General features: G+C 70.6%; 46 protein-coding genes (2 of these 46 only partly in view). 17 read left to right on the top strand and 29 right to left on the bottom strand.

Annotated features, from left to right (window positions below; genetic code table 11):
- Window positions 1-1149 carry the 3' portion of an MFS transporter gene (locus ACLVWQ_RS06425; RefSeq protein ID WP_414107177.1) on the top strand. The gene continues 72 nt to the left of window position 1, outside the view, so the window shows 1149 of its 1221 coding nt (coding positions 73-1221); its start codon lies off the left edge, out of view; it ends in the stop codon at window positions 1147-1149.
- Window positions 1150-1206: 57 nt separating this feature from the next.
- Here ACLVWQ_RS06425 and ACLVWQ_RS06430 read toward each other — a convergent pair whose 3' ends face one another.
- The 12 genes from ACLVWQ_RS06430 to ACLVWQ_RS06485 all read right to left on the bottom strand — a co-directional run bounded on the left by ACLVWQ_RS06430 (window position 1207) and on the right by ACLVWQ_RS06485 (window position 16622).
- Entirely contained in the window at window positions 1207-2640 is a 1434-nt protein-coding gene (locus ACLVWQ_RS06430; protein ID WP_414107178.1) for an NAD-dependent succinate-semialdehyde dehydrogenase, read from the bottom strand.
- On the bottom strand, window positions 2637-3869 hold the full coding sequence (locus ACLVWQ_RS06435) for an iron-containing alcohol dehydrogenase (RefSeq protein WP_414107179.1): 1233 nt from the start codon (window positions 3867-3869) through the stop codon (window positions 2637-2639). Before ACLVWQ_RS06435 ends, ACLVWQ_RS06430 begins: the two co-directional genes overlap by 4 nt.
- Before the next feature lie 40 nt (window positions 3870-3909).
- Entirely contained in the window at window positions 3910-4887 is a 978-nt protein-coding gene (locus ACLVWQ_RS06440) for a cyclase family protein (RefSeq protein ID WP_414107180.1), read from the bottom strand.
- Window positions 4874-5653, bottom strand: coding sequence for an IclR family transcriptional regulator (locus ACLVWQ_RS06445; protein ID WP_414107181.1), 780 nt, complete (start codon window positions 5651-5653; stop codon window positions 4874-4876). Before ACLVWQ_RS06445 ends, ACLVWQ_RS06440 begins: the two co-directional genes overlap by 14 nt.
- Before the next feature lie 63 nt (window positions 5654-5716).
- Window positions 5717-6784, bottom strand: a complete 1068-nt coding sequence (locus ACLVWQ_RS06450) for an extracellular solute-binding protein (protein WP_414107182.1) — start codon at window positions 6782-6784, stop codon at window positions 5717-5719.
- A gap of 126 nt (window positions 6785-6910) precedes the next feature.
- Window positions 6911-8062 carry an ABC transporter ATP-binding protein gene (locus ACLVWQ_RS06455; protein ID WP_414107183.1) on the bottom strand — a complete coding sequence of 384 codons (1152 nt, stop codon included), beginning with the start codon at window positions 8060-8062 and terminating at the stop codon, window positions 6911-6913.
- Entirely contained in the window at window positions 8046-8951 is a 906-nt protein-coding gene (locus ACLVWQ_RS06460; RefSeq protein WP_414107184.1) for an ABC transporter permease, read from the bottom strand. The genes ACLVWQ_RS06455 and ACLVWQ_RS06460 overlap by 17 nt, the downstream gene beginning before the upstream one ends.
- Window positions 8948-9808 carry an ABC transporter permease gene (locus ACLVWQ_RS06465; RefSeq protein WP_414107185.1) on the bottom strand — a complete coding sequence of 287 codons (861 nt, stop codon included), beginning with the start codon at window positions 9806-9808 and terminating at the stop codon, window positions 8948-8950. The genes ACLVWQ_RS06460 and ACLVWQ_RS06465 overlap by 4 nt, the downstream gene beginning before the upstream one ends.
- A gap of 52 nt (window positions 9809-9860) precedes the next feature.
- Window positions 9861-10808 (bottom strand): hypothetical protein, encoded by a 948-nt coding sequence (locus ACLVWQ_RS06470; RefSeq protein WP_414107186.1) that lies wholly within the window; start codon window positions 10806-10808, stop codon window positions 9861-9863.
- Window positions 10805-11764, bottom strand: a complete 960-nt coding sequence (locus ACLVWQ_RS06475) for a 3-keto-5-aminohexanoate cleavage protein (protein WP_414107187.1) — start codon at window positions 11762-11764, stop codon at window positions 10805-10807. Before ACLVWQ_RS06475 ends, ACLVWQ_RS06470 begins: the two co-directional genes overlap by 4 nt.
- A complete protein-coding gene (locus ACLVWQ_RS06480) occupies window positions 11761-12768 on the bottom strand; it encodes a DUF6282 family protein (RefSeq protein WP_414107188.1) in 1008 nt (335 codons plus the stop codon). Before ACLVWQ_RS06480 ends, ACLVWQ_RS06475 begins: the two co-directional genes overlap by 4 nt.
- Window positions 12769-13172: 404 nt before the next feature.
- Window positions 13173-16622 (bottom strand): CARDB domain-containing protein, encoded by a 3450-nt coding sequence (locus ACLVWQ_RS06485; protein WP_414107189.1) that lies wholly within the window; start codon window positions 16620-16622, stop codon window positions 13173-13175.
- 507 nt (window positions 16623-17129) lie between these two features.
- Between ACLVWQ_RS06485 and ACLVWQ_RS06490 the strand changes: the two genes are divergently transcribed.
- The 6 genes from ACLVWQ_RS06490 to ACLVWQ_RS06515 all read left to right on the top strand — a co-directional run bounded on the left by ACLVWQ_RS06490 (window position 17130) and on the right by ACLVWQ_RS06515 (window position 27765).
- Window positions 17130-21419 carry a discoidin domain-containing protein gene (locus tag ACLVWQ_RS06490; protein WP_414107190.1) on the top strand — a complete coding sequence of 1430 codons (4290 nt, stop codon included), beginning with the start codon at window positions 17130-17132 and terminating at the stop codon, window positions 21417-21419.
- Window positions 21420-21486: 67 nt separating this feature from the next.
- Window positions 21487-22503: a LacI family DNA-binding transcriptional regulator gene (locus ACLVWQ_RS06495; RefSeq protein ID WP_414107191.1), complete on the top strand. Its 1017-nt coding sequence runs from the start codon at window positions 21487-21489 to the stop codon at window positions 22501-22503.
- A gap of 160 nt (window positions 22504-22663) precedes the next feature.
- Window positions 22664-24082 carry an ABC transporter substrate-binding protein gene (locus tag ACLVWQ_RS06500; protein ID WP_414107192.1) on the top strand — a complete coding sequence of 473 codons (1419 nt, stop codon included), beginning with the start codon at window positions 22664-22666 and terminating at the stop codon, window positions 24080-24082.
- 60 nt (window positions 24083-24142) lie between these two features.
- Window positions 24143-25105: a carbohydrate ABC transporter permease gene (locus tag ACLVWQ_RS06505; RefSeq protein WP_414107193.1), complete on the top strand. Its 963-nt coding sequence runs from the start codon at window positions 24143-24145 to the stop codon at window positions 25103-25105.
- A gap of 19 nt (window positions 25106-25124) precedes the next feature.
- Window positions 25125-26000, top strand: a complete 876-nt coding sequence (locus tag ACLVWQ_RS06510; RefSeq protein WP_414107194.1) for a carbohydrate ABC transporter permease — start codon at window positions 25125-25127, stop codon at window positions 25998-26000.
- Window positions 26001-26142: 142 nt separating this feature from the next.
- Window positions 26143-27765: a glycoside hydrolase family 13 protein gene (locus ACLVWQ_RS06515; protein WP_414107195.1), complete on the top strand. Its 1623-nt coding sequence runs from the start codon at window positions 26143-26145 to the stop codon at window positions 27763-27765.
- On the opposite strand, the gene ACLVWQ_RS06520 is transcribed toward ACLVWQ_RS06515, so the two are convergent.
- Together ACLVWQ_RS06520 and ACLVWQ_RS06525 are read right to left on the bottom strand one after the other, a co-directional pair.
- Complete coding sequence (locus ACLVWQ_RS06520) at window positions 27756-28247, bottom strand: nucleotidyltransferase domain-containing protein (protein ID WP_414107417.1); 492 nt, start codon at window positions 28245-28247, stop codon at window positions 27756-27758. The genes ACLVWQ_RS06515 and ACLVWQ_RS06520 overlap by 10 nt on opposite strands.
- 106 nt (window positions 28248-28353) lie before the next feature.
- The gene (locus tag ACLVWQ_RS06525; RefSeq protein ID WP_414107196.1) at window positions 28354-29130 is read right to left on the bottom strand and encodes a FadR/GntR family transcriptional regulator; all 777 of its coding nucleotides are present in this window, start codon (window positions 29128-29130) and stop codon (window positions 28354-28356) included.
- A gap of 237 nt (window positions 29131-29367) precedes the next feature.
- On the opposite strand from ACLVWQ_RS06525, the gene ACLVWQ_RS06530 reads away from it, so the two are divergent.
- The 6 genes from ACLVWQ_RS06530 to ACLVWQ_RS06555 are packed head-to-tail and all read left to right on the top strand — an operon-like array spanning window position 29368 to window position 35497.
- A complete protein-coding gene (locus tag ACLVWQ_RS06530; RefSeq protein ID WP_414107197.1) occupies window positions 29368-30738 on the top strand; it encodes an MFS transporter in 1371 nt (456 codons plus the stop codon).
- On the top strand, window positions 30735-32489 hold the full coding sequence (locus ACLVWQ_RS06535; protein ID WP_414107198.1) for a dihydroxyacetone kinase family protein: 1755 nt from the start codon (window positions 30735-30737) through the stop codon (window positions 32487-32489). Before ACLVWQ_RS06530 ends, ACLVWQ_RS06535 begins: the two co-directional genes overlap by 4 nt.
- An 11-nt stretch (window positions 32490-32500) precedes the next feature.
- Window positions 32501-32983: a ribose-5-phosphate isomerase gene (locus ACLVWQ_RS06540; RefSeq protein WP_414107199.1), complete on the top strand. Its 483-nt coding sequence runs from the start codon at window positions 32501-32503 to the stop codon at window positions 32981-32983.
- Entirely contained in the window at window positions 32983-33765 is a 783-nt protein-coding gene (locus ACLVWQ_RS06545; RefSeq protein WP_414107200.1) for a triose-phosphate isomerase, read from the top strand. The genes ACLVWQ_RS06540 and ACLVWQ_RS06545 overlap by 1 nt, the downstream gene beginning before the upstream one ends.
- On the top strand, window positions 33762-34622 hold the full coding sequence (locus tag ACLVWQ_RS06550) for a sugar phosphate isomerase/epimerase family protein (protein ID WP_414107201.1): 861 nt from the start codon (window positions 33762-33764) through the stop codon (window positions 34620-34622). The genes ACLVWQ_RS06545 and ACLVWQ_RS06550 overlap by 4 nt, the downstream gene beginning before the upstream one ends.
- Entirely contained in the window at window positions 34622-35497 is an 876-nt protein-coding gene (locus tag ACLVWQ_RS06555; protein WP_414107202.1) for a phosphogluconate dehydrogenase C-terminal domain-containing protein, read from the top strand. The genes ACLVWQ_RS06550 and ACLVWQ_RS06555 overlap by 1 nt, the downstream gene beginning before the upstream one ends.
- A gap of 104 nt (window positions 35498-35601) precedes the next feature.
- Here the strand turns inward: ACLVWQ_RS06555 and ACLVWQ_RS06560 are convergent, their stop codons facing one another.
- The 10 genes from ACLVWQ_RS06560 to ACLVWQ_RS06605 form a co-directional block, all read right to left on the bottom strand.
- Window positions 35602-36300: a type 1 glutamine amidotransferase domain-containing protein gene (locus ACLVWQ_RS06560; RefSeq protein ID WP_414107203.1), complete on the bottom strand. Its 699-nt coding sequence runs from the start codon at window positions 36298-36300 to the stop codon at window positions 35602-35604.
- A 114-nt stretch (window positions 36301-36414) separates the two neighbouring features.
- Window positions 36415-37008: a TetR/AcrR family transcriptional regulator gene (locus tag ACLVWQ_RS06565; RefSeq protein ID WP_414107204.1), complete on the bottom strand. Its 594-nt coding sequence runs from the start codon at window positions 37006-37008 to the stop codon at window positions 36415-36417.
- Between the two features lie 100 nt (window positions 37009-37108).
- Entirely contained in the window at window positions 37109-39436 is a 2328-nt protein-coding gene (locus tag ACLVWQ_RS06570; RefSeq protein WP_414107205.1) for a family 43 glycosylhydrolase, read from the bottom strand.
- An 87-nt stretch (window positions 39437-39523) separates the two neighbouring features.
- Entirely contained in the window at window positions 39524-40978 is a 1455-nt protein-coding gene (locus ACLVWQ_RS06575; RefSeq protein ID WP_414107206.1) for a sulfatase-like hydrolase/transferase, read from the bottom strand.
- Entirely contained in the window at window positions 40975-41949 is a 975-nt protein-coding gene (locus ACLVWQ_RS06580) for an aliphatic sulfonate ABC transporter substrate-binding protein (RefSeq protein WP_414107207.1), read from the bottom strand. Before ACLVWQ_RS06580 ends, ACLVWQ_RS06575 begins: the two co-directional genes overlap by 4 nt.
- Window positions 41950-42117: 168 nt before the next feature.
- A complete protein-coding gene (locus tag ACLVWQ_RS06585) occupies window positions 42118-42960 on the bottom strand; it encodes an ABC transporter ATP-binding protein (protein ID WP_414107208.1) in 843 nt (280 codons plus the stop codon).
- Window positions 42957-43763, bottom strand: a complete 807-nt coding sequence (locus ACLVWQ_RS06590) for an ABC transporter permease (RefSeq protein ID WP_414107209.1) — start codon at window positions 43761-43763, stop codon at window positions 42957-42959. Before ACLVWQ_RS06590 ends, ACLVWQ_RS06585 begins: the two co-directional genes overlap by 4 nt.
- A gap of 31 nt (window positions 43764-43794) precedes the next feature.
- Window positions 43795-44979, bottom strand: a complete 1185-nt coding sequence (locus tag ACLVWQ_RS06595; protein WP_414107210.1) for an ROK family protein — start codon at window positions 44977-44979, stop codon at window positions 43795-43797.
- A gap of 233 nt (window positions 44980-45212) precedes the next feature.
- Window positions 45213-46181 (bottom strand): formylglycine-generating enzyme family protein, encoded by a 969-nt coding sequence (locus ACLVWQ_RS06600; protein WP_414107211.1) that lies wholly within the window; start codon window positions 46179-46181, stop codon window positions 45213-45215.
- 96 nt (window positions 46182-46277) lie between these two features.
- Window positions 46278-47087 (bottom strand): alpha/beta fold hydrolase, encoded by an 810-nt coding sequence (locus ACLVWQ_RS06605; protein WP_414107212.1) that lies wholly within the window; start codon window positions 47085-47087, stop codon window positions 46278-46280.
- A 194-nt stretch (window positions 47088-47281) separates the two neighbouring features.
- Here ACLVWQ_RS06605 and ACLVWQ_RS06610 point away from each other — a divergent pair, with 194 nt between their 5' ends.
- Entirely contained in the window at window positions 47282-47893 is a 612-nt protein-coding gene (locus tag ACLVWQ_RS06610) for a TetR/AcrR family transcriptional regulator (protein WP_414107213.1), read from the top strand.
- A gap of 49 nt (window positions 47894-47942) precedes the next feature.
- Here the strand turns inward: ACLVWQ_RS06610 and ACLVWQ_RS06615 are convergent, their stop codons facing one another.
- On the bottom strand, window positions 47943-48641 hold the full coding sequence (locus ACLVWQ_RS06615; protein WP_414107214.1) for a TetR/AcrR family transcriptional regulator: 699 nt from the start codon (window positions 48639-48641) through the stop codon (window positions 47943-47945).
- 237 nt (window positions 48642-48878) lie between these two features.
- On the opposite strand from ACLVWQ_RS06615, the gene ACLVWQ_RS06620 reads away from it, so the two are divergent.
- Both ACLVWQ_RS06620 and ACLVWQ_RS06625 read left to right on the top strand, forming a co-directional pair.
- Window positions 48879-49904 carry an LLM class F420-dependent oxidoreductase gene (locus ACLVWQ_RS06620; protein WP_414107215.1) on the top strand — a complete coding sequence of 342 codons (1026 nt, stop codon included), beginning with the start codon at window positions 48879-48881 and terminating at the stop codon, window positions 49902-49904.
- A gap of 85 nt (window positions 49905-49989) precedes the next feature.
- Window positions 49990-51834 (top strand): AMP-dependent synthetase/ligase, encoded by a 1845-nt coding sequence (locus ACLVWQ_RS06625; RefSeq protein ID WP_414107216.1) that lies wholly within the window; start codon window positions 49990-49992, stop codon window positions 51832-51834.
- A 122-nt stretch (window positions 51835-51956) separates the two neighbouring features.
- Here ACLVWQ_RS06625 and ACLVWQ_RS06630 read toward each other — a convergent pair whose 3' ends face one another.
- Entirely contained in the window at window positions 51957-53096 is a 1140-nt protein-coding gene (locus ACLVWQ_RS06630; RefSeq protein WP_414107217.1) for an acyl-CoA dehydrogenase family protein, read from the bottom strand.
- Window positions 53097-53236: 140 nt separating this feature from the next.
- On the opposite strand from ACLVWQ_RS06630, the gene ACLVWQ_RS06635 reads away from it, so the two are divergent.
- Entirely contained in the window at window positions 53237-53863 is a 627-nt protein-coding gene (locus ACLVWQ_RS06635; protein ID WP_414107218.1) for a TetR/AcrR family transcriptional regulator, read from the top strand.
- A gap of 38 nt (window positions 53864-53901) precedes the next feature.
- Here the strand turns inward: ACLVWQ_RS06635 and ACLVWQ_RS06640 are convergent, their stop codons facing one another.
- The 3 genes in view from ACLVWQ_RS06640 to ACLVWQ_RS06650 are tightly spaced (at most 12 nt apart) and all read right to left on the bottom strand, a layout consistent with a single transcriptional unit that may run on beyond the window.
- Window positions 53902-55407: an aldehyde dehydrogenase family protein gene (locus ACLVWQ_RS06640; RefSeq protein WP_414107219.1), complete on the bottom strand. Its 1506-nt coding sequence runs from the start codon at window positions 55405-55407 to the stop codon at window positions 53902-53904.
- Window positions 55404-56417, bottom strand: a complete 1014-nt coding sequence (locus tag ACLVWQ_RS06645; RefSeq protein ID WP_414107220.1) for an oxygenase MpaB family protein — start codon at window positions 56415-56417, stop codon at window positions 55404-55406. Before ACLVWQ_RS06645 ends, ACLVWQ_RS06640 begins: the two co-directional genes overlap by 4 nt.
- Window positions 56418-56429: 12 nt before the next feature.
- On the bottom strand, window positions 56430-57671 hold the 3' portion of the coding sequence (locus ACLVWQ_RS06650; protein ID WP_414107221.1) for a DUF6114 domain-containing protein. 273 nt of this gene lie beyond the right edge of the window; 1242 of the gene's 1515 nt are visible here — the last part of the coding sequence; its start codon lies off the right edge, out of view; its stop codon occupies window positions 56430-56432.

Consider the following 57671-nt stretch of genomic DNA (forward strand, 5'->3'; position numbering starts at 1 on the left):
ACCTGGCTCGGGTTCGGGGCGTTCCCCCTGATCGCGGTCCTCGTGCTGGACACCGGCCCCGCCCAGGTGGCGGCGCTGGCCGCCGCCGGACGGGCCGTGGGCGCCGTGGCCGCGGTGCCGCTCGGCCCATGGGTGGAGTTCCGCCGAAAACGGCCGGTCATGGTGGCGATGGACCTCACCCGGTGCGCGGCGCTCATGAGCGTCCCCGCCGCCTTCGCCCTCGGCCTGCTCTCCTTCGCTCAACTCCTCGTCGTGTCCGTCGTCGTCGCGGCCGCGGACATCGCCTTCAGGGCGGCGAGCGGCGCGTATCTGAAGACACTCGTGCCACCGCGGGACCTGCTGGTCGCCAACAGCAGGTTCGAGTCCACGACATGGAGCTCGGCCATGGTCGGACCGCCGCTCGGCGGCGCCGCGATCGGACTCTTCGGTCCGGTGACGACCCTGGTGGCCGACGCGGTGAGCTACCTCCTCTCGGCGCTGGGCCTGTGCGCCATCGGCGGGAGCGAGCCGTCCCCCGCGCCGGCCGGCGCACCGCGACTGCGCGCACCCGACCTGCTCGAAGGGTGGCGCGGCATCCTCGCCCACCCGGTGCTGCGCCCGCTGTTCTTCAACGCGGTCGTCGTCAACGGCCTGATCATGGCCTCCGAGCCGCTGCTCGCCGTACTCCTGCTGGACCGTCTCGGGTTCGCACCCTGGCAGTACGGTCTCGTGTTCGCGGTCCCGTGCGTCGGCGGTCTCGTCGGCTCACGTCTCGCGCGCCGGCTCGTGACGCGGTACGGGCCGCACCAGGTGATGCTCGTCGCCGGGACACTGCGTGCGTGCTGGCCGCTCGGCCTGGCGTTCGTCCAGCCCGGTCTGCCCGGGATCGCCCTCGTCATCGCCGTCCAACTCGGTCTGGTGACCTGCTGCGCCGTGTTCAACCCGGTGCTGGCCACCTACCGGCTCGAACACACCGGTCCCGACCGGGTCGTCCGTACCCTGGCCGCCTGGTCGATCAGCGGCAACATCGCCATCGCCACGACGACGGCCCTCTGGGGGCTGCTGGCCGCCGTGGCCGGCACCCGCACCGCGATCGCCGTCGACGGGCTCCTCCTCCTGGCCACGCCGCTGCTGCTGCCGCGCCGGGAGAAGGCGCCGGCGACCGCGTGACCGGACGGCTCGTACGGGCTACGCGTACGGGCTACGCGTACGGGCTACGCGTACGGGCTACGCGTACGCGCTCAGGGCGATGTACTTCTCCTCCAGGAACTCCAGGATGCCGTCCGAGCCGCCCTCCCGTCCCAGTCCGCTCTGCTTCACCCCGCCGAAGGGCGCGGCCGGATCGCTCACGACTCCACGGTTGACCGCGACCATGCCCGCCTCCAGACGGCGGGCGACCGCCACGGCCTCCCGCTCCTCGCCGAACACGTACGCCATCAGGCCGTAGACGGTGTCGTTCGCCATCCGCACGGCCTCGTCCACGTCGTCGTACCGCACCACCGTCAGCACCGGGCCGAAGATCTCCGTCGTGGTGATGCCCGAACCGTGCCGCACGTCCGTCAGGAGCGTCACGTCGTAGAAGGCGCCCCGTTCGGCGGACCCGCCGCCGTGGACGAGTGTCGCGCCCTGGGAGACGGCGGTCTCGACGAGTGCCGCGACCTTGTCGCGCTCGGCGACCGAGACGAGCGCGCCGACCTGGTGCGAGCGGTCGAGGCCGGGGCCGACGGACAGCGCCGCCAGCTCCGCGGTCATCCGCTCGACGAACTCGTCGTGCCGCGAGCTGTGCACATAGACGCGGTTGGCGGCCGTGCACGCCGCTCCGCCGTTGCGCATCTTCGCCAGCAGCGTCCCCTCGACGGTCACGTCCATGTCGGCGCCGGGCAGCACGACGAGCGGCGCGTTCCCGCCGAGTTCCATCGAGGCGCTGACCACGCTGTCGGCGCAGACGTGCAGCAGGTCACGCCCGACCTCGGTCGACCCGGTGAACGACAGCTTCCGCACCTCCGGCCTGTTGATCATCTTGGCCACCGGCGCAGCCGTCGGGACCGGCGTCACCAGGTTGACCACCCCGCTGGGCACCCCGACCCGACGCAGCACCTCGACCATGTACGCCGCCGTCAGCGGGGTCTCCCGGGCGGGCTTGAGGATCGTCGTGCAGCCGGCCGCCAGCGCGGGAGCCAGCTTGCGCGTCGCCATGGCCGCGGGGAAGTTCCACGGGGTGATCAGCAGCGACACCCCGATCGGCTGCCGGTCGACGACGATGCGTTTGTCCCCGGCCGGCGACAGCCGGTACTCCCCGGGAATCCGCACGGACTCCTCGGCGAACCAGCGGAAGAACTCCTTGGCGTAGTTGGCCTCCCCGATCGCGTCGGACCAGGACTTGCCGTTCTCGCGCACGATGATCTCGGCGAACTCCTCGACCTCCGCGGTGAGCACGTCGTACGCGGCACGCAGCAGCTCACCGCGCTCACGCGGAGCGGTCCGCGCCCAGCCGTCCTGCGCTCGGGCGGCCGCGTCGACGGCGGCCATGCAGTCGTCCTCGGTGGCGACGGCGAACCGGGTGATGACGGACAGGTCGGAGGGGTCGGTCACGTCGAAACGCTCACCCCCGCCGCCCGCGCGCCACACGCCGTCGATGAAGAGGTCGGCGAGAGGGGTCATGAGTCGCTCCGTCCGGTGAGTGAGCCGGTGTAGGCGTGTTCGAGGATGTCGAGCAGCAGCGCCGGCGGCGCGGGTATCGGCGCTATCGCGACCAGCCGTGCGGAACGCGACGCCAGCTCGGCGAGCTGAGGCAGTTGCCGCCGGGAGATCCCGATCTCCTTCAGCGACGCCGGTACGCCGATGGCGTGCCCCAGTGCGGAGACCGAGGCGATGGCGTCCCGCGCCCTGGCGTCGGCGCCGCTCGCCGTGGAACCCAGCGCGCCGCCGACCACGGCGATCCGTTCGACGGCCCCGGCGTCGGCGAGGCACGCCTGGAGCACGTACGGCAGGAGCAGTCCGGTACCGAGCCCGTGCGGTGTCCCGGTGGCCGCGCCGATCGGGTACTGCAGCGCGTGCGAGAGGTGTGTGCCGGTGGCACCGAACGAGATGCCGGCCAGGAGGCTTCCGAGCGCGACCTCCTGCCGGGCGTGGCGATTGCCGGGCTCGGCGACCGCCACCGCCAGCGAGGCGCCGAGAAGCTCCACCGCACGCGGCGCCACCACGTCGGAGAAGACGTTCCTGCCGGTGAACACGGGAAGCGCGCCGTCCCACGAGGGTGCGGACTCGACCGCGGTGAACGACTCCACCGCGTGCACCAGGGCGTCGATCCCGGCGAACGCGGTCACGCTCCGCGGAGCGCCGAGGGTGAACTCCGGGTCGACGATCGCGGTGGTGGGAATCAGATAGGGGCTGGAGATCCCCACCTTCGTCTCGCGCTCCGGGTCGGACACCACGGCCACGGGGGTCACCTCCGACCCGGTTCCGGCGGTGGTGGGGACGGCGACGAGGAGCAGCGACGGGCCCGGGACCAGATTCTCCCCGTAGTACCGGCTCAGCGGTCCGCCGTGCGTGGCGAGCAGCCCGACCAGCTTCGCCGCGTCCAGCGCGCTTCCCCCGCCGACGGCGAGGACGACGTCGGGGCCGTGGTCGCGTGCGAACGCCGCGGCGGCGTCCAGGGACGCGATCGGCAGCTCCGGCAGGATGTCGCTGTACACGGCGACGTCGAACCCGTCGGCCTTCAGCGCCGCCATCGTCTCGCCGAAGATCGGCGTGTCGGTCAGGAACGGGTCGACGATCGCGAGCACCCGGTGGCCGGACAGCCGCAGCACCTCGCTGAGCTGCGCGCGTGTCCCGTAGCCGAAGTGAACGCGCGTCGGGAGCCGGAGCGTCCCGGCTGTCACGTACGTCATGGTTCTCCTGTCGTGCGGTGCTTGGGTGTGCGAGGGGTCCCTACTTGAGGGCGAGCGCGTTCGGTGGCGAGCCCACCCCGCCGACGAGGTTCAGGGGCTTGCACGTCAGGAAGAACTCGTGGATCCCGTCGGCGGCGCAGTCGGCGGCGAGCTCGTCGAGCTTCCACAGCTCGCCCATCGCCATGCCGAGCAGCGCGATGAGCGGACGGTGCAGCATCCCGCTGTGGTCCACGCCCCGCTCCGGGGGCCGGTCGCCGGCGGACCGGAAATCGGACTCGAGCACGGGATCGGCCTCGACCGCCGGATTGTCGCTCGCGACGAGGGCGATCTCGTGGTCCCAGAGCCAGCGCACGACCGACTCCCGCTGGGCCAGGCCCGGTGACCTGTTGCGCCGGTTGAACTCGACGCGTTCCTCCACCGACTTCGCGGTGTAGTTCTCGGCCCACCCGGTGCGCAGCAGCAGCATGTCCCCGCCGTGCCAGGTGACGCCCTGCGAGCGCGCCACGGCGTCGAGGGTCATGTCGTCGAGCGGGATCGTCCGCTCGCAGTCGTACGGCCTGCCCTCCCGCGCGAAGAAGCGGGGGACGTCGAGGAGGACGCCGCGGCCCGCGATGCCCGAGCGGGCCCAGTGGTGGATGCCGAGCGCCGTGGAACCCTCGGTGTTCTCGGAGGCGGAGAGCCCTCCGTAGAAGCCGTGCTCCGGATGTCCGATGTGCCGCAGCGAGTCGAGCTGCGAGGTGGACTGCAGATAGAACGAGTCGAGCCAGTCGTCGCGGTGGAACTCGTTGTTGGCGAAGACGTGGTGCTCGGTGCGGGGCCTGGTCCCGGTCGGGTACGGCTCGAAGGCGTTGACGGGGTAGTCGAGGCCGAACCGGCGGCCGGTGCGGACCAGCCGGGCCGCCGCGGCCACGCGCTCGGGGGTCAGGAGGTTCACGGTGCCCAGCTGGTCGCCGGGCCCGAAGACGTCCCAGCTGGAACCGGCGACCTCCGCCCCGGCCAGCTCGTCATAGGTCGGCAACGGGATTCCTCCCTCGGCTGCGGCCCATTTCCTCGCTGAGCGCGGCAGCGGTGTTCGTGAGCGTGGTGAGGGTCGGCGACCCGGCCGAGAGGTCGGCCATCTGGTCGGCCCCGAGCAGCGCGACGGTGGCACAGATGCCGTACTCGTCGAACACCGGCGCCGCCGCGGCGAACAGGCCGTCGGAGTGGCTCACGATGCTGTAGCCGTTGCGCCGGACCATGAAGACCCCTGCCTCCAGCTCGGCCCGCTTGGCGTCCGAGACACCCTCCGTGGCCCGGGTGAACGCGTGCTCGTCCTGGAAGGCGAGGAAGACCCGCATCTGCGCCGAGCTGAGGTCGAGTTGGGTGCCGGCGTGGACCGTCACGACGACGGTGCGGCTGAGGTCCTCGTGGACGAGCGCCACGACGGGGCCCCGCGCGCCCCAGGCCGCGAGCACCGTCGTCGTGCGGACGGTGGCGCTGAGCTTCGCCAGGTACGGCGGTGCGATCTTGATGACGCGTCGTTGCAGGGCGTGCATGCCGAGCTGCAGCATCAGACCGCCCAGGACGAAGGTGCCGCGGCGGTGCCCGCGCTCCAGGATGCCGGCCGTGACGAGCGAGGTGCAGTAGCGGTAGGCCGTCGTCCGGTTGAGTCCCAGCCGCTCGGCCACGTCGGCCGCCGTCAGCTCCGTGGTGTGCGGATCGAAGAGCGCACAGATCTGGCCGACCCGCTGGACCGCCTGGATGTCGGAACCGGAAGCCTCGCTACTGGAATCAATGTTCACCATGACTGAACTGTAGTTCACATGGAGAGATGGGCTGGGGTGAGCTGTGGGTGCGGGGGACACCTCTCAGCCCACCAGCCAGTTGTTGACCTTGGTCGTGACCGTGTCCCAGTTCTTCGCGTACCACTGGACGTCCTGATACACGACGTCGCCGGTGTTCACCGGTCCGCCCGCCGCCACGAGCTTGCCGTTCGCGGTCAAGTCGGGCTTGGCCTTGCGGTTGACCGGCACGGTCCCGAGGAGTTCGGAGATCTTCGCCGACGCCTCGGGCTGTGCCACCGACGCCAGGAACTTCTCGGCGGTCGCCTTGTGCTTCGAGCCCCGCGGCACGGCCAGACCGTTGACCGACAGCACGCTCTTGTCCCACACCATCTTGATGTTCTTCTTCTCGTCCAGGAGGGCGATCATCCGCGAGTCGGGCGCCAGGAACAGGTCGACCTGGCCCGAGGCGGCCGCCTGCTGGATCGCGCCCACGTTCGGCGCGAAGTAGGTGTCCTTGCGGATGGTGTCCCACTTCCGCAGGGCGCGGTCGATGTCGAGCGGGTACAGCTTGTCCGGCGCGACACCGTCGGCGAGCAGCGCGAACTCCAGCAGGCCGTTCTGCGGGTTGGTGAGGACGCCCCGCTTGCCGGGGAACTTCTCGGTGTCGAAGAAGTCCTCGAGCGTCTTGGGCGCCTTCGCCGCGTCGGCGTAGGTGTCGGCGTTGTAGCCGAAGATGTTGGCGTTCGTGAAGTTGCCGACGTAGCACTCGCCGACCTCGTCGGCGACCAGGTCCTTGGGATCCAGTTCGGGCACGCTCAGCTTCTCGAAGAGCTTTCCGCAGTGCTGCTCGGCCGCCGCGGGCGCCACCGAGACGACGTCCCACTTGACGGCGCCGGACAGCACCTGGGCCTTCACCTGGGCCACGTCGGACGGCGACGAGTTGATGAAGGTCACGTCGGGGTTCGCCGCGGTGAACGGCTTCTGGTGAGCCTTGATCATCGCTTCCTGGCCGGAACCGCCGTAGGCGACGAAGGTGAGCTTCTCCGGGCCTCCGACCGACCCCGTGCCGTCACTGCCTCCGCAGCCGGCGAGCAGTGCCGCCACCGTGGTGAGACCGACGCCCGCCAGGGCGGTTCTTGATCGAGACAGCATGGTGTTACCTCTCCTGAAGGGCTTGTGCTTGTGCTTGAGGTTGGGCTTGGGCTTGAGGCCGACGCGGAGCCGGTGGGTGAACCGGTGGGTGAACCGGCGCGCAGGGGGGCCGGTGCGGTGTCGGCGTCAGGCCGCGACGATGCGCTGGGAGCGCGGCCACCACCAGAGCACGATCCGGTCGCCGATGGCGTGGTCGCCGCTGAGCGCACCGGTACGCGCGCGGCCCGCAAGCCCGCCGTCGCCCAGGGCGAGCAGCAGTGTGCGGTACGAGCCCATGTACTCGACGTCCCGCACCGTCGCCCGTACCGCGTTGGCGCCGGACGGCACGTCGTCGCGGCTGCCCGCGACCTCGACGTCCTCGGGCCGCACGACGATCGCGCTGCTCTCGCGCACGCCCGGATGCGCGGCGACGGTGCCCGGCTCGATGATCCAGCTCTCGCCGTCCCAGGAGACCTTGCCGTCGGGCGCGGGGCGCCCCAGCTCGAAGACGTTCGAGTCGCCGAGGAAACGTGCGGTGAACAGGGTCTCGGGCTCCGTGTACAACTGCTGCGGTGTGCCGACCTGTTCGATGTGGCCGTTGTTGAACAACGCGATGCGGTCGGAGAGGTTCATCGCCTCCTCCTGGTCGTGCGTCACGAAGACGAACGTGGACCCCACCTCGCGATGGATCCGCCGGATCTCCGTCTGCAGCGCCGACCGCAGGTTGCGGTCGAGCGCCCCGAGCGGCTCGTCGAGCAGGAGCGCCTTGGGCTCGAAGACGATCGCGCGGGCCAGCGCCACGCGTTGCTGCTGGCCGCCGGAGAGCTGCGAGGGGTAATCGTTGTCGCGGCCCGTCAGCTGCACGAGTTCCAGTACGTCCGCGACCTTCCTCGCGATCTCCTCTTTGCCGGCCTTGCGTTCGCGCAGGGGATACGCGACGTTCTGCGCGACGGACATGTGCGGGAACAGCGCGTAGTTCTGGAACAGCATGCCGAGGTTCCTGCGGTGCGGCGGTACGTCGCCCACGTCGGCCCCGTCGAGCAGGATCGTGCCGGCGCTGAGCGTCTCGAACCCCGCGACGAGGTTCAGCGTGGTCGTCTTGCCCGAGCCGCTCGGCCCGAGCAGGGTCATGAACTCGCCGGGCTCGATCGTCAGCGAGATGTCGTCGACCGCGGGGGTGGCGAGCCCGTAGTCCTTGGTGACGCCGGCCAGCCGGATCTCGGTGCCGGTGCCGGTACCCACGTCGGTGTCGGACGTCGGCCCGGTGGACTTCACCGTGGTCTCACGTGTTGTCGGCATGGCTCTCCTGTCGGCGGCCACGCCGGCCGCGACGCAGTTGGGGCAGGATGAAGACGACGGTCACCGCGACGACCATCAGGCTCGACGCCGCGGAGATCGTCGGGTCGATCTCGACGGTGACGCTGTTGTACATCTGCACGGGCATCGTCTGGAATGTCGGGGACCGCAGGAACAGCGCGATCACGACCTCGTCGAACGAGACGATGAACGCGAAGATCGCGCCGGTCAGGATGCCCCGGCTGATGAGCGGCATCGTCACGCGGACGAACGACCGCAGGGGTGAGGCGCCCAGCGACGCGGAGGCCTTCAGCAGCTGTGGGTCGAACCCGCCGAGTGCCCCGGTGACGGAGACGATCATGTACGGCACGGCGATCGCGGTGTGGGCCAGCACGTAACCGGTCACCGTGCCGGTGAGCTGCCAGCGGAGGAAGGAGATGTACACCGCGACCGCCACGACGATCGCGGGCGCGACGATCGGCACCATGAGCAGGGTACGGACGAGCTGGGCCGTCCGTCCGCGCAGCCTGGACAGCGCGACCGCCGCCGCGGTGCCCACCACCGTGGCCAGCACCGCGGTGAGCGTGGCGACCAGGAACGAGTTGCCCAGGGAGTCGAGCCAGACCGGGTTGGTGAAGAAGTTCTCGTACAGCCGCCACGAGAAGCCCCGCGGGGGGAACTGGAACGTCTTCGCGTCGCTGAAGCTCATCGGGATGACGAACAGGGTCGGCAGGATGAAGAAGGCGACGACGAACCCGCCGAGCGTCTTGAGCCACCACGGGATCGGATCGACCTTCGTGTAGCGGCGACGAGTGGCCGTCGTACCGGAACCTGTTGCACCGGAGTCCGCTGTGCCGGTGTTCGCCGGACGGGTGCTCACTCGGCTGGTCATGGGCGGTCCTTGGGTCGGCTCGTCGAGACCGCACCGATCGCGGAGACGGTGCCGCCCACCCGGTTCGCCCAGGCGACGAGCACGAGCGTGACGATCAGCACGACCAGGCCGAGCGCTCCCGCGGCGGGGAAGTCGAGCAGGAGGATCGTCCGTTGGGCGAGCAGTTGGGCGACGAGCGACTCCTGCGGTGAGCCGAGCAGCGCGGGTGTCACGTAGAACCCGAGACTGAGGGTGAACACCAGGACGACGCCGGCCATCACCCCGCCCCGGGACAGCGGCCAGAAGATCCTCCAGAACGCCACCGTCGGGGACGATCCGAGCCCCCGTGCGGCGAGCAGCAGTCTCCGGTCGATGGAGCCAAGGGTGCTGAACAGCGGCAGCACCATGAACGGGAGCATCACCTGCGTCATCGCGATGGCCACGCCGGCGGTCGTGCCGTACAGGACGACATGGCCGGCTCCGAGCAGTTCGAACAGGCTCTGCACCGGCCCACCGTCCTGGAGGATGATGATCCAGGCGAAGTTGCGCGCCATCACGGACGTCCAGAAGGGGATCAGCACGATCACCAGGAGGATGCCGCGGGCGCGTGGACCCACCCGGGTCATCAGATACGCGTAGGGATACCCGAGCAGCAGGGCGGTGATCGTCACGGTCGCGGCGGTCAGCGCCGTTCGCCCGAGGACGGTCATGGTCACGCCGTCGGTGAAGAGGTTGCTGTAGTTCTGGAGCGTCCAGGAGGGGGTCGAGACGCTGTCGATGAGGGTCTTGCCCAGCGGCACCAGCAGAATCGCGGTGAGCAGGGCGAGCGCCGGTACGAGGGGGAACCAACGTGACCACTTGATATTGACCGAGGACATCTTCGTCCCCTTCCAGCTTGTGCGGCTCGGCCGATCCGGAGACCCGGCGCGGTCAACGGGCCGGGTAGTCGGTTTCGTTGAGGACCCAGCCCGGACGGGCGGAGAAGTCCTGACGCGGCGGCGAGAAGATGTCGATCAGCTGCTGGTACGGGCCGACGCCCTGGGTGGTGTGGACGGCCGGCGGCGGGATGACGGTGAGCGAGGGCGATCCGACCCCGCTGTGCTCCTCGGGCCGCCACTGCGTCGAGTCGGGGCCCCAGGGGTACTGGAGGTGATGGATGAACTCACCCTTGACGGCCAGGGACAACTGCTCGAAGTCGTCGTGGGTGTGCGGGGAGAGCTTGAGCGGGTTGCGGGGCGAGGGTTCCTCGGCGAGGAAGTTCACCATCAGGTTGGTGGTGCGGAAGATCCGCCCGAACCGTCCCTCGCTGATCGGGGTGTCGGCCAGCCGGTAGACGCGCAGCCGGAAACCGCCCACCGGTTCGGGCCACGGCACGAGCGGCGCGCAGCGCGGGTCAGGCCCGGCGTACGTGTCGGCGTTGACCGCGGTGTCGCTCAGATCCTCGGCCAGGGAGGAGAACAACCGGACGACGGGCCCGTCGGTCAGCACCTCGATGACACTGTCGCCCGGCGGCACCACGACGAAGGCCTCCTCGTCCACCTCCTGCCGTTCACCGGCACCAGCACTGTCATCGGTACCGTCACCGCCGGCGGTGACCCGGATCGCGGCGCTGTCGGAGTACAGGAGGACGGCGTACTCGTCGGGTTGGCCGGTGCGTGGGAGGCGGTCGCCCGCGACCGCGTCGGTCCACACGAGCACGACGTTCTGACCGCGGGTCACCCAGGTGCGGCTGCCTGCGGGACTGACCGCGGTGGGCGCGCGATCCGTGAACTCCAGGTACTGGCCCGGAGAGACCGGGGTGGACGGGTCGACCGGCACCCGGGTGGCCGGGACGCTCGCCAGCTGCGACCGGATGTCGTCCTTGGCGTAGCTCGTCATCGCGATGCCTCTCGTATCGGTCGGAGCGTGACGTTCTGTGCGCCCTTGAGGCCCAGCATCCGGCGGACGTCGGCCGGGGTCGCGATCTCTTTGCCCAGGTCGGTGAGGATCTCCCGGACCTTCTGCACCTGCTGGGCGTTGCTGGTCGCCTGCCGGCCCTTGCCGATGTAGAGGTTGTCCTCAAGACCCACGCGCACATGACCGCCCAGCCATGCGCTGTGGGTGCAGAACTGCATCTGGTGACGCCCCGCGGCGAAGGCGGAGAAGTGGTAGTCGTCGCCGAAGAGCTTGTCGGCGATGTTCACCATGTGGGTGAGGTTGGCGTGGTCGGCCCCGATCCCGCCGAGCACCCCGAAGACGCCCTGGATGAGGAACGGCGGCTTGGCCAGCCCTCGTTCGGCGAAGTGGGCCAGGGTGTACAGGTGCCCGATGTCGTAGCACTCGTACTCGAACCTGGTCCCGCCCCGTTCGCCCAGCTCCCTCAGCGCGTACTCGATCTGCTCGAAGGAGTTGATGAACGGGCTGCGGTAGGTGTTCCGCACATAGGGCTCCTCCCACGGGTGTTTCCAGTGGGTGACCCGGTCCGCGATGCCGGAGTAGACGAAGTTCATCGACCCCATGTTCAGCGAGGCCAGTTCGGGGCTGAACCGCGTCGCCGCGGCGAGGCGTTCCTCGATCGTCATCGACGAGGCCCCGCCGGTGGTGATGTTGATGACCGCGTCGCACCGGGCGGCGATGGGCGGAACGATCTCCTCGAACACGTCCGGTTCGAACGCGGGCCGGCCGTCCTCGGGATGTCTGGCGTGCAGGTGGATGACGGCTGCGCCTGCCTGTGCCGCGGCGAGTGACTCCGCGACGATCTCCTCGGGCGTGACCGGCAGGTGGTCGCTCTGCGACGGCACATGGACCGAGCCCGTCACCGCGACGCTGATGATCACCGGATCGGCTTTGATCATGACGGGCTGTCCTCCAGACCCAGCAGGAACGCGGGGTTGGCCGCGACCATGGTGTGGATGTCCTTCTCGGCCACACCGTGGTCCAGCAGTGCTCCGACGAGGTGGATGTATCCGTCGACGGGCAGCGGATTGCCCTTCTGCCCGAGGTCCGAGGAGATGACGGTCCGCTCGGGGCCGACCCGGTCGATCCAGTCCACCAGGCGCTGGACGGGCCATCCCACGGCGGTCACCTCGGGGTGGTACATGGCGATCTCGTGCTCGATGTAGGCGCCGAGGCCCAGCAGTTCCTCGATGTCGGTCTCGGAGGCGCCGACGATGAAGTCGGGGTGCTGGACGAGCAGCCGGCGTACGCCTCTGCGCTCGGCGACCGCGAACAGGGCCTTCATCGACTCGGTGTCCAGGTGCCCGCCGGTGAGCAGGGTGTCCGTCTCGGCGACGAGATCGACGACGGCGACGGTGTCGGCCGAGACGTCCTTTGATTCCGACTCCGACCCCGACCCTGACTCCGACCCCGACTCGGATCCTGCCCCCGTTCCTGCCCTCGTTCCTGTCTTCGACTTGTCGAAGATCGACACCTCCTTCTCCAGCAGGTCGATGGCCGCGCTGGGGAAACCGCCCGCGGCGGCGTGGCTGTGGTGGTCGATGTGCTGCCCGGCGCACGTGGTCGGCGCCCAGACGCAGCGTCCGCCCATCCGCAGGCTCATCGCCACGGCCGACGGGTTGACGCCGCCGACCTCGGTGTTGAGCGCGACCCCGCCGTACACCGGTGTGGGAGCGTCCGCGAGCCAGGTCTCCATGGCGAGCAGATCCATCACCGTGTTGTGGTGATGCGACTTGACGAGGATGGCCCGCATGCCGATCCGCGCTCCGTCGTGGGCCGCCTCGACGTGGTTCAGCCGTCGGGGGAAGGGGCTGGGACCCGAGTGGCAGTGCAGGTCCACCGCGCCGTTCAGTACCGCCAGGACGGCCGGCGGGACCGGCGGTGTGTCTTCGGCTGTAGGCATGCAGCTACCTCCATGTGTTGCGCATCCTGAACAGGTTGTTCATCGTACGGACGGCCTATGTGTCTGTCTATGGTCGGGAGTCGGTCGACTCGGGGTCGAGGTGACACTGTGTGCGTAGTACCAGGTCAGACCACATATGTGGCGGAAGATATGGGCCGGGCGGACGTCGACGAAGGGGATTATCGGGGCATTTCGGTGTCGGTTCTCTCGTTCGCTATGTGGTCCGAGGTGTGGAGCATGTGCGGTTGTCGCCCATCGAAGGTGCAGGATGCGAATGTCATGAAGCGCATTACGAACATCATGAGCGCGGCAACGCGAAGCGCCCGCCCTCGTGGAGGAGGGCGGGCGCGACAGGGCGGTCATGAGGACCTTCGGGTCCAGGTCAGCTCATGGTCGGCTCCAGCTCAGCGGTTCAGGCGGGCGGCGGACGCCCCCACCGGTGCGCCGGTGATGGTGAACTGTGAGCCCGGCTCGATCAGTACGCTCCCTTCGGCCGAGTCGGTGATCGTGACGTTCGTCAGGGCGGCACTGCCCCGGGCCCCGCTCATCGCGAGGATGCCGGAACCGTTGTTGGACCCGTCGATCCTGACGTCGGTGATCTTCACGCCCGGCATCGCGCCGCCACCCGTCTTGAACTGGATGCCGTCGTACGTCGAGTCGAGGATCTCGGTGTCGCGGATGGTCACACCCGGGATGTCCTGGCCCTGCGCGAAGAGGGTGATGGCACCGAACTCCTGGTCCTCGTTCCAGAACGCGCCACCCGTCCGGTGCAGGGCGTTGCCCGCGATGAGGGTCTGCCCGGAGAACGGGAGCGGGTCGTGGTCGGTGGCGAGCATGATGCCGGGGTAGTTCATCGTGTCGGCGATGACGTTGTTCTCGATGGTGTTGCCGTAACCGCCGTACACCGCGATGCCGTTGGCCCGCCACGGCAGCTGGATCGTGTTGTTGCGGAAGTGGTTGTCGTGGCCGACGTCCACCGAGGTGTCCTTGACGTACTTGCTGGACCAGACGGCGAGCGCGTCGTCACCGGTGTTGCGGAAGGACGAGTTGTACACGGTGGAGTTGCGGGTGCCGTTGGCGAAGTTGACGCCGTCGGCGTAGGTGTTGCGGATCCGTACGCCGGTGAACTCCAACCCGTCGCCAGGGCCCCACAGTTCGGGGATGTTGGAGTAGTCGCGGCCGGCCCACACGCCGACGTTGGCATGCTCGATCCACACGTTGGTGATCTTTGTGCCCTTGCCGAAGCGGCCGTTGAGCCCCACACCGCCCTCGGCGTTGCCGTCGCCGCCGCGGATGGTGCCCGAGCCGAAGATGGCGATGTCGGAGATCTGGGTGTTGTGGTCGATGTCGAAGCCGAAGTTGCCCTCGTGCGGGTGGTTGATGCCACCGGCCTGGTGGGGCGGGGTGAGGGTGTAGAGCTGGGAGTGCCACATGCCCGCGCCCTTGACGGTGACGTCCCGGATGCCGACCTGGTTGTACTGGCCGCGGTCCAGCGGGTCGTCGGTGAGGATCTTCTGTTCCTGGCGCCACTGTCCGGCCGGGATCCACACGCAGGAGATCTGGCCGTTCTGGTCCGCGGTGACCGCCCGCTGGAGGGCGTCGGTGTCGTCGAGTCCGTCGTTCGGGACGGCCCCGTACTCGGTGATCGAGGTGCAGTCGGCCGGCTTGTCGGCGGCCGGCGCGACCTGCTCCAGGTCGATCAGGTCGATGACGTAGAACGCGGCCGTGTCGCCCGTGTCCCGTTGCAGACGGAAGGTGGTGCCCACCGGGTAGGTCTTCGACAGCAGGGCGTGGGACTCGTCGAACAGCCGCCGGGCGTCACCGCCGGGAGTGTTGGTCAGGCCCTCGGGATCGTCGGTGCTCCCGTACAGCCAGCTGTGCTTCGAGGACAGATTCAGCTTCTGCACGAAGGTGCCGTCGGCGTACAGGCTGATCGTGGCGTCCGCTCCGCCGCCGCTCGCCGCGTCCGGGACGGAGTTGCGCACCACGATCGAGTTGGCCGAGGTGGGCGAGGTGAACTCGACGAACTGCCCCGTGGAGCCCAGTCTGACGGACTCGCGGCCCGAGGACTCGGTGGCGAAGTTGGTGTGCCCGAAGGTCCGCTTGGCGTCGGCGGTGAGCAGGGTGCCCTGGTAGCGGCCGTCCTCCGCCTCCAGCTCGGTGTAGGGGACGGCGGCGCCGCGGCCGACGACGAGGGACTTGGTGAGCACGTTGTTGTTCTCGTTCGTCTCACTCACGACACCGGTGGCGTCGGCGGTCGCGGTGAGGGTGGCCCCGCCGCTGGTCGCCGTCCACGTTCCGCTGATCGCCACATTCACGGTGGCGCCCGCCGCGACCTGGCCGGTCGTGCCGTTCAGCGTGGTGGAGCCGGCCTGGAGCCTGGTCACGGAGCCGGCCGCCGCGGCGCTGGTGCCGCGGTTGTGCACGGCGACGGTGAAGGAGACCGACGAGCCGACGGCCGGGTTGGCCGGGCTGGTGGTGATGGCGCCCACTTCCAGGTCGGGGCCGGGGGCCTGGCCGACGACCAGCCGCTGCGCGGCGGTCCGGCTGTTGTTGGTGTCGTCGAGCTCGGCGACCGTGCCGCGCGGGTCGACGGCCGCGGAGACGGAGTAGTCGCCGGCCGGGCGGGTGCCCGTGGCGACGGCCACGGTGGCGGACGCGCCCGCGTCGAGCGCGGGTACCGTGCCGCTGCCGGCGACCGTTCCCTCCACGCTGACCTCGACGGTCGTGGCCGCGGAGCGTGCCGTGCCCGCGTTGCGGACGGTCGTGTTCACGGTCACCGCGTCCAGTTCGGAGGGCACGGCGGGCGTCCAGTCCAGGGCGGTGACGGTCAGGTCGGGTGCGGGGGCCGCCGTACCGACGACCTGGAACTCGGCGACCTGGCCGCCGGGCGCCCCGGTGTTGGAGAAGAACCGCAGCCGGACGTCGGACCAGCGGCCGGTGACCGGGATGGTCACCGAGTTGTCGTCCCGGGCGGGGCTGAAGGCGTAGTCGGCGCGGTCGCGCAGCGAGGTGAAGCCGCTCGCCGAGCTCTCACGGCCCAGCACCTGGATGCCCTGGGTCCTGGCCGCCCACACCTGGTCCGGGTTGAGCTTGACCACCACGGCGTCGAGGTCGGCGTCGGCGCCGAGCTTCACGGTCAGGTCGGAGGGGTGACCGGCCGCCTCCCAGTAGGTGGAGGTCGAGTCGTCGGTGGCGTTGGCGGCGACATAGCTCTGGACCGACGAGGTGGCCTCGACCGGCTTGTTGCGCGCCAGGTTGGTGCCGTCGGGGGCGGGATCGGTGCCCGAGCCGTCGCCGTGCACCTCCAGCTCGGAGAGCTGAGCGGCGTTCCAGCCGGTGTTCCCGGTGATGTTCACCCGGACGTAGCGCGTCTCGGCGGGGGAGGCGAGGTCGACCGGGACGGTGTTGGTCCGCGCGGGGTCGAACGCCCGGCCGGCGGAGGCCGCGAGCGTACGGAAGCTGTCGCCGTCGGTGCTGCCCTGCAGGGAGAGCGTCTGGTTACGGCTCTCCCAGGCGGCGGGCAGTTTCAGCACCACCTGGTCGACGGTCCGGGTCGTGCCGAGGTCGACCTGGACCCACTGCGGGAACGAGCCGGCCGGCCCCTCCCAGTAGGACGCCTGGGCCCCGTCCGTGACGTTCCCGGCGGTGTAGGAGCCGTTCGTACCGCCCGCCGTGGCCGGACGGCCGAGGGCGAGGTTGACGTCGGCCGCCGCCTCCGACCGCCCGGTGTCGACCGGGGCGGAGGCTGCTCGGGCGCTCGTCGTGAAAGCCAGCGGGATCAGTCCGGTCGTCATGAGCGCGGCTATGACGGTGCCGGTCAGTGACCGGCGGCCGAGGGGTCTCCATCTCATGGGGGGTCCTCTGTTCCGTGGGGGAGCGGGAGTGCGGCGGTGGGGCCGGGCACGCCGGGGCAGACACGGGGGAGTGGAGAGCGAGGGAAGTGTCCGACGAGGAACGCACCGGCCCTGCACGTAAATTGAGCTACTCGGTCGATTCTTTGCGGAAACTACGCCCACAGAGTTCTAGCCCGACCCCGCTTTGTCAACGGTCGCGGTAGCACCGGTAGTTGGTGTGGAAGCGGCTTGCACCGCTTGCGGGATGGCTTGCGGATTACGACAGTCGTCATGAAAGCCGTTGACGCGACGGCAGCAGCAGGTGAGCGACGATCGCGCAACCCCGTTTCAGGCATGCTCACGCCATAGACGTGCCGTTGGGTGTCTGCAACTCTCGGATCGATCGACGCAAAAGCGAGCGCTCGTCGCCGCACATCGCAGCGCGACGGACACCCCCTCGGACACCCACCCACCCAGCCGCCCCGAGGCCGTCCACATCCGGACCGGGGCGGAGATCGGGGACACATGAGACCGCAACGCCGGGGATGGCGAAGGACAGCCGCCGCCGTCCTCTCGACCGCCCTGTTCCTGCTGGGCCTGCCCTCGCTGACCGCCGCCGCGGCGGCCGCCGGGCCCAACCTCGCCGCCGGACGGCCCGCCACCGCCGCCAGCGCGCACGCCGAATACGCCGCACGCAACATCACCGACGGCGACCAGGGCACGTACTGGCAGAGCGCCGGCAGCGGCCTCCCCCAGTGGGTCCAGACCGACCTGGGCGCCACCGCCCGCGTGGACGAGGTGGTGCTGAGACTGCCGGCCGGCTGGGAGAGCCGCAGCCAGACGCTGTCCGTCCAGGGCAGCGCGGACGGCACCGGCTTCACCACGCTGAAGACCTCCGCGTCCTACACCTTCAGCCCCGGCAGCGCCAACACCGTCACGGTGACCTTCCCCGCCGCCCAGACCCGGCACGTACGGATCGAGATCACCGCCAACACCGGGTGGGCCGCCGCCCAGCTCTCCGAGCTGGAGGTCCGCGAGGCCGGCGACTCCTCGGCGAACCTGGCCCGCGGCAGCACGCTCACCGCGGCCAGTCACAACGAGACCTATGTGCCGGCCGCCGCGGCCGACGGCAACAAGGCCAGTTACTGGGAGAGCCGCAACAACGACCTCCCGCAGTGGATCCAGGCCGACCTGGGCGCCTCCCTGCGCGTCGACCGGGTGGTGCTGCGCCTGCCGGACGGCTGGGGAGCCCGTACCCAGACCCTGAAGATCCAGGGCAGTGCCAACGGGACCGCCTTCTCCGACCTGACCGCCGCCAAGGGCTATGTGTTCGCCCCGAGTGACGGCAATTCGGTGACGATCGACTTCGACGCGACCACCACCCGGTACGTGCGGGTCCTGGTCACCGCCAACACCGTGCAGCCCGCCGCCCAGTTGTCCGAACTGGAGGTCTACGGCCCGGCGACCGGCGACACCGAGGCGCCGAGCGCCCCGACGGACCTCGCCCTCACCGAGCCCGCCACCGGCCAGATCCGGCTGACCTGGAAGCCGTCCGACGACGACACCGGTGTCACCGGCTACGACGTGTACGCCGACAACGAGCTGCTCACCAGCGTCGCGGGCACCGTCACCACGTACACCGACAACCGTCCCGCGAGTGCCACGGTCTCCTACTTCGTGCGGGCCAAGGACGCGGCGGGGAACGCCTCGGGGAACAGCAACACCGTCACCCGCCGCGGCGGGACCGGTGACACCCAGGCACCCACGGCCCCCGCGAACCTGGCCCTCACCGAACCGGCCGCCGGGCAGATCCGCCTCGCCTGGAACGCCTCCGTCGACGACACCGGCGTGAGCGGCTACGAGGTGTACGCCGACAACAGCCTGCTCACCACGGTCGCCGGCACCGTCACCACGTACACCGACAACCGCTCCGCGGGTGCCACGGTCTCCTACTTCGTGCGGGCCAAGGACGCGGCGGGGAACGTCTCCGGCGACAGCAACACCGTGACCCGCAACGGCGCTTCGGAGGCGGGGTCCAACCTCGCGGTCGGCAAGCCGATCACAGCCTCCTCGACCGTGCAGACCTACGTCGCCGAGAACGCCAACGACAACAGCACGGCCACCTACTGGGAGGGCGCGGGACACCCCGCGACCCTCACCGTGAAACTCGGTGCCGACGCCGACATCTCCTCGCTCGTCCTCAAGCTCAACCCGGACAGCGCCTGGGGAGCCAGGACCCAGAACATCCAGGTCCTCGGCCGGGAACAGGACGCCACCGGCTACACCGGCCTGGTCGCCGCCAAGGAGTACGTCTTCGACCCGTCGAGCGGCAACAGCGTGACCGTGCCCGTCACCGCGCGCGTGGCCGACGTACAACTGCGCTTCACCTCCAACACCGGTGCCCCGGCCGGGCAGATCGCCGAGTTCCAGGTGATCGGCACCGCCGCGCCCAACCCGGACCTGGAGGTCACCGCGCTGACCGCCGCCCCGGACTCGCCGGTCGAGTCCGACGAGATCACCCTCACCGCCACCGTCCGCAACAGCGGCGAGGCCGCCGCACCGGCCAGCGCCGTCGCACTGCGCCTGGGCGGCACCAAGGTCGCCTCCGCCGCGGTCGGCACCCTCGCGGCCGGAGCGCAGCGCACCGTCAGCGCCTCCATCGGAACGCGCGACGCCGGCACCTACCAGCTCAGTGCCGTGGCCGACGACGCCGGCGCCGTCATCGAGCAGAACGAGACCAACAACACCTACACCAGCCCCACGTCACTCGTGGTGCGCCCGGTGAGCAGCTCCGACCTCGTGCCGGTACCGACCACCTCCCCGTCCGGCCCGGCGGACGGCGACACCGTCACCTTCAAGGTCGCCGTGCGCAACCAGGGCACCACCGCCTCGGCGGGCGGCGCACACGGCATCACCGTCGCGCTGGTCGACTCCAAGGGCGCCACCGTACGGACCCTGACCGGCTCGTACGACGGCACGATCGCCGCCGGAGCCACCACCGGCGCCGTCACGCTGGGCACCTGGACCGCCGCCGACGGCTCGTACACGGTACGCACCACCGTCGCCGCCGACGCCAACGAACTGCCGGTCAAGCGGGAGAACAACAGCGCCTCCCAGTCCCTGTTCGTCGGACGCGGCGCCGACATGCCGTACGACATGTACGAGGCGGAGGACGGTGCCACCGGCGGCGGCGCGGCCACCGTCGGGCCCAACCGGACCGTCGGCGACCTCGCGGGCGAGGCCTCGGGCCGCAAGGCGGTCACCCTCGACAGCACCGGCGCGTACGTGGAGTTCACCACCCGGGCCGCCACCAACACCCTGGTCACCCGCTTCTCCGTGCCGGACGCCGCGGGCGGCGGCGGGATCGACACCACCCTCGACGTCTACGTCGACGGCACCTTCCGCAAGGCACTGCCCCTCACCTCGAAGTACGCCTGGCTGTACGGCGACGAGGCGGGCCCCGGCAACTCCCCGTCCGCCGGCGCTCCGCGCCACATCTACGACGAGGCGCACCTGATGCTGGGCGAGACCGTGCCGGCGGGGGCGAAGATCCGGCTGCAGAAGGACACCGCCAACACCTCCCGGTACGCGATCGACTTCGTCAGCCTGGAACAGGTCGCACCGGTCGCCAACCCCGACCCGGCCGCGTACGCCGTCCCGGCCGGCTTCGGACACCAGGACGTGCAGAACGCCCTGGACCGGGTCCGCATGGACACCACCGGGAAACTCACCGGTGTCTACCTCCCGCCCGGCGACTACGAGACGTCCAGCAAGTTCCAGGTGTACGGCAAGGCCGTGCAGGTGACCGGCGCCGGGCCCTGGTACACGCAGTTCCACGCCCCGTCCGGCCAGGACAACACCGACATCGGCTTCCGGACCGAGAACTCCGCCAAGGGATCCTCGTTCCGGAACTTCGCCTACTTCGGCAACTACACCTCCCGCATCGACGGTCCCGGCAAGGTGTTCGACTTCGCCAATGTGTCGGACATCGTCATCGACAACATCTGGAACGAGCACATGATCTGCCTCTACTGGGGCGCCAACACCGACCGGATGACGATCAGCAACTCACGCATCCGCAACACGTTCGCCGACGGCGTCAACATGACCAACGGCTCGACGGACAACCACGTGGTCAACAACGAGTCCCGGGCCTCGGGCGACGACAGCTTCGCGCTGTTCTCCGCGATCGACGCGGGCGGCGCGGACATGAAGGACAACGTCTACGAGAACCTGACCTCGATCCTCACCTGGCGGGCCGCGGGCGTCGCCGTCTACGGCGGCTACGACAACACCTTCCGCAACATCCACATCGCCGACACCCTGGTCTACGCGGGCATCACGATCAGCTCGCTGGACTTCGGCTATCCGATGAACGGCTTCGGGACCGAGCCGACGACCGTGGAGAACGTCTCGGTGGTCCGCTCCGGCGGTCACTTCTGGAAGGGCCAGACCTTCCCCGGCATCTGGCTGTTCTCCGCCTCGAAGGTCTTCCAGGGCATCCGCGTCAACGACGTGGACATCGTGGATCCGACCTACAGCGGGATCATGTTCCAGACCCAGTACGACGCGGGCGGCCGGCCGGTCAACCCGATCAAGGACACGGTCCTCACGGACATCTCCGTCACGGGCGCCCGCAGGAGCGGGGACGCCTACGACGCGAAGTCCGGCTTCGGACTGTGGGCCAACGAGCTGCCGGAACCGGGACAGGGGCCGGCCGTCGGTGAGGTCACCTTCAACGGCCTGCGGTTCGAAGGCAACGCCGTGGACGTCCGCAACACCACCTCCACCTTCAGGATCGACATCAATCCCTGAGACGGACCCGAGGGAGGCGATATGGCTGGCGCAAGCCGCTTGCGTGGCTTGCGCTAGCCTTGCGCTCATGACGCGACGACTTGCTCAGGTAGCCAAGAAGGTAGGAGTCAGCGAGGCCACGGTCAGCCGGGTCCTCAACGGCAAGCCCGGGGTCTCGGACACGACCCGGCAGTCGGTGCTCACCGCGCTGGACGTCCTCGGCTACGAGCGGCCCACCCAGCTGCGCGGCGAGCGCGCGCGTCTGGTCGGCCTGGTCCTGCCCGAACTGCAGAACCCGATCTTCCCCCTGTTCGCCGAGGTCATCGGCGGTGCGCTGGCCCAGCAGGGGCTCACCCCGGTGCTGTGCACCCAGACCAAGGGCGGCGTCTCCGAGGCGGACTACGTCGAACTGCTGCTCCAGCAGCACGTCTCCGGTGTGGTCTTCGCCGGCGGCGGCCTGTTCGCCCAGGCGGACGCGCCGCACGACCACTACCGCCAGCTCGCCGAACGGCGCATCCCGGTCGTGCTGATCAACGCCGCCATCGAGGGGCTCGACTTCCCCTGCGTCTCCTGCGACGACGCCGTCGCGGTCGAGCAGTCCTGGCGCCACCTCACCCTGCTGGGGCACGAGCGCATCGGCGTGGTCCTCGGCCCCGCCGACCACATCCCCTCCCGCCGCAAGCTGGCCGCGGCCAGGATCGCCGCGGAGGCGGCCGGCGGATCCCTGCCCGACAGCTACGTGGAGCGGTCGATGTTCTCCCTGGAGGGCGGCCAGGCGGCGACCACCCGCCTGCTGGACCGCGGTGTCACCGGCGTCGTCTGCGCCAGTGACCCGCTCGCGCTCGGCGCCATCCGGGCCGCCCGCAGGCGCGGCCTCGCGGTCCCCGAACAGGTCTCGGTCGTCGGCTACGACGACTCCGCCTTCATGAACTGCACCGAACCCCCGCTGACCACGGTGCGCCAGCCCGTCGAGGCCATGGGGCGGGCCGCCGTGGACCTCCTGTGCGCCCAGATCCAGGGCAGCGAGGTCCAGCCCGGAGAGCTCCTGTTCGAGCCGGAACTGGTGGTCCGCGGCTCGACGACCCAGGCCCCCAAGGGGAAGTGAACCCCGCTCCGGGATCACTCGTATACGTCCTTCTGTCGAACATTTACGAAAGCTGCGCGGGATATTGCGGTCACTTGTTCGTGGTGGTTGAGTGTGCGGCGCCCCACATCGCACCGGCGATGAGGGCGCCTTCCACGTTCATGCCCGAAGGGGACCACCCATGAGTAGAGCTCGGTTCCGCCGCAGCCGCCGCGCCGGCGCGGTCACCCTCGTCTCCGCGCTCACGCTGACGGCACTCGCCGCCTGCGGTACGAGCAGCAGCGGCGACGACGGCGACAACGGCTCCGGCACCAGTGCGAAGGGCGACCCGGCCGCACCGCTGGACCCGAAGACCAAGGTGTCCATCACCATCGACTGCATGCCCCCCGCGGCGAAGGCGGCCGAGCTCAAGCAGTGGAACGAGGACGTCAAGGAGTTCAACAGGACGTACCCGGGCGTCACCGTCAAGGGCCGTTCCACGGCGGGCCAGTGCCTGGAACCCCCGCGTTTCACCGCGATGCTCAAGGCGAAGTCCCAACCCGACGTGTTCTACACGTACTTCACCGACCTGCCCCAGGTCCTGGACAACGACGGCGCCCAGGACATCACCGCGTACGTCACGGACAGGAGCGTCCCGCTCCTGAAGGACATCGACCCCGAGGTCCTCGGCTCGCTGAAGCAGGACGGCAAGCTCTACGGCCTGCCGACCAGCAACTACCGCATGGGCCTGCTGATCAACCGCAAGCTCTTCAAGGAGGCGGGCCTCGACCCGGACACCCCGCCGAAGACCTGGGACGAGGTCCGCACCGCGGCCAAGAAGATCGCGGGCCTCGGCGGCGGTGTCGCCGGATTCGGCGAGTACAGCGCGGCCAACACCGGTGGCTGGCACTTCACCGCGCAGATGTACAGCCTCGGCGGTGACGTCGTCGACGCGAGCGGCAAGAAGGCCGCCTTCAACAGCGACATCGGCAAGCAGGTCGCCGAGAACCTCCACGCCATGCGCTGGGACGACGACTCCATGGGCAAGACCCAACTGCTGAAGTGGGGCGACCTCCAGAAGCAGATCGCCACCGACAAGCTGGGCATGTTCCTCGCCGCGCCCGACGACGTCACGTACATGGTCCAGCAACTCGGCGCCACGTACGAGAACTTCGGCATGGGGCCGATCCCGGGCGGTGAGAACACCCTCGCCGGCGGCAACAACTACATGATCAAGCAGGGTATTTCGGCCGACAAGGTCAAGGCCGCCGTCGCCTGGCTGAACTTCAAGTTCACCACGGTCGGCAAGGGCCAGTACGACTGGAAGCGGTCCAAGGCCGACGACCTGCCCGTGGGGCTCCCGCAGCCGAACCTGTGGCTGAACGGCTCCAAGGCCAAGGACGACGCCGCCCGCGAGGAGTTCGCCACCATGCCGGTGGAGAACTTCAAGGCGTTCACGGACAACCCGGTCCCGGGCAAGGCCGAACCGCCGAAGGCGCAGGAGATCTACAAGGTCCTCGACAACGTCATGTCGGGCATCCTCACCAACAAGGACGCCGACATCGACAAGCTGCTGTCCACCGCCGAGTCCCAGGTCAACCAGGTCCTCGCCACCCAGTGACCACGCGGGTGCCGGGCGGTGTCACCACCGCCCGGCACCGCAGGACGCCAAGGAGCGACCATGTCGGCCCCCACCCTCACCAAGGACCCGGCGGTCAAGGACCGCCGTCCCCGCAGACCCCGTGCCGGCGCCCCGCACCCGACGGACGGCGGATTCGGCAGAAGCCTGCGCCGCAACCTCACCGCCCACGGCTTCCTCATCGGCGCGGTCGTCTGTTTCGCCTTCTTCTCCTGGTACCCGATCGTCCGGGAGTTCCTCCTCGCCTTCCAGAAGACCGAGGACGGCCGCGTCAGCTGGGTGGGCTGGGACAACTTCGTCACGGTCTGGAACGACCCGGCCTTCGGCCAGGCCTGGCGCAACACCCTGTGGTTCACCGTGCTCGCGCTGCTCCTCGGCTTCGTCGTGCCGTTCGTCGCCGCCCTGGTCATCAACGAGTTCCGGCACGGCCAGGGCTACTTGAGGCTCCTGGTCTACCTGCCGGTGATGCTCCCGCCGACCGCGTCGGTACTGCTCTTCAAGTACCTGTACGACCCCGGCTACGGCATGTTCAACGAGGTGCTCGGCGTCTTCGGCGTCCCCGCCCGGCAGTGGCTCCAGGACCCGGACACCGCGATGCTCTCCGTGGTCGTCGCCTCGACCTGGATGAACATGGGCGGCGCGACACTGATCTACCTCGCCGCGCTCCAGGGCGTACCGGGCGAGCTGTACGAGGCCGCCGAACTCGACGGCGCGGGACTGTTCCGCAAGGTGTGGCACGTCACCGTCCCGCAGACCCGGCTCGTACTGCTGCTGATGCTCCTCCTGCAGATCATCGCCACCATGCAGGTGTTCATCGAGCCGTTCCTGCTCACCGGCGGCGCGGGACCGGAAGGGTCCACCACCACCGTCGTGTACCTGATCTACCAGTACGCCTTCAACTTCAACAACTACGGCGCCGCGGCGGCGCTCGGCCTGCTGCTGCTTGTCCTGCTGGCCGGCTTCTCCGCCGTGTACACCGCGTTCAGCCGCGCCGAGCGGGACTAGGACCGGGGGAGACGAAGACATGTCCACTCGTACGCTCATCTCGCCCGCCCAACTGAACCGGCCACGCGGCAAGTTGCTGTACTGGGTGTGCTTCGCGGCCGTCGTCCTGCTGTTCACGCTGGCCTTCCTCGGGCCGCTGTACTGGATGGTGTCCGGCGGCCTCAAGACCACCCAGGAAGCCGTCCAGACCCCGCCCACCTGGGTACCGGGCTCCGTCCACCCGGACAACTACCGGCGGGCCTGGGAGGTGATGGACCTGGCCAAACTCTTGCTGAACACCCTGTACTACGCGTTCGGCGCGCTCGCCTTCCAACTGGTGCTCGACGTCGCAGCCGCCTACTCGCTGTCCAAGCTGAGGCCCGTGCTCGGCAAGGTGATCCTGGGCCTGATGCTCGCCACCCTGATGATCCCGGCGACCGTCCTCGTCGTACCGCAGTACCTCACCGTGCTGGACATGCCGGTCATCGAACGCAACCTGCTCAACTCGCCCTGGGCGATCTGGCTCCCCTCGGTCACCAACGCCTTCAACATCTTCCTGCTCAAGCGGTTCTTCGACTCGATCCCCAAGGAACTGCTCGACGCGGCGTCGATGGACGGCGCCGGCTCCCTGCGCGTCCTGTGGTCCGTCGTGCTGCCCGTCTCCCGGCCCATCCTCGGCGTCGTGTCCATCTTCGCCGTCGTCGGTGTCTGGAAGGACTTCCTCTGGCCGCTGCTGGTCCTGCCGGATCCGTCCCGGCAGACACTCGCCGTCGGTATCTACTCGCTCGCCACCAGCGTGCCCGAGAACGTGCTGATCGCGTCACTGACCATCGCGTCCCTGCCCACGCTCGTCCTGTTCCTCGTCTTCCAGCGCAACATCATGAGCGGCCTGACGGCGGGCGGCCTCAAGGGCTGACCGAGCACACGCCGTCCGGGCACCTTCCCCGTAGCGAACACCACGCCGGTGCCCCCACCGATCCTCCGCCGCCGCCCCGTTCCCGACGCCTCGCTGTCCGGGGCGGCGGCGGAGAACCACTCCTGCCCGAAAGGACCGACACGTGGCAGCCCCTCAGCCCGGTACGACACCCGGCCACACCGACGACTGGTGGCGCGGTGCCGCCATCTACCAGGTGTACCCGCGCAGCTTCGCCGACGGCGACGGCGACGGCACCGGTGACCTCGCGGGCGTACGGTCGAGATTGCCCTACCTCGCCGACCTGGGTGTCGACGCGATCTGGTTCACCCCCTGGTACCTGTCGCCGCTCGCCGACGGCGGCTACGACGTCGCCGACTACCGCACCATCGACCCCGCCTTCGGCGACCTGGCGGAGGCCGAGCGGCTGATCGCCGAGGCCCGTGAGCTGGGCATCCGCACCATCGTGGACATCGTGCCCAACCACGTCTCCGACCAGCACGCCTGGTTCAGGGCCGCGCTCGCCGCCGGACCGGGCAGCCCCGAGCGCAAGCTCTTCCACTTCCGCCCCGGCCGCGGTGAACACGGCGAACTGCCGCCCAACGACTGGCCCTCGCAGTTCTCCGGGCAGACCTGGACCCGCGTCGAGGACGGCGAGTGGTACCTGCACCTGTTCACTCCGGAGCAGCCCGACCTCAACTGGGCCCACCCCGCCGTGCGCGAGGAACACGAAGAGGTCCTGCGGTTCTGGTTCGAGCGGGGAGTGGCAGGCGTACGCATCGATTCCGCGGCCCTGCCCGCCAAGGACCCCGACCTGCCCGACTTCGTGGCGGGCCGCGACCCCCACCCGTACATCGACCGGGACGACCTGCACGAGATCTACCGCTCCTGGCGGCGGATCGCCGACGCGTACGGCGGTGTGTTCGTCGGTGAGGTGTGGCTGCCTGACTCCGAGCGCTTCGCCCGCTACCTGCGACCCGACGAACTGCACACCGCGTTCAACTTCACCTTCCTGTCGTGCCCGTGGGACCCGGTCCGGCTGCGCGCGGCCATCGACGACACCCTCGCCGAGCACGCCCCGGTCGGCGCCCCGGCCACCTGGGTGCTGTGCAACCACGACGTCACCCGCACGGTCACCCGGTACGGGCGGCAGGACACCGGCTTCGACTTCGCCACCAAGACCTTCGGCACCCCGGCCGACCTGCGGCTCGGCACCCGCCGGGCCCGTGCCGCCGCCCTGCTCACCCTCGCCCTGCCCGGCTCCGTCTACCTCTACCAGGGGGAGGAACTGGGACTGCCCGAGGCGGAGATCCCCCGCGACCGCATCCAGGACCCGATGCACTTCCGCTCCGGCGGCACCGACCCGGGCCGCGACGGCTGCCGGGTCCCGCTGCCGTGGACGGCCGACGCCCCGTACGCCGGATTCGGCTCGGCCGGCGAACCCTGGCTGCCGCAGCCCGCGGGCTGGTCCGCCTACGCCGCCGACCGCCAGGCCGCGGACCCCGGCTCCATGCTGAACCTCTACCGCGCGGCCCTGGAACTGCGCCGCGCCGACCCGGCCCTCGGCGACGGCCCTCTGCACTGGCTGCCCTCCGCCGACGGCGTCCTCGCCTTCCGCCGCTCCCCGGACCTGATCTGCGTGGCGAACCTGGCCGACGGTCCTGCGGCCCTGCCGGACCACACGGAGATCCTGCTCTCCAGTGGCCCGCTGGACCCCGACGGGGCGCTGCCCTCCGACACGGCGGTGTGGCTGCGCGCTCAGAAGTGAGTGTCGACCCCGAAGACCCGCCGCAGCTGAGCCATGTCGTGCAGGTCGCGCTCGGCCGGTTCGTACCCCTGGTGGAAGGAGACCTGCTGCTCGGCGGAGAGACACGGGACCGAGGTCCCCCGGACGGTGCCGCCGACGAAGCACGAGGCGGGATAGCGGAACGGACGGTGCGGGTCGAGGGAGGCCTGCACCGCGGACCCGTCCGCGGCGAAGACCAGCGGGTGCAGGTCGATCGCGTGCCCGTGCGGATCGGTGACCACGAACCGCACAGGACGCCAGTCGAGGGTCTCGACGAACCCGACCGCCGTCAGCGCGGCCACGACGGTCTGCTCCTGGTCCTCCCTGTGCATCAGATCCAGGTCGCGGTGCGGCCGGGTCTGCTCGCCGACCAGCGCGTCGATGCCCCAGCCCCCACCCACCCAGACGTCGACGTCCGCGTCCCGCAGGGTGGCGAGTACGGACAGCACGTCGTCGGAGGTCATCACGCGATCACGGTAGCGGCCTGGCGGCCTTTATAGGGGCGCGGGGAACTGCGCAATCCTTCGGCCCCGCCACCCCCGGGCCGCAGCCGACGAAACCGCGGGCCGACTAACCGGCCGCCCCGCCCGACTCGTTCTCCACGGACTCGCGCAGCCGGCGGCTGGCCATCCGCATGTGCTCCGCCATGGCCCGGTCCGCGCCCTCCGGGTCGTGCGCCCGGACCGCCCGCAGGATCGCGTCGTGCTCGCACAGCGTGCCGCTGACGGTGCCCTCGATGTCGCTGACGCGCTCCATCCACACCTGGAGCAGCGCACGGATGCTGTGCAGGATGTCGCTGAGCACGCTGTTGCGCGCGATGCGGGCCATCTCCAGGTGGAAGTCGATGTCGGCGTCGATGAAGGCCTTGGCGTCGTCGCCGGCCGCGCGCATCTGCCGGAGGTGCTCCTCCAGGAGAGTCAGGTCCTCGTCCGTCGCGCGCTCCGCGGCCAGGCGCGCGGACACCGCTTCCAGGTAGGTGCGCACCTCCACCAGGTCCTGGGTGCGCCGCTGGCCCAGCATCAGTCCCCAGTTGATCGCCCGGGGCAGGAACTCCGACGTCCCCTCGCGCACGTACGAGCCCGAGCCGGGCCGGATCTCGATGATGCCCAGCACGTCAAGGGCGGACAGCGCCCCGCGGACGCTGGAGCGGGCGACGTTGAGCGCCTCGGCGAGCTGGCGCTCGGCGGGCAGCCGGGTGCCGGGCTTGATGTCGCCCGCCGACAGGTGGTCGAGGAGCCGCTTGGCGACCTCGCTGACGGAGGACTCACGCACCACGGGGCGCAGGAGTTGCGCGAGGTCGGGGGCGGCCCCGGGGGTCTGTTCATCGGACTGACTGGTCACGGTCACCAGTCAACCAGACCCGGCGGTCAGGTGGCTGACCAGCCGCTTCTTCCGCGTCGAAGGACGGTTTTGTCAAGAGTTGCGCCATGGTCGAATATGAGACCGTCCTCACATTGGTAAATTGGTGACCAATTTGAGTCGTCGGGCATAGCGTGACAACGTTCCGGTCGGCCACCTTGCGCGGCGCGCCGTCCGGCCTGACCCACCCCGGACGGAGCTGTCCGGGCGATCCGAGGAGTCGCCATGGTTGCCGACGCGCCATCCGCGGCAGTCGAAAGAACTGCCATCAAGAAGGTCTCAGTCCGCCTCGTGCCGTTCGTGGCACTGATGTTCTTCGTGAACTACCTGGACCGCACAGCCGTTTCCTTCGCCGAGCCGAACGGCATGGGGCAGGATCTCGCCCTCACCGCGGCACAGTTCGGCTTCGCCTCCGGGATCTTCTTCCTCGGGTACATCGTGCTGGAGGTCCCCAGCAACATGGCCCTGCACCGCTTCGGGGCCCGCCGCTGGCTGGCCCGGATCATGGTGACCTGGGGCGTCGTCTCGCTCCTGTTCACCTGGGTGGACAGCAGCGGCCAGCTCTACACCCTGCGCTTCCTCCTCGGAGTGGCGGAGGCAGGCTTCTTCCCGGGCGCGATCCTCTTCCTCAGCCAGTGGGTGCCCTCACGGCACCGCACCAAGATCCTCGGGCTCTTCTACCTGGCGCAGCCGCTGACCACCGTGTTCGGCGCCCCGCTGGCCGGCTGGCTCATCGGCCGGCACGGCCTGTTCGGCCTCGAGGGCTGGCGCGTGATGTTCCTGTTCGTCTCCATTCCGGCCATCGTCCTTGGCGTCGTCGCGTGGTTCTACCTCATCGACCGGCCGGCCGACGCCAAGTGGCTCACGCCCGCCGAGCGCGCCTGGCTGACCGAGGAACTCGCCGCGGAGAACGCGCAGAAGACCGGTCACGAGAGCAAGCACGCCAAGGGCGACCTCAAGACGGCCTTCAGCAACGGCCGGGTGTGGACCCTGGCCATGGTCTACTTCGGTTTCGTCTACGGCCTGTACGCCCTGGCCTTCTTCCTGCCGACGATCATCAACGGCTTCCAGGAGCAGTACGGCACCACCTTCAGCGTGATGGACAAGGCCTGGATCACCGCGATCCCCTATCTGCCCGCCGCCGTCGTCCTGTTCTTCTGGACGCGCCACGCCACCCGGCACGGCAACCGTGTCTGGCACGTGGCCGGACCGGCCGTCGTCGGCGGTGTCTCCATCCCGCTCGCCCTCTCCATGGGCTCCCCGGCCGCCACGGTCGCCGTGATCACCGTGACCGCGTGTGCCATCTTCGCCGCGCTGCCCGTCTTCTGGTCCCTGCCCTCCCGCTTCCTGACCGGAGCCGCGGCGGCCGCCGGCATCGCCCTGATCAACACCGCGGGCAACGTCGCCGGATTCGCGTCCAGCTACATCACCGGCTGGCTCAAGGACTGGACCGGCGACTACTACGTCCCGCTCTACCTGGTCGGCTTCTTCATGCTCCTGTCCGCCGCCCTGATGATCTGGCTGTCCGCCCGCGGCGGCACCGACGAGCCGCCGGCCTCCGCAGCAGAGCACCAGCCCATGGAGGCCCTTCGATGACCCGGCTCTTCAACGACCCCGCCGCCTTCGCCGACGAGGCCCTCGAAGGCTTCGCCGCCGCCCACCGCGGCTGGGTACGGCCCGTCACCGGCGGCGTCGTCCGCGCCGCCGGGACCCCCGCGGGACAGGTCGCCGTCGTGGTCGGCGGTGGCTCCGGCCACTACCCGGCCTTCTCCGGGCTGGTCGGCCGCGGCCTGGCGCACGGCGCCGCCGTCGGCAACGTCTTCGCCTCGCCCTCCGCCCGGCAGATCCGCTCCGTGGCCCGCTCCGCCCACGGAGGCGCCGGCGTCCTGCTGATGTACGGCAACTACGCGGGCGACGTGCTCCACTTCGGGCAGGCCGCCGAACGTCTGGCGGGCGACGGCATCGAGGTCCGTACGTTGGCCGTCACCGACGACATAGCGTCCGCCTCGCCCGACGCGTCGGGCGAGCGCCGCGGCATCGCGGGCGACCTGCCCGTCTTCAAGGCCGCCGCGGCGGCGGCCGAGGAAGGGCTGCCGCTGGCCGAGGTCCTGCGCGCGGCCGAACACGCCAACGCCCGCACCCGCTCCTTCGGCATCGCCTTCTCCGGCTGCACCCTGCCCGGCGCCGACCACCCCCTGTTCACCGTCCCCGAGGCCCGGATGGCCGTCGGCCTCGGCATCCACGGCGAACCCGGCATCGGCGAGGAGTCCCTGCCGACCGCCGACGAGGCGGCGCACCTCATGGTCGGCGCCCTGCTCAAGGAACTCCCCACCGACATCGAGGCCCCGGCGGGACAGCGCGCCGCCGTGATCCTCAACGGCCTGGGCGCGGTCAAGTACGAGGAACTGTTCGTCGTCTACCGCAAGGTCGCGGCCCTCCTCGGTGAGGCGGGCGTGGAGATCGTCGACCCGGAGGTGGGCGAACTCGTCACCAGCTTCGACATGGCCGGTGTCTCCCTCACCCTGACCTGGCTGGACGACCGCCTGGAGCAGCTGTGGCGGGCGCCGGCCGACACACCCGCCTACCGCAAGGGCGCCCCGGCCGCGCAGACCCCGGCCGCCGAGACGGCCCCCGTCGAGGAGGACACGGACGACATCCGCGTCCCGGCCGCCGGTGAGCGGTCCCGCGCCGCCGCCGGCACCGTCCTCGCGGCCCTGAACGCCCTGGCCGACACCGTCGACACCCACGCCGAGGAACTCGGCCGCATCGACGCGGTGGCGGGAGACGGCGACCACGGCATCGGCATGCGGCGCGGCTCCACCGCCGCACTGCGGGCGGCCGTCCGCGCCCACGACCTCGACGCGGGCGCCGGAACCGTACTCGTCCACGCCGGGGACGCCTGGGCCGACAAGGCCGGTGGCACCTCGGGCGCCCTGTGGGGCACGATCCTGCGCACCCTCGGTACGGAACTCGGTGACCGGGACGCCCCGAACGCCGAGGCGGTGGCCCGCGGCGTCTCGGAAGCCTCCGCCGCCGTCCGCCGCCTCGGCGGGGCCGAGGTCGGCGACAAGACGATGGTCGACGTCCTCGTGCCCTTCGCCGACGTCCTGGCCGAGGCCGCGGGTGACGGCGCCCGCCTCACCGAGGCCTGGCAGCGCGCCGCCGCCACGGCCGAGCGGGCCGCCGCCGCCACGGCGGACCTGCTGCCCCGCAAGGGCCGCGCCCGGCCCCACGCCGAGAAGTCCCTGGGCACCCCCGACGCGGGCGCCCACTCGCTCGCCCTCATCACCCGCGCCGTGCACGGCGCCCTGTCCGACCTGCCCGCCCACCCGCTCGACCAGCACTGAGGAAAGCCGCCATGACCGAGAAGCTCCGTATCGTCGTCGGATCCGACGACGCCGGCCACCAGTACAAGGAAACCCTCAAGCAGGACCTGCTGGGCAGTTCCCTGGTCGCCGAGGTCATCGACGTCGGTGTCGACGCCGACGGACACACCGCCTATCCCAAGGTCGCCATCGCGGCCGCCGAGCTGGTCGCCCGGGGCGAGGCAGACCGCGCCCTGCTGGTGTGCGGCACCGGCCTCGGCGTGGCCATCGCGGCCAACAAGGTCAAGGGCATCCGCGCCGTCACCGCCCATGACTCCTTCTCCGTCGAGCGGGCGGTCCTGTCCAACAACGCGCAGATCCTGACCTTCGGCCAGCGTGTCGTCGGCATCGAACTGGCCCGCCGTCTCGCCGCCGAGTGGCTCACCTACCGCTTCGACGAGACGTCCGCGTCCGCGGCGAAGGTCCAGCTCATGTGCGACTACGAGGACGCCTCCGACGCCGGAGCGGCCGCCTGATGCCTGCCCCCGCACGCCCGCCCCTCCTGCTGGGGGTGAGCCTGAAGATGTACTTCGGCCATCACCGGACGCTCAACTGGGCCCGGCGGATCGCCACTCTGGCCGACGAGCACCCCGCCGTGACCTCCGGCGAGGCCCGCCTCTTCGTCCTGCCGGCCTTCCCGACCCTGATCCCCGCCGCCGGCATCCTCACCCCGTACGGCGTCGCGATCGGCGCCCAGGACATCGCCACCGAGGACACCGGACCGTACACCGGAGAGGTCGGCGGCCCCCTCCTCAAGGAGATCGGCTGCCGCTACGCCGAGGTCGGCCACGCCGAACGCCGACGGCTGTACGGCGAGGGCGACACGGTCGTCGCGGCCAAGACGGCAGCCGCCCTGCGCAGCGGCCTCACCCCCGTGCTGTGCGTCGGCGAGCGCGACCGGGGGACACCGCGGGAGGCGGCCGAGCGCACGGTCGCCGAGGCGGCCCGGCTGCTCCACGGACTGGACGGCACCGTCGTCCTCGCCTACGAGCCCCAGTGGGCGATCGGCGCACCGGAGCCGGCCTCGGCCGAGCACATCGCCGCCGTGTGCACGGCCCTGCGGGACTGGCTCGACACGCGCCCCCACCACACCGGTTCCAGCGTCATCTACGGCGGCAGCGCGGGCCCCGGCCTGCTCACCCGGCTCGCGGGAACGGCGGACGGCCTCTTTCTCGGCCGCTTCGCCCACGACCCGGACAACGTCCGCGCCGTCCTCGACGAGATCCGCACCCCGGCCGGCTCGGCGGTGGCGCGATGACCCACGCGATCAGCACGGACCACACCGGCGGCACGGACCACGCAAGCAGTACGGCTTACGGGATCAGCACGTACGCGTACTTCTGGCGCTTCTCCACCCGGGCGCCCCGGCCCATGACGCTCCCCGAGATGCTCCGCGACACCGCCGAACTGGGCGGCCAGGTCTTCCAGATCTGCGACTACGCGCCCATCGAGTCGTACGACTCCGCGCAGCTCGCCGACGTCCGGGCCGCGGCACGCGACCTCGGACTCGCTCTGGAACTGGGCACCCGCGGGGTCCGCCCCGGCCACCTGCTCAGGTATCTGGACCTGGCGGAGCAGTTGGACGTCACCCTGGTCCGCTCCATGCTCAACACCGCGGACCACCGGCCCGACACCACCGAGGCCGTGTCCCTGCTCAAGGAGGCGCTGCCCCGCTACGAGGACGCCGGGGTGACCCTCGGTCTGGAGACCTACGAGCAGGTGTCCACCGACGACCTGCTGACGGTCGTGACCGGGGCCGACAGCGAACGGCTCGGCGTCGTCCTGGACCCGGGCAACAGCGTCGCCCGCCTGGAGCGCCCCGCCGACGTCGTCGCGGCCACCGCGCCGTACGTGGTCAACATCCACGTCAAGGACTTCGCCTTCACCCGCCGGGACGGCTGGGTCGGCTTCACCTACGCCGGCTGCCCCCTGGGTGAGGGCCTCCTCGACCACGCCGCCATGATCGCGGCCGTCGGGGCGGCCCGGCCGGGCCGTGACATCAACCAGATCGTGGAGCACTGGCTCCCGTGGCAGGACGAGGGCTTCGACGTCACCGCCCGGCTCGAACACCAGTGGACGCAGCACAGCATCAACACCCTTCTGAGGAGCGAGTAATGGCCACCGAGATCCAGACCCAGGCAGACGTCACGACCGTCGCCGTCATCGGGGCCGCCGGCAAGATGGGCCAGCGTGTCTCCAACAACCTGGTCGAGAGCGACTTCCGGGTGCTCTTCAGCGAGGCCTCGCCCCAGGGCCAGGAGCTCGTCCGCGGCCTGGGCCGGGAGCTGACCGGGTCCGCCGACGCCGTCGCCGAGGCAGACGTGGTCATCCTCGCCGTACCGGACGTCGTCCTCGGCAAGGTCTCCGAGGAACTCGTCCCCCTCATGAAGCCGGGCACGGTCGTCCTCACCCTCGACCCGGCCGCCGCGTACGCGGGTCTGCTGTTCAACCGGGCCGACATCCACTACGCGTGCGCCCACCCCTGCCACCCGTCGGTGTTCCTGGAGCGGACCACCGAGGAGGAGTGGCAGGACACCTTCGGTGGCATCGCCGCCCCGCAGGAGGTCGTCGCCGCGTACGAGGGCGGTGACGAGGCCAAGCGGGAACTGGCCGACTCCGTCATCCGCGTGATGTACGCGCCCGTGGTCGACGTCCACTGGGTCACCGTCAAGCAGCTCGCCGTCCTGGAGCCGACCCTCGTCGAGACGATCGCCTGCATGGTCGGCGCGCTTCTCACCGAGGCGCTGCACGAGACCGTGCACACCGTCGGCGTCCCGGAGAAGGCGGCCCGCGCGATGCTCCTGGGCCACACCCAGGTCGCCCTGGCGAACACCCTCAAGGGCTCCAACCCCTTCTCGGACGCCTGCCTGATCGCCATGGACTACGGCCGTGAGTCCATCGTGCGCGACGACTGGAAGAAGGTCTTCGACGACGGCGAGCTCGACAAGGTCATCACGCGCATGCTGAAGATCAAGGAGATCAAGCGCTGACCCCACGACGATGCTGACGCCGGTGCCACCCGCCCCGCAGGCCGGCATCGGCGTCAGCAGCTGATGTCGCCGTCGGCGCTACCTGAACGCGGCGCCGTGCACACTCACGCGCCCGTCGTGCCGACCTGGCCGGCCAGTTCGACGAGGGCGTCGGCCGCGGGGCCGGAGGAGGCCGGGTTCTGCCCGGTGATCAGCAGACCGTCCTGGACGACATGGGGCTCCCAGTCGCCGGCCTTGGAGTAGACGCCGCCCAGGCGCTTCAGTTCGTCCTCGACGAGGAAGGGGACGATCTCGGTGAGCGCGACCGCTTCCTCCTCGGAGTTGGCGAACCCGGTGACCCTCCTGCCCCGGACCAGCGGGGCGCCGTCCTCGTCGACCGTGTGCCGCAGGACGCCGGGGGCGTGGCAGACCACGGCGAGCGGCTTGCCCGAGCGCAGCGTCGTCTCGATCAGCCGCGCGGAGTGCGCGTCCTCGGCCAGGTCCCACAGCGGGCCGTGGCCGCCCGGGTAGAAGACCGTGTCGAAGTCGTCGGCCGAGACCGAATCCAGGCGCACCGTGTGCGACAGCGCCGTGGTCGCCTCCGCGTCGGACTCGAACCGGCGGGTCAGCTCGGTCCGGAAGTCGGGCTCGTTGCTCTTCGGGTCCAGCGGCGGCCGGCCCCCCTTGGGGGAGGCGAGCACCATCTCCCAGCCGGCCTCCTTGAAGCGGTAGTAGGGAGCCGCCAGCTCCTCCAGCCAGAATCCGGTCTTGCGGCCGGTGTCGCCGAGCTGGTCGTGCGAGGTGAGAACGATCAGAACCTTCATGTCTGTCTCCTTGGGATGCGGATGCGTCATGTGGACGCGGTTCGAGTAGACCGGTCGTCTAGTGTCGGGCAAAAGGAAGCGCCCAGGTTGCGGGCCGGTGTGAAGAGTGCGTGGTCAGAGGTGCAGAAGCCGGCGGGTCATCGCCGTGGTGGTGTCGAGTGGCGCGAGACTGCGGTGGATCTTGGCCATGACGCTCCCGCCGAGCCACAGGTCGTAGAGGACCTGCGCCGTCTCGCGGGGGCTGCCGTCGATGCTGATCGACCCGTCCGCGAGACCCTCGGAGATCATCCGCTCCAGGCGGTCGACGATCGCGTCGGTGCCCTCCTTCAAGGCCAGTCGCATCGGCTCGGACAGGTCGGAGACCTCGGCGCCGAGCTTGACCGCCAGGCACTTTCCCTGGCAGTCGTCGACGCTCTGGGTCTCCCGCCACTGCTGCCAGTAGGCGGTCATCCGCTCGGCGGCCGACCGGCCGGGCTGGGCGAAGATGCGCTCCGTGTCGGCCACGTACTCGTCGAAGTAGTTGCGCAGCAGGGCTTCCCCGAAGGCGTCCTTCGACGCGAAGTAGTGGTAGAAGGAGCCCTTCGGGACGCCGGCCTCCGCGAGCACCTCGTTGATGCCGACCGCGGAGTAGCCCTTGTGGGCCATGATCCGCTGGGCGACGTCGAGGATGTTCCGGCGGGTGTCGCCGGTGCGTGCGTTGGCTGGCATGGGTATGACCATAGCCGCGATTAGACCGGTCGTCTAGTCGCCGTTCGGGGCCACTGACGCCGGGTGGTCCGCGCCCTGGGGGAGCGGACCACCCGCCTGCTCAGCCGCGATAGGTGCGTACGTAGTCGAAGTGGGCCGTCGCCCCGGCGGTGTTGAGCGACACCAGACCGATCCGCAGCGCCTGCTCCCTGGGCAGGGTCCACCCCCCGGTCCACGTCCAGTGGGTCCCGTCGGTGCTGGTGGCGGCCCGTACCTCGTGCTCGCCGCCCGCCTCGTCGGCGTGGTACGCCAGCCGCATCCAAAGTGTCCGGGCGGGCGGGCCGCCGAACATCGGGCCGTACGCCACCGCGGTCGGCGGGGTGGTCGTGGGCCGGGGGCCCTCCTTCGCGAACTCGGTGACGTGGGTGACCTTCCCGGTGGTGTGGCTCAGCGGCAGCACCGCGTGCACCAGCTTGAAGTACCGGTCGTCCCCTCCGTACAGCACCAGCCCGGCCTGCTGGTTGCCCGGACCGTTCGCCAGGTCGAGCTTGGTCTCCACGGTGAAGTCGCCGGCCGGTGCGGCCCGGGTGAGGACCGAGGCGGTGTTGTTGCCGAGGTTCAGCTCGGCGTTCTGCGTCGGCCAGGACAGCTCGCCGTCGCCGGTCGAGGCTCCGGCGGCCGGGCCCCGCACCCAGCTCCAGTCGGAGGACAGGGTGCCGGAGTCGAACTCGTCGCTGTGCGCGGGCAGCAGCGCACCGGGCCGTGGATCGGCGACCCGCCGGGTGACCGGCTGGTACAGCTTCACGGCGCCCACGTTGTCGGCGTCGGCTCCGCCGCCGAGTGCGGCGGTGCCCACCTTGCCGGCCCGTGCGGCCGCCGCGGGCACGGTACGGGTCTGGGTGGCCACGGCGTCGTGCAGCCGGTCGGCGCTCACCTCGACGGTGAGCCGGGTGCCCCGCAGTTCGGCGGCCACGTTGCGCCAGGCGCCCCACAGGAAGCCGGAGGGGAGTGCGGTCACCTGGCGCCCGGCGCTGACCCCCTTCACCCTGACGTCGGTGACCAGGGCGTTGCGGGCACGGTCCAGCCAGGCCACGACGTGGTTCGCGGGGTTCTTGTAGGCGAGGACCAGACCGGCGGAGCCGCCCGCCGCGGTGACCCGCAGATCGGCCTCGGCGCGCACCTGGGCGGGGGCGTTGCCGGAGCTCACGAGGAAGGCCGGGTCGGTGGCGCTGCCGGAGTGGGTGGCGAAGGTGCCGGGGTCCTGCTCGGTGGCCGTCGCCCAGGCCGCCGTACCGGAGCCCTGGGCCTGCCAACCGCCGAGCGAGCCGTCGTGGAAGGAACCGCCGGCCGCCCAGGAGGTGACGGGTGACTCGCTGCCGTTCGAGGAGGGACCCGCGCCGGCCCGGACGACGGGCCAGCCGTCGATCCAGTCGAGCCGGTCGACCAGCATGGGACGCCTGCTGAGGGTGCGGTCGATGCCCGGCACCAGATCGAGGTCGGGGTCGTCGGCGGGAATCGCGTGGTAGACGAGCCAGTCCTGCCCGGACAGGTCGGTCTGCAGCGCGTTGTGCCCCGGCCCGATCCAGCGGTCGCTCGAACCGACCACGATGCCGCCCTTGCTGACGGGGGACAGCAGGTCGACGCCCCGGTCGTCGGTGAAGGGCCCGGTCGGATCGGTGGCGCGGCCCACCTTGACCTGGTAGCCGCTGTACGCGCCGTCGCAGCAGCCCGCGTCCGAGTAGAAGAGGTAGTAGTAGCCGTCGCGGCGGACGACGAACCCGCCCTCCATGCGCCGGCCCTGGGCCACCTCGGTGACGGCGCCCTCGATCCGGGTGCGGTCGCCGTTCATCCGTGCCACGCAGATCGTGTCGTAACTGCCCCAGTACAGATACGGCTGACCGCCCACGTCGGTGAACTGGGCCTGGTCGATGTCGCCGGTGGCACAGCCGCTGTCCGCCGGCAGCACGGCACCCGCGTCGGTCCAGGGGCCGGTCGGCGTGGGCGCGGTGGCCACCCCGACGGTGTCCTTGTCCGGCACCGAGTAGAAGAGGTTGTAGTGGCCGTCCGTGTACCGGATGTCGGGCGCCCACAGCCGTGAACCGCCGTGCCAGGCGGGCTGTGTGGCAGGCGTGAACACCTGGCCCGCGTACGTCCAGTGGGTGAGGTCGGCGGACTTGAGGATCGGCAGCATGCGCTCGCCGGTCTCGCCCTGGGTCTGGAAGACCGGGTTCTGGGTGCCGTAGGCGTACCAGGAGCCGTCCTTGCCGCGGATCACCGCCGGGTCGGGAAAGGTGTCGACGGTGCCGGCGGTCACCGGGTTGGTGTACGCGGACGCCCGTGGCGGGCCCGCCGGGGCTGCCGTCGCGGGCCCGGCGGGCGGGAGGACCGCGAGGAGGAGGCCGGCGAGTGCGGCGACGACGTACGCGGTACGGCTCGTTCTTCGGTTCACGACGGGCGTGACCTCTCTGCTCGACTCGTTTCGAAGAATGCAGGGCTCGAAGAATGCAGGGCTCGAAGGATCAGGGCCCGGAAGAACTCAGGACTCGAAGGAGCTCAGGGTCGGGTCGTAGTCGGAGGTGCCGATGTCGAACATGGACGTCATCCAGTGGTGGAAGTTGTCACCGCGCTCCCGGAGCAGGTCGTACAGACGGCGCATCAGACGGCGCCTGACGTCCTCCAGCCCGGGGTCCGGGTAGCGGTTGGCCAGCTCGTGCGGATCCGCCTGGAGGTCGTACAGCTCGTTGACCGAGTCGGGGTTGACGATCAGCTTGTAGCGGGTGTCGCGCAACATGCGCTGGGGGTACGGGAAGTGGTGGCCGTGGAACTCGGCGAGCAGTTCCTCCGGCCACTCGGGGTGTTCGCCGCGCACCAGCGGCAGCAGGCTGCGGCTGTCGGTGGCGGGCTCCGGGTCGCAGCCGGCCAGTTCGAGAACGGTCGCCGTGCAGTCGGTGAGGCTGACGAACTCCTCCCGCACCTGCGGGGGTTGGCCCGGCACCCGGATGATGCCGGGGATGCGGTAGATGTCCTCGTACATCGCCGGGCCTTTGTCGTGCAGCCGGTGGGAGCCGGTGAACTCGCCGTGGTCGGCGGTGAAGAAGACCGACGTGTCGTCCTGGAGGCCGAGTTCGTCGAGCCGGGTGAGGACGCGCCCGATCTGCTCGTCGACGAGGGTGACGTAACCCCAGTAGACGGCGATGAGTTTGCGGGTGACCTCCAGCGGCATGGTGTCGAACGTCCAGTGCGCGCTGTAGTTGCGCTGCACGGGTGGTTTGCCCTCGAAGGTCTCGGCGATCGAGGCGGGCAGCTCGACCAGCTCCGGGTCGTAGAGGTCGTAGTAGGCGTCCGGCAGCAGATAGGGCAGATGCGGCCCGAAGAAGTGGGTGGCCAGATAGAAGGGCCGGCCGTCGGCGGCGTACTTCTCCAGGAGCTCGATGGCGCGGGTCGCGAGGTAGTACTCGAAGGTCGCCTCCACCGGCTGCTGGAGACGCGCGGCGAGCAGGTTGCCCGGGTTGCCGTTGGGCGTGGTGCCGCGCACCGGATCGGTGATGCGGTACGGCGGCAGGTCCCGCTCCTTGAGATAGGCGAGGTAGTCGGGGTGGTCGACCGGGTTGTGCCAGCCCGGCAGGTCGGGCCCCTCGAAGCCGTAGGAGGCCGCGTTGCGGCGGGTGCCGACGTGCCACTTGCCCACCAGGCCCAGCTGGTAGTCGCGTTCGGCCAGGGCGGCGGGGAAGGTGAAGGTGTCCTCGTCCAGGTCCTCCAGATAGCCGACGTTGCGCTCGTAGTTGGCGAGCAGCCGGTGCCGGAAGGGGGCCTGGCCGGTGAGCAGACTGGCCCGCGCCGGTGTGCAGATGGCGGTGGGCGTGTAGAAGCGGTCGAAGCGGGTCCCGGTGGCGGCCAGCCGGTCGAGATGGGGGGTGGCGACGTGCGGATTGCCGTAACAGCCCAGCGTGTCCACGCGGTGCTGGTCGGTCATCAGGAAGAGGAGGTTCACGCGGCGGCCTTCGTGTAGACGTCGCCCGCGTAGTAGGAGGCCGCGTCCGGTGACTTCTTGAGCTGTCCGGTGCTCACGAAGAAGTCGCTCATGCCGTCGAGCCACTTGTCGACCGTGCCGTCCTTCGTCCGGGCGACGAGTTCGGCGGTCGTCAGTGTCTCGACGTGACTCGCGTCCGCGGCCACCTTGTCCTCGGGCAGCTTCAGGAGCGCGGCCGTGAGCGTGACCGACTCCTCGGGGTGCGCCGCGCGCCAGTCGTTGGCCTCCTGGAGCACCTTGACGACCTTCGCCTCGGCGGGCCCCTTCTTCCCGCCGGTGACGAACGCGGTCGGGAAGGAGCCGCCGATGTCCTTGGTGCTCGCCAGCTCGACCAGGTCGGGCACCTTCTGCTTGATGGTGTCGATGAGCGGGTAGTTGATGCCGGCCCCGTCGATCTGCCCGGCGGAGAACGCCGAGACGATCGTCGGCGCGTCCATCGCGACCTTCTTGATGTCGTCCATCGTCATCCCGGCGTCGCGCAGCGCGAGCTGGAGGACCATCTCGCCCGAGGTGCCCTCCGGGACGCCGACCTTCTTGCCCTTGAGGCCGGCCAGTGTGGTGATGCCCGGTTTGGCGATCACGCGGTCGGCGTAGGTGAGGGTGTCGATCGCGACCACGCGTGCCTTGCCCGACGCGGGCAGCCACAGCGCACCGGGACCGATGTACCCGTAGTCGAGGTCCCCGCTGCCCAGCGCCTGGATCTGGATGGGCCCGTTGACGAACGTCTTGTACGAGGCGGACAGGCCGTGCTTCTTCCACAGGCCCTGGTCGTCGGCGATGGCCGGCAGGCTGGCCCCGTTGTAGTCGGCGATGTAGCCGAAGCGGATCTTCGTACCGCCTCCGTCCCCGTCGTCCGAGGAGCAGGACGACAGGGCGAGCGCCAGCGAGGTGGCCGAGAACGAGGCGAGGAGGGTACGGCGGGACATGCTCATGACGCTGGGCCTTTCGGGAGACCTGAGGGAGGGGAGCGCGCATGCGGCCCGTCCGGGGTTCGAGGACGAGGCCGGTCAAGGCCGATGCGGGGGTCTGGGGGCCGCAGCCCCGGGGCGGGGACGGGACAGGAAGGGGCGGCGGGGGCGGAGAGCCGCGTCCGCCGCCGGTCAGGTCACCGGGGTCGCCGGGCCGGCCTGTTCCTGGTGGTACACCGAGTGCCAGACTTCGTTGCGGATGCGGGTGAACTCGGGGGACAGGCGCAGTTCCTCGGTCCGCGGGTAGGGCAGGTCCACGTCGACGACCCGGTGCACGCGCCCCGGCCGGGCGGCCATCACGACGACGCGACGGGCCAGATAGACGGCCTCGTCCACGTCGTGGGTGACGAAGAGGACGGTGCGCCGCTCCTGGGTCCAGGTGCGCAGCAGCTGATCCTGCAACTGCACCCGGGTGAGGGCGTCCAGGGCACCGAACGGCTCGTCCATCAGCAGGACCTCGGGGTCGACCGCGTAGGCCCGTGCGATGGCGCACCGCTGCTTCATGCCGCCGGACAGCGTCTTGGGGAGGGCGTCGGCGAAATCCGTGAGCCCGACCAGTTCGATGGCGTGGTCGGCCTTGCGGCGCCGCTCGGCGGCGGACAGGGAGGTGAGCTTGAGGCCGAACTCGACGTTGCCGCGCACGGTGAGCCAGGGGAAGAGCGCGTACTGCTGGAAGATGACACCGCGCTCGGGTCCTGGGCCGGTCACGACGGCCCCGTCGACCAGGACCTGACCGGTGGTCGGCTCGGCCAGGCCGGCCGCCAGGTTCAGCAGTGTCGACTTGCCGCAGCCCGAGGGGCCCACGACCGTCACGAACTCGCGGTCGGCGATGTCCAGGGACACCTCGTCGAGAGCGGTGAACTGCCCCTGCTTGAGCGGGAAGGTCTTGCCGGCCCGCCGGAAGGAGATCTTGGCCCCGGACGCGGCTTTGGCTTGGGCCCCCGTCGCGGACGTGTGTGCGGACGCAGAGGTCATCGTCGCTCCTGCCAGGCCGTGAGGTGGCGCTCGGCCCGCTGCAGCAGGCGGTCCATCACCAGGCCGATCACACCGATGCTGATCAGCCCGACGAAGATCGTCGGCAGGTCGTAGTAGGTCTGCGCGTGCATCATCTCGTAGCCGAGTCCCTTGTCCGCGGCGATGAGCTCGGCGGCGACCACCGTGCCCCAGGAGGCCCCGAGCCCGATCCGCATGCCGACGAGCAGGAACGGGGTGGCGGCCGGGACGACCACCTTGAGGAAGATCACGCGGTCCCGGGCACCCAGCACCCGGGCCGCGTTGACGAGCGTGCTGTCCACGCCGATCACCCCCTGGAACGCGGCGACCACACTGGACAGGAACGCGGCCAGGAAGATCACGAAGACCTTGGGTGTCTCGCCGATGCCCATCAGCACGATGGCCAGCGGGATGATCGCCAGCGGAGGCACGGTCCTGAAGAACTGCACATACGGTTCGAGCAGACCACGGGCCAGCGGGTACCAGCCCATCAGGAAGCCGACGGGCACGGCGAGCAGGGTGCCGAGGGCGAAGCCGAGGAAGACCCGGCGCAGACTGGCCAGCGCGTCCGCGCCCAGCGTGCCGTCGCCCGCCATCTCCACGGCGCGGGAGCCGACCGACACGGGGCCCGGCACGTCGACCAGGTGGGCCGAGGCTGAGATCGCCCACACGGCGACACCCAGGGCGAGCGCCACCAGGTTGAGCACCAGCGGGGGCACGGTCCGGGACCGGCGTCGCGGCGCGGACGGGGCGGGCTTCTTGTCGGGTGCGATGAGCGCGGTCATGGCGACCTCGGCGGCACGGGGACGGTCACGTTCACTCCACGGAGTTCGGTGTCTGATAGCGGGTGAGCAGGGGTGATTCGTGCAGGACGAGCGCGATGGCGCCGAGTGCGCCGCCCACCTCGCCGAGCGTGGCGTGGCGCAGGTCGATGCCGGGCCGGGAGACCGGCATCAGGTTGGCGGACAGGGCGCGCTCGACGGGTGCGAAGAGGGCGGCCCCGGCCTCGGCGACCTCGCCGCCGAGCACCATGACGTGCGGGCCGACCGCGTTGCACACGGCCGCGAGGACGGTGCCCACCTGGGTGCCGACGTCGTCCATCACCTGGCGCGCGGCCGGGTCCGTGGGCAGCGCCGCGAGGAAGCCGTCCAGGTCACCCGCGGTGGGCCGGGCGTCTAGCACGGCGCCGATCGAGGCCACCGTCTCCAGGCAGCCGTCCTTGCCGCACGAACATCGCCGGCCGCCCGGTTCGACGGTGATGTGGCCGAACTCGCCGGACAAGCCGTGGGCGCCCCGGTGCAGGGCGCCGCCCACGACCAGACCTCCGCCGACCCCGTGCGACAGCCGCAGATAGAGCACGTCCTCGACCCCGGCGGCAGCTCCCCAGGTCGCCTCGGCCAGCGCCGCGAGCCGGGTGTTGTTGTCGAGCAGTACGGGGACGCCGAACCGCTTGCGCAGCAGCACCGGCAGGTCCGCACGGGGCGTCCCTGCGGCGGGGGAGCCGGCCCGCTCGGCGGCCGGGGCGTCGTGCACCGGTCCCACCACGCCCACACCGATACCGCTGAGCGACCCGAGGCGCAGCGTGCCCCCGGCAAGGCCGCCGACCAGCCGTGCGGCGAGGTCGACCCGCTCCTCCCAGGTCAGCCCCGGACCGTGCGGGGCGCTCTCGGAACCGATCACCTCGTGGGCGACGTTGACCGCGGCGACGTGCACCGCTCGGCGGGCGAAGTCGATGCCGATGGCCTGGCCCGCGTCCCGGTGGAGACTCAGGGTCTCGACCGGCCGGCCACGCCGCCGCTCGACCGCGGCCGGCGCCGCGGCCACCACGGCGCCGCCGTCCACGAGGGCGGCCACGATGTCGTACAGGGTCGTCCGGGACAGCCCGGTCAGCCGCCCCAACTCGCCCCTGCTGAGCGGGCCGTGCGTGCGCAGGTGCCGCAGGACGAGTTCCTCGTGACCGCGGCGGAGCCGGGCCAGGGGACCCTCGTGGTCGTGTGCCATGGGGCACAGGATGCGGACCCCGTTGCTTTTACGTCAACAGTCCGGAATAAATCAGCAACCTCGGAACCATCCCTCGGAAGGGTTAATACCCGCAGGTCAGAGCCGTCTTGGGGGGTGTCGTGCGACACGGTCACGTTTCATGAGGCTGCAATGTTCCGGTGACCGGAAGGCGGGCGGACCGGCCGGAGAGCAGACCGAACGGGCGGGTGACGGGGCCGCGTGGGGCGTACCGCTCAGGCGTCCCACGCGCAGCGGAAGCCGAGGTTGCCGGTGCTGCTGTCGGGTGTGTTGGCCGTGCGGGCGGCGACCCGGTAGCGGTTGCAGTACGAGCTGTGGCACAGATACGAACCTCCCCGCATGACACGGGACGTGCCCTTGGCGGGCCCCTTCGGATCGGTCCGCGGCCGGCCGGAGTGTTGCGTGCCCCACCGGTCGGCGCACCACTCCCACACGTTCCCGGACGTGTTGAACAGCCCGTAGCCGTTGGGCTCGAACGCGTCCACCGGTGCCGTGCCCCGATAGCCGTCCTCGGCGGTGTTCTTGGTCGGGAAGTGGCCCTGCCAGATGTTGCAGCGGTGCTCGCCCCCCGGTGTCAGCTCGTCGCCCCAGGGGAAGCGCCGCTGCACCAGGCCGCCCCGCGCCGCGTACTCCCACTCGGCCTCGGTGGGCAGCCGCCCCCCGGCCCACCGGCAGTAGGCCGCGGCGTCGTTCCAGGACAGATGCACCACGGGGTGGTCGCCGCGGTCGGCCACCGTACTGCCCGGACCCTCCGGGGCCCGCCAGGTCGCGCCCTCGACACCGCACCACCAGGGCGTCTGCGGCGGGCGGGCAGCGCCGCGCCGCAGGGCCGCGGGCAGGAAACCGGCGAAGACGAAGGACCAGCCGAACCGCTCCGCCTCGGTGAGGTGGCCGGTCGCCTCGACGAACCGGGCGAACCGGTCGTTGGTCACCGCGCACGCGTCGATCCGGAAGGGCGAGAGGACGACCTCGCGCACCGGCCCCTCCCCGTCGTCGGGGAAGCCGTCCGTGTCGCGGGTCCCCATCAGGAAGGAACCGCCGTCGAGCAGCACGCTCCCGTCCCGGTCCTGCACCTCGCCCGTCACGCGGTCCGCCCGCGCGCGGACGGTCGGCCCGAGGGAAAGTCCCGCCGCGCCCCGGTCGGCCGAGGGCGCGCAGCAGTTCCTGGACTCCGCCTCGTCCACCGGGCCTCCCTCAAGAAGTGATCTTCGTCCGAGGCTACGGTACCCAGGGCCGCCACCGCTGCCGGCCGACCGGCCGCTCCTGGTCCCGGCCCGGGGTCAGTGGTGTGACGGGCCCGCGGTGTGGGAGACGGCGAAGTCCCAGAGGACCGGCAGGAGTTGACCGGGCGTCTCGATCTGGGGCAGGTGGCCGGTGCCCTCCAGCAGGACGAACTCCGCGCCGGGTACGGCCTCGGCGTACGCGCGTCCGTAGTCGGCGTCCACGACCTGGTCGCTCGCGCCCCAGGCGACCAGTGTCGGGTGGGCCACCTTGCCCAGACGGTCGGCCAGCGACGGGTCGTCCATGGCGTGCGTGCCCGCATACACCTCCAGCGCGGCACGGTTGGCCGCCATGACCGTGCGCTGCTCCTCGGAGAGCGCGCCGGCGTCGAAGCGGAACTTCGACGGGTCGTGGAACGAGAGCCGGGACAACTCGACGGGGGTCAGGGAGGAGACGTCGGCCACCGGGTGCCCCGGGACGCGTATGCCGACCGCGTTGACGAGCGCGACACCGCTGATCCGGTCACTGCCGAGAATCGCCAGTTCGGCGGCGATCCAGCCGCCGATGGAGTTGCCCACCACTGTGACGTCCCGCAGGTCGAGCTCGTCGAGCAGCTGCGCGTAGACCCGAGCCAGGGACGGCACGTCGGCGAGCCACTCGGGGCGGACCGTGCCGCCGAAACCCGGGTGGAAGGGCGTGAACACCCTGGCGGGCCGCTGCTCCGCCAGGAAACCGGCGAACGGTGTGACGGTCTGCGGGCCGCCGCCTCCGTGCAGCAGCAGGACGGGGCGTCCCGCCTGGCCCTGGAGGTCGACGGTGATGTCGACGGTGCCCTGGTCGAGTTCGAGTGTGTGGCCGGCGCTGGTCATGGGTGCCCCTGAAATCTTCGTGAGAGTTGACTCTCAGGAGATTACGGCGGCCCGGTCTCGTCATGCAAGTGAACTCTCATGACGAAAACTCGCTGTTATGATGCAGGCGTCGGATGGACCGGAGGGTCGGAGGGGTGGGCGCAGGACCCGAAGGTTCGATGAGCGTCGAGAGAGGGAAGAAAGGGAGCGCGAGCATGGCGACACAGGGTGGTGCCGGACGCACCAACCAGAAGCAGCGCACGCGTACGGCGATCCTCGTGGCCGCGCGGGAGCTGATCGACGCGGGCACCGAGGTGACCATGCCGGAGATCGCCCGTGCCGCCCTGGTCTCCGAAGCCACCGCGTACCGGTACTTCACCGACCTCCCCTCACTGATCAGTGAGGCGTTGCGAGGGGTCTGGCCGTCCCCCGCGGAGGCGCTCGCGCCGGTCGCCGGCTCCGCCGATCCCGTCGAGCGCATCGCGTTCGCCTGTGACTACCTGCTCCGCGGCATCCTCGCCCGGCAGGGCTCGGTACGGGCGATGATGGCGGCCACCGTGACCCGTCCCGAGACGGTGGCCGCACGGCCCGGCATCCGCTTCGGGCTCATCGACCACGCGCTCCGTCCTCTGGAGGCCACCCTCGGTGCGGCCGATCCGGACGCCTTCGCCCAGCTCAAGCGCGGTCTCGCGGTCGTGGTGAGCGCCGAGGCGCTCTTCGTGCTCACCGACCTGTGCGGGCTCGAAGCCGACGAGGCCGTCGCCAGTGCGGTGGGGACCGCGGTCGCGCTCACCCGGGCCGCCGCCCACCCGGTCGCACGGCCGTAACCGCGACGACGGCCGTTGCCGCAACCGTGCGAAGGCGACGCCGGGTCCGTCAGCGTCCGGTGCGCGAGGCGCGTACGGCCTGCGCCGGTCGTGTGCGGCCGTTCCCGGAGGTGAGGGCCGGTCCGGTGTATCCCACCGTGCCGAGGCTGAGCAGGACGTGGCGCTCGGCGACCTCCTCGGCGGTCAAAGGGCCCTCGGCGCGGTACCAGTTGGCAACTCCCTGGCACATGATGAGGACCGCTCGCACCGCGTCGGCCGGGATCGGCGTGGTGAACGTGCCCTCGCGGATGCCGGCTTGGACGGTGTCCAGCAGCATGTGCTGCAGATAGTCGCGCAGCGCCACGTACCGGGCGCGGTTCTCGGGCTCCAGGCTGCGGATCTCGGTGTCGAGGAAGGCCATGCCCTTGCGGTTGGCCATGTAGAGCACGATCGACTCCACCATGGCGCAGAAGCGCGGCAGCGGATCGTCGCCGGCTTCGGCGGCCGCGGCCCGGCAGCGGTCCAGGACGTCCTTCATGGACGTCTCCAGCAGTGTGGTGAGCAGCGCCTGCTTGTTCTCGTAGTGGTAGTACAGCGCGGGCACGGTCACACCGACCCGGGTGGCTATGTCCCGCACCGACGTCCCGTGGTAGCCGTGTTCGTTGAAGGCCTCCATGGCGCGCAGCAGGATGGGGTGCAGGTCGAGCCGGCCGTACGAGCGCCAGTGCTGCGGGGGAGGGGCGGTGACCCGGCTCGGTTCGGTGCTCAACGGCTCTCCTCGGATGACTCGTTCGACGAGTGGCATCGTATGTCGGCGGGGTGTCGCGTGAGGGAGTAGGTCGCTTAGCGATCGATCAGTGCTTGCTCGATGATGCTACGTCAGTCACGCCAATAATGCCTTCCTTCCTAGGCGTTGACCCTTCACTCGGTGACTCCTACTGTCTTAGCGAACGCTCAGTAAGTTCTCGGTGACCGTGTCGACCACCTCAGTCAAGGACGTCAGCTGATGCACCTGTCCACACCCCTGACCTACGCGGGGGACCCGCGCACCGCCGCGGACGAGGCCGCCGCACTGGAGTCGGCCGGCCTCGACGCGGTCTGGGTCGCCGAGGCCTACGGCTTCGACTCCCCGACGATCATGGGATATCTCGCTGCCAGGACCGACCGCATGTGGATCGGCTCGGCCGTCCTCAACGTCTACTCCCGTACCCCCGCGCTGATCGCGCAGACCGCCGCCGGACTGGACGCCCTCACCGGCGGTCGCGCCCTGCTCGGCCTCGGCGCCTCCGGGCCCCAGGTCGTCGAGGGCTGGCACGGCCGGCGCTACGACAGGCCGCTCGGCCGTACCCGCGAGACGATCGAGCTGGCCCGCCGCATCTGGCGTCGCGAGGTGGTCGAGCACCGCGGCATCACCGAGATGCCCCTGTCCCCGGAGCGGGGCGGCACGCTCGGCAAACCGCTGAAGCTGCTGACGCGTCCCGTGCGCGACAGCATCCCGGTGTACGTGGCCGCCCTCGGCCCCGCGAACGTCCGCATGACCGCCGAACTCGCAGACGGCTGGCTGCCGTTCCTCTACGCGCCGGAGCACGCGGCCAAGGTGTGGGGCGAATCCCTCGCCCGGGGCGCCGCGCTGCGCGACCCGGCCCTGGGGCCCCTGGCGGTCGTGGCCGGCGGACTCCTCGCCATCGGCCGGGACGCGGCGGCGGTACGCGATCTGATGCGGCCCACCATCGCGCTGTACGTCGGCGGCATGGGCGCACCGGGCCGCAACTTCTACCACGACCTCGTGTGCTCCTACGGCTACGAGGCGCAGGCCGCCGCCGTTCAGGAGCACTACCTGGCCGGCCGCAAGAAGGACGCGGAGGCAGCCGTCCCCGCCGAACTGTGCGAACTGGTCAGCCTGGCCGGGCCCGAGGGATACGTACGCGACCGTGTCGAGGCCTTCCGGGAGTCGGGCGTCACCATGCTCAACGTGACGCCCGTGGGGCCCGAACCCGCCCGCCTCGTCGAGCGCGTCAAGGAATGGCTGTGAAGGCCGCTTCCCCGCCCCGCACCGCCGGCTGAGCCGCCGCCCACCTCTCCACCGATCCACCCCGACCGCCAGGAGGGCGAGTTAGATGACGACAGCCCCGCACACGACTGGGGAACCACCACGGACACCGGTCGAACAGACGCTGCCCCTGCTGCTGGAACGCAACGCGCGTCTGTACGCCGAACTGCCCGCGCTGTCCTGGCAGGAGCGGGACCCCGCCGGAGCGGGTCAGGACGGCTGGGCCACCCTGACCTGGGCGCAGGTCAGGGAGCACACCACCTGCCTCGCGGCCGGCTACGCGGCGCTCGGCGTCGGCCGTGGCGACCATGTGCTGCTCATGATGGCCAACAGGCCCGAGCACTGGCTCTCCGACCTGGCCCTCGTGCGCCTCGGTGCCGTGCCCGTCACGGTCTACGGCACCTCCGCACCCGAGCAGGTCGCCCACATCGCCCGCAACTGCCGGGCCAGGGTCGCCGTCGTCGAGGGGGCCGCGCAGGTGGCGTTGTGGGAGCCGCTGTCGGCGGACCCCGGGATCCCGCTCGACCGGATCGTCGTGGTGGAGGACGACGCGGTCGGCACCCACTTCCCCTATGCCGCGCTGGGCCGGGAGCCGGTTCCCGAGCGGTTCGACAAGGTCCTGGACGCCGCACGCCCCGACGATCCGCTGACGGTCGTCTACACCTCGGGCACCACCGGTGAACCCAAGGGCGTCGTCCTGAACCACCGTCATGTGCTCGCCGACGCGCTGGCCCTCGACGAGGTGGTCGAACTCCCGCCGCACGTCGAGCACATCTGCTACCTGCCCTTCGCGCACATCGCCGAACGGATGCTCGGCATCTACCTGCCCTGTCACCGCGCCTCGCACGTCTACCTGTGCGCCGATCCGTCAGGCGTCGCCGAGACGGTGCGCAAGGTGCGCCCGGCCCAGTTCTTCGGCGTGCCACGCGTATGGGAGAAACTCGCCGCCGCCGTCCGGTCCGTCCTGTCCCTCATGCCGCCGGACCAGCGGGAACTCATCGCGGAGGCCGCCCGGGTGGCGCGGGAACATGTCGGGTACCGGGAGCGGGGCGAACGGCCGCCCGCCGAACTGGAGGCGGCCTACGCACGGCAACGGTCCGAGGTCCTGCTGCCGTTGCTGGCCGCGGGCGGCCTGGACCGGATCACCTGGGCGGCCAGTGCCTCGGCCCCCATGCCGATCGACGTGGTGCGGTTCTGGGCCGGCTTCGGCATCGTGATCATGGACGCGTGGGGACTCACGGAGACCACCGGAGTGGCGACCACCAACAGCCCGCGCACCGGTTTCCGGCTGGGTTCGGTGGGGCGCCCCGTCTCCTCCGTACAGGTCCGCGTCGCAGGCGACGGCGAGATCGAGGTCCGGGGCTCGACCGTGTTCTCCGGGTATCTGCGCGAGGACGGCACGGTGCGGTCGGCGGTGGACGGGGAGGGCTGGCTGCGCACCGGTGACCTCGGCCGTCTCGACGCGGACGGCTATCTGTGGCTCACCGACCGCAAGAAGGAAATGATCATCACGTCGACGGGCAAGAACGTCTCCCCGGCGCTGGTGGAGAACGCCCTCAAGGAACACCCGCTGATCGGCCAGGCACTGGTGCACGGTGACAACCGTTCCTACCTCGTGGCGCTGCTGGTGCTCGACGCGGAGGCGGCGCCCGCCTGGGCCGCCTCCCAGGGCCTCGGCACGGACCTCGGCCTCGACGCCCTGGCGGCGCATCCGGCCGTACGGGAAGAGGTGGACCGGGCGGTGAAAGCGGCCAACGCGCGTCTGAACCGCACCGAGCAGGTCAAGCGGCACCGGCTGCTCGCGGAGGAGTGGGGCCCGGCCACGGGAGAGCTGACACCGTCGCTGAAGATGAAGCGCCGTGTCATCAGGGAGAAGTACGCCGCCGCGCTGACGGAGTTGTACCAGGACTGACCCGCCTCGGGCCTGCCCCGGTCCTTTCTCTCGTTTCCTACGACGGCGGGTGTCCCGCCCCGCGGAGGGGCGGGACACCCGCCGTCATACGCCGTCCACTCGCCTGGAGCGCGCCCGGGGAGCTACAGCCCGTAGGTCTTGCCGATCACGTCCCGCTGGATCTCGCTCGTCCCGCCGTAGACGGTGGAGACGACCGCGGCGCGCAGATGGCGCTCCATGTCGTACTCGGTGGCGTAGCCGTAGCCGCCCATCATCTGCATGCCCTCAAGCGCTGCCCGCTTGGCGGTCTCGGTGGCCTTGAGCTTGGCCATGGACGCCTCGCGGGGGAACAGCCGGTCCGGCTCGGCGTCGCAGTCCAGCGCCACCTCCCGCACCAGCAGGCGGGTGCACTCGATCTCCGTGGCGAGGTCCGCGATCCTGTGGCGCAGGGCCTGGAAGGAGCCGACGGGACGGCCGAACTGCTCACGCTCACGGACGTACGCGACGGCGTCGTCGAACGCCCGGCGGGCCAGGCCGAGCATGGTGGCGGCGAGGAAGAGACGTTCGTAGTTGAGCCCCGCCATCAGCTGGCGCCAGCCGTTGTCGACCTCACCGACGACGGCGTCGGCGGGCAGGCGTACGCCGGTGAGGTAGACGTCGTTCACCTCGCGGCCGCCCATGGTCTCGATCCCCCGGATCTCCACACCGGGTGTGCCGGCCGGGACGTGGAACATGGTGAGCCCGGCGTGCTTGTCCCCGGAGGTCCGGGCCACGAGCAGGATGCTGTCGGCGATGTGGGCGTTGGAGATCCACGTCTTCTGACCGTCGATCAGCCAGTCGCCTTCGGAGCCTCGTCGGGCGCGGCAGGCCAGCGCTCCCACGTCGGAACCGGCCCCGGGCTCGGACATCGCGATCGCGAGCACCTTGCCCTCCACGACACCGGTGAGCACGTCCCGCCTCTGCTGCCGGGTGCCGAACCGTTCGTAGGCCTTGGCGGTGATGACGCTGGTGACGAAGCCGCCCGCCGGGACCATCCCGTAGGCGGTCTCCTCCAGGAACAGGCAGGCGTCGGCCAGGCCGCCGCCGGAACCGCCGTGTTCCTCCGGCAGGCACACCCCGAGCCAGCCGAGTTCGGCGAGCCGCCCGTAGAGGCCGGGGTTGTGGGGCTCGCGGCCGCCCCCGGTCAGCGCGTCCCGCTGTTCACGCGTACCGCATTCGCGTTTGGCGAAGTCGCGGACGGCCGCGACGAAGTCGGACTGTTCCGGGGTGAGTCGACTGCCCATGAGGTCCTCCGGGTTCCGGTGGTCGGAAAGAGCTGGCTGCAGAGCGAGGCACAGAGAGGGATACCAGAGGTGGATACAAAGAAATGCTTACTGTTTCATAGTATCTCCGATGGATCTCGGGCGGTAAGGTGAGGAGCACCATGACGACTTCTGCGAACGACTCCCTGCTCGCCCGGGCCATCGCCCGGCCCGAGACGGAGGAAAAGGTGGCGCGGCGGATCCTGGACGCCGCACTGGACCAGTTCACTACGTTCGGCCTGCGCCGCTCCTCCATGGACGATGTCGCCAAACGGGCGGGGGTGTCGAGGGTCACGGTCTACCGCCGTTTCCAGACCAAGGACGGGCTGGTCGAGGCCTGTCTGCTGCGCGAGGGCAGCAGGTTCTTCCAGAAACTGGACTCCGCGGTGGCGGCGCTGCCGACCATGGAGGAGCGGGTCGTCGAAGGGTTCGTGGTGGCGCTGCGCCACACCAGGGCCCATCCGCTCTTCGGTGGCCTGCTGCGCCTCGAACCCGAAGTGGTGCTCCCCTATCTGACCGTCCAGGGAGGCCCCTCGCTGGAGGCCACCTGCGACTACCTGACCGCGCATCTGCGGCGCGCCCAGCAGGTGGAGGGACGGGGCGACTCCGACCCCAGGCCGGTCGCCGAACTGATGATCCGTGTCGCCGTCTCCTTCCTGCTGAACCCGTCGAGCTGCATCGAGATGGAGGACGAGGACCAGGCCCGCGCCTTCGCCCGCCGCTATCTCGCCCCGCTCCTGGACGCCTGAGGACGCGTCCGTTCCGGCCGCGCGTCCGGTCCCGGCCGTCAGCGCCGCCGGTGCAGCCACCGCGCCACGGCGACGGCACGGGCGCGGGCGGCCGCCGGCGTACCGAACGAGGTCAGGTTCACCGGCGGGGCGAACCGCTGGACCGTGACGGACTGGGGTGCGGCGAACGCCCGCAGTCCGTCCGCACCGTGGATGCGCCCGAACCCGGACTCCCCGGAGCCGCCGAACGGCAGGGCCGGGACGGCGGCGAAGCCGAGCACGGAGTTGACGGACACCGCACCGGCCCGCAGCCGGCCGGCGATCGCGGCGCCCTCGCGCCGGCTGCGGCAGAACACCGAGGCGGCCAGCGCGTAGGGCGAGGCGTTGGCGCGCCGCACCGCCTCGTCCGTGCTCGCCACCGCGTTGACCGCCACGACCGGCCCGAACGTCTCCTCGGTCATCGCGGCCGAGTCCTCCGGTACGTCGGCCAGGACGACCGGTGCGATGTACGGCCCGGAGACCGAGGCGGCGTCGCCGAGCAGCGCACGCGCGCCGTCCGCCAGCGCCTGCTCCACGTGGCGCCGGACCACGGCGGTCTGGGCCGGCATCGTCATGGGGCCGTACACGGCGTCCGGCAGCGCGCCGACCCGCAGCGCGGCGGCCCGTTCGACCACCTTGCGGCACAACAGGGCGTGCACCTCCCGTACGACGTAGACGCGTTCGACGCCCGCGCAGGTCTGCCCGGCGTTGCTCATCGAGCCCCACACGATCGCGTCGGCCGCCGCGTCGAGGTCCGCGTCGACCGTGACGATCGTCGCGTCCTTGCCGCCGCACTCGGCGAGGAACGGTGTCAGCGACCGCGCGCACAGCGCCATCACCTTGCGCGCCGTGCCGGGGGACCCGGTGAACGCGACCTTGTCGACGTCCGACCCGGCCAGTGCCTCGCCCGTCGCCGCCGCACCGGTCACGGTGGTCAGCAGCCCGGCGTGCTCGGGCACGGCCGCGGCGAGGAGTCCGGCCAGCAACACGCCCGTACCCGGAGTGTGTTCGGACGGTTTGAACACCACGGCGTTCCCGGCGGCCAGCGCGTAACCGATGGAACCCATGGGTGTGTAGAGGGGGTAGTTCCACGGGCCGATCACCCCGATCACGCCGAGTGGCCGATGGACCACGGCGGCCCGCTGGTTGACCGCCGTGAGGCCGCTGCGCACACGACGCCCGCGCAGCACCCGATCGGCGTTACGGGCCGCCCAGTCGAGGTGCTCCAGCGTGAGGACCACTTCAAGTTCCGCGTCGCCGTGCGGTTTCCCCGTCTCCGCGGCGATCGACCGGGCGACGGTGTCGAGCGAGGACGCGATCTTCCGCTTCCACCGCAGGAGGTGTTCACGTCGGCGTGCCGCGGGCAGTGCGGCCCAGCCGGCTGCGGCGGTCCGGGCCTGCTCCACGGCGTGGGCCACCTCCTGCGGGCCGTGGACCGGGTGTTCGCCGACGGGGTCGTCGGTGGCGGGGGAGCGGACGGTGAAGGTGGCGGGGCGGGGCGTCGCGTCCTGGTCCGTGTCGGTCATCGCAGCTCCTGGTGGGTGGATGGGTTCTCGCCTGCCGGGCCGGCGCCCGCGCTCGCGTCCGTGCCCGCTTCCTGGTCCTCGTTCGCGTGGGATACGTCCGGGTACGTGTCCTCGTCCGCGTACGCGGCACGCGTGCCGTCCTCGTCCGGCAGCGGTCGCAGCGGCCTGGAGTGGGCCCAGTGCGGGCCGAGGTCGTCCAGCGTCCAGCCGAAGGGGTAGCTGCGGGGCCTGGGCCGGTACGGCAGCCAGCCGGGCCGGGCGGGCAGCCGGCGCACGAGGGCGGCGCGGGCCCGCAGGGCACGGTGCGTGGCGGTCCGCACCCGGCGCGGCTGCGGGGGGAAGCCCAGCGCGTCGAGCAACGCGTCGTCGAGGACGGCGAGCGAGGCGCGTGCCACCAGCGGCCGGAGCCTGGTCGGGTACCACTGGGTGACGACCCGCAACGTGGCCGCGGCGACCCGCCGGTTGGCCGGGTCGTAGGCGAACATCCGCTGCTCGTAGGTGTCGTGGAGCCGGGCGAACCCCGCGAAGTCGACGGGCAGTCCGGCCAGGCCCATCATCTCGCCCATGCGCCGGCCCACGAGTGCGAGGCTCTCGGTCTCCTGAGATGACAACGGCCGCCAGCCGTACCGGTCGATCCACCGTTTGGGGCCGACGACGGTGGTGGCCAGGACGTAGAGGTAGTCCTCTTCGGGTATGCGGTAGCGGCCGTGGATCCGGTTGAGATGGCGGGCGGCGGCCCTGCCCTGTTCGGAGTCCATGCCGTCACGCACCATCTCGTGGGCGATCAGTACGGTGTCGTCGTACCGCTTCTGTCCCGCCCGCTCGAACTCCTGCGTACGGTCCAGGAGTTGTGAGATGCGCGGCACGCCGTAGTCCCGAAGGAAGGCGATCGAGACGCCCTGGAGGTAGTCCCAGGGGAACTCGTACTCGGTGAGCAGGCGGAAGATCTCCTCGTAGTCCTGCTGGGGGTCCATCTGCTCGATGCGGTGGAGCCGGCTGTAGCGGCCCATGGGTGGGGTCTCCTATCGGTGCCTGCTGCGTACTGTCAGGTCGGCGAAGTTCACGGTCTCGGCGTCGACCAGTACCTGACCGGCCTCCACGGTGGTCACCTCCAGCTTCGGCAACTGCACGGCGATCGGGAGGTTGGCCGGCACGATGTCGGCCCCGATGCAGATGCGGGGGGTGCCGACGTCGAGGACGGGAATGGTGAGGGAGCCGATGAGCCGGGTGACGTAGATGTCGACCTGGGGGATGTCGAGATCGACGTCGATCGTCTGGACCTGGTCACCCGTCTCCAGCCGGAAGGCGTAGTCGTCCGCGACCAGCCGGTCGGCGTGCACCCACAGCACCTTCATCCGGCCGCCCGAGACGGTCGGCAGATAGGTGGCGCCGTGGACGATGGCGCCGTACGCGGTCAGGGTGTCGGCGCCGACCTCGGGGTAGGCGGGGCTGACGGGGTAGGTGGACCGGGGGCGCCCTGGCTGGTCGCCGACGACGATCGGCGGACGCAGGGCGGTCAGGTCGTCCGGGTCGTCCGAGGTCTCGCCGGGGGTGGCCTGCGGGTTGGGGAGCCCTCCGGTGTCGATGCCGGTCAGACACGGGAGCGTCACCTGTGAGCCCTCGGTGTCCGCGTCCGGTGCCGCCGCGTCGCCATCGGCAGCGCCATCGCTGTCGGGGTCGCTGTCGTCCGAGAGGGAGGGGGAGGGGGAGGGCGGGACGGAGGAGTCGGAGGTCGGCTCCTGCGTCGGTGTCCCGGTGGCGTCGGACGAGGGGGAGGGCGAAGGGGCGGGGGTGGGTGCGGGGTCCCAGGGCCAGGGCCAAGGCCAGGAGGGGATGGGGAAGGAGTCGGTGCGGGGTGCCGCCGCCGCGGTGCCGACGGCCGGCAGCCCGGCCGCCACCACGGCGGTCACGGTGAAGAGGACCGCGCGGCGTACGGAGCTCCGGCGCTCGCCGTACCGGGCACGGACCTCACGGGCTTTTGGGCCGGGGGCCTCCGGTTCCGACGACGGGGACGACGTCGCCGACGCGGCGGCCACGGGGATCTCCGACGACCCGGACCCCGGCCGGTCCGTGTGCGGGTCGCGGCCCCCGCCCTCGTCGTGGTCCTCGGGTACGCGGTGCGGCAGCCAGCCGAAGGCCATCGAGGAGCCGATCAGACCTGCCAGCATGCCCATGCCGAATCCGCCGAGGTTCGTCGTCGCCAACGAGGTCAGCGAGGCGATCGTGGTGACCACGGAGACGAACATCCGCTGGTCCGGCTTGAA

The sequence above is a fragment of the Streptomyces sp. CWNU-52B genome (assembly GCF_047444975.1).
GTDB lineage: Bacteria > Actinomycetota > Actinomycetes > Streptomycetales > Streptomycetaceae > Streptomyces.

What these genes read in the sequence shown, in the direction of transcription:
- ACLVWQ_RS06610 (WP_414107213.1), top strand. Translation starts at nt 47,282, where the DNA reads ATGGCGACACAGGGTGGTGCCGGACGCACCAACCAGAAGCAGCGCACG.
- ACLVWQ_RS06645 (WP_414107220.1), bottom strand. Translation starts at nt 56,417, where the DNA reads ATGGGCCGCTACAGCCGGCTCCACCGCATCGAGCAGATGGACCCCCAG.
- ACLVWQ_RS06500 (WP_414107192.1), top strand. Translation starts at nt 22,664, where the DNA reads ATGAGTAGAGCTCGGTTCCGCCGCAGCCGCCGCGCCGGCGCGGTCACC.
- ACLVWQ_RS06565 (WP_414107204.1), bottom strand. Translation starts at nt 37,008, where the DNA reads ATGCCAGCCAACGCACGCACCGGCGACACCCGCCGGAACATCCTCGAC.
- ACLVWQ_RS06560 (WP_414107203.1), bottom strand. Translation starts at nt 36,300, where the DNA reads ATGAAGGTTCTGATCGTTCTCACCTCGCACGACCAGCTCGGCGACACC.
- ACLVWQ_RS06530 (WP_414107197.1), top strand. Translation starts at nt 29,368, where the DNA reads ATGGTTGCCGACGCGCCATCCGCGGCAGTCGAAAGAACTGCCATCAAG.
- ACLVWQ_RS06470 (WP_414107186.1), bottom strand. Translation starts at nt 10,808, where the DNA reads ATGACGAGCTACGCCAAGGACGACATCCGGTCGCAGCTGGCGAGCGTC.
- ACLVWQ_RS06605 (WP_414107212.1), bottom strand. Translation starts at nt 47,087, where the DNA reads ATGACCAGCGCCGGCCACACACTCGAACTCGACCAGGGCACCGTCGAC.
- ACLVWQ_RS06540 (WP_414107199.1), top strand. Translation starts at nt 32,501, where the DNA reads ATGACCGAGAAGCTCCGTATCGTCGTCGGATCCGACGACGCCGGCCAC.
- ACLVWQ_RS06430 (WP_414107178.1), bottom strand. Translation starts at nt 2,640, where the DNA reads ATGACCCCTCTCGCCGACCTCTTCATCGACGGCGTGTGGCGCGCGGGC.
- ACLVWQ_RS06545 (WP_414107200.1), top strand. Translation starts at nt 32,983, where the DNA reads ATGCCTGCCCCCGCACGCCCGCCCCTCCTGCTGGGGGTGAGCCTGAAG.
- ACLVWQ_RS06475 (WP_414107187.1), bottom strand. Translation starts at nt 11,764, where the DNA reads ATGATCAAAGCCGATCCGGTGATCATCAGCGTCGCGGTGACGGGCTCG.
- ACLVWQ_RS06495 (WP_414107191.1), top strand. Translation starts at nt 21,487, where the DNA reads ATGACGCGACGACTTGCTCAGGTAGCCAAGAAGGTAGGAGTCAGCGAG.
- ACLVWQ_RS06555 (WP_414107202.1), top strand. Translation starts at nt 34,622, where the DNA reads ATGGCCACCGAGATCCAGACCCAGGCAGACGTCACGACCGTCGCCGTC.
- ACLVWQ_RS06630 (WP_414107217.1), bottom strand. Translation starts at nt 53,096, where the DNA reads ATGGGCAGTCGACTCACCCCGGAACAGTCCGACTTCGTCGCGGCCGTC.
- ACLVWQ_RS06505 (WP_414107193.1), top strand. Translation starts at nt 24,143, where the DNA reads ATGTCGGCCCCCACCCTCACCAAGGACCCGGCGGTCAAGGACCGCCGT.
- ACLVWQ_RS06595 (WP_414107210.1), bottom strand. Translation starts at nt 44,979, where the DNA reads ATGGCACACGACCACGAGGGTCCCCTGGCCCGGCTCCGCCGCGGTCAC.
- ACLVWQ_RS06520 (WP_414107417.1), bottom strand. Translation starts at nt 28,247, where the DNA reads ATGACCTCCGACGACGTGCTGTCCGTACTCGCCACCCTGCGGGACGCG.
- ACLVWQ_RS06450 (WP_414107182.1), bottom strand. Translation starts at nt 6,784, where the DNA reads ATGCTGTCTCGATCAAGAACCGCCCTGGCGGGCGTCGGTCTCACCACG.
- ACLVWQ_RS06550 (WP_414107201.1), top strand. Translation starts at nt 33,762, where the DNA reads ATGACCCACGCGATCAGCACGGACCACACCGGCGGCACGGACCACGCA.
- ACLVWQ_RS06480 (WP_414107188.1), bottom strand. Translation starts at nt 12,768, where the DNA reads ATGCCTACAGCCGAAGACACACCGCCGGTCCCGCCGGCCGTCCTGGCG.
- ACLVWQ_RS06585 (WP_414107208.1), bottom strand. Translation starts at nt 42,960, where the DNA reads ATGACCTCTGCGTCCGCACACACGTCCGCGACGGGGGCCCAAGCCAAA.
- ACLVWQ_RS06460 (WP_414107184.1), bottom strand. Translation starts at nt 8,951, where the DNA reads ATGACCAGCCGAGTGAGCACCCGTCCGGCGAACACCGGCACAGCGGAC.
- ACLVWQ_RS06455 (WP_414107183.1), bottom strand. Translation starts at nt 8,062, where the DNA reads ATGCCGACAACACGTGAGACCACGGTGAAGTCCACCGGGCCGACGTCC.
- ACLVWQ_RS06620 (WP_414107215.1), top strand. Translation starts at nt 48,879, where the DNA reads ATGCACCTGTCCACACCCCTGACCTACGCGGGGGACCCGCGCACCGCC.
- ACLVWQ_RS06435 (WP_414107179.1), bottom strand. Translation starts at nt 3,869, where the DNA reads ATGACGTACGTGACAGCCGGGACGCTCCGGCTCCCGACGCGCGTTCAC.
- ACLVWQ_RS06625 (WP_414107216.1), top strand. Translation starts at nt 49,990, where the DNA reads ATGACGACAGCCCCGCACACGACTGGGGAACCACCACGGACACCGGTC.
- ACLVWQ_RS06485 (WP_414107189.1), bottom strand. Translation starts at nt 16,622, where the DNA reads ATGAGATGGAGACCCCTCGGCCGCCGGTCACTGACCGGCACCGTCATA.
- ACLVWQ_RS06640 (WP_414107219.1), bottom strand. Translation starts at nt 55,407, where the DNA reads ATGACCGACACGGACCAGGACGCGACGCCCCGCCCCGCCACCTTCACC.
- ACLVWQ_RS06445 (WP_414107181.1), bottom strand. Translation starts at nt 5,653, where the DNA reads ATGGTGAACATTGATTCCAGTAGCGAGGCTTCCGGTTCCGACATCCAG.
- ACLVWQ_RS06510 (WP_414107194.1), top strand. Translation starts at nt 25,125, where the DNA reads ATGTCCACTCGTACGCTCATCTCGCCCGCCCAACTGAACCGGCCACGC.
- ACLVWQ_RS06535 (WP_414107198.1), top strand. Translation starts at nt 30,735, where the DNA reads ATGACCCGGCTCTTCAACGACCCCGCCGCCTTCGCCGACGAGGCCCTC.
- ACLVWQ_RS06635 (WP_414107218.1), top strand. Translation starts at nt 53,237, where the DNA reads ATGACGACTTCTGCGAACGACTCCCTGCTCGCCCGGGCCATCGCCCGG.
- ACLVWQ_RS06465 (WP_414107185.1), bottom strand. Translation starts at nt 9,808, where the DNA reads ATGTCCTCGGTCAATATCAAGTGGTCACGTTGGTTCCCCCTCGTACCG.
- ACLVWQ_RS06490 (WP_414107190.1), top strand. Translation starts at nt 17,130, where the DNA reads ATGAGACCGCAACGCCGGGGATGGCGAAGGACAGCCGCCGCCGTCCTC.
- ACLVWQ_RS06580 (WP_414107207.1), bottom strand. Translation starts at nt 41,949, where the DNA reads ATGAGCATGTCCCGCCGTACCCTCCTCGCCTCGTTCTCGGCCACCTCG.
- ACLVWQ_RS06590 (WP_414107209.1), bottom strand. Translation starts at nt 43,763, where the DNA reads ATGACCGCGCTCATCGCACCCGACAAGAAGCCCGCCCCGTCCGCGCCG.